The sequence below is a fragment of the Pseudomonas sp. R38(2017) genome (assembly GCF_002112395.1).
GTDB lineage: Bacteria > Pseudomonadota > Gammaproteobacteria > Pseudomonadales > Pseudomonadaceae > Aquipseudomonas.
Genome location: NZ_NEHN01000004.1, coordinates 450627 through 508297 on the forward strand (window position 1 = coordinate 450627; position 57671 = coordinate 508297).

General features: G+C 60.7%; 52 protein-coding genes and 1 riboswitch (1 of these 53 only partly in view). Of the genes, 21 read left to right on the plus strand and 31 right to left on the minus strand.

All coding sequences use genetic code 11. The features are described 5' to 3' along the window. Positions 1-957: the 5' portion of an adenosylhomocysteinase gene (ahcY, locus tag CAF87_RS12050; protein WP_085709106.1), read on the minus strand. The gene continues 453 nt to the left of window position 1, outside the view; the window shows 957 of its 1410 coding nt (coding positions 1-957); it begins with the start codon at positions 955-957; its stop codon lies beyond the left edge, outside the window. Positions 958-980: 23 nt separating this feature from the next. Next, positions 981-1079: riboswitch (S-adenosyl-L-homocysteine riboswitch) on the minus strand. A gap of 197 nt (positions 1080-1276) precedes the next feature. Between ahcY and CAF87_RS12055 the strand changes: the two genes are divergently transcribed. After that, positions 1277-1684, plus strand: coding sequence for an acyl-CoA thioesterase (locus CAF87_RS12055; protein ID WP_085731602.1), 408 nt, complete (start codon positions 1277-1279; stop codon positions 1682-1684). A gap of 73 nt (positions 1685-1757) precedes the next feature. Then, positions 1758-2645 carry a formate/nitrite transporter family protein gene (locus tag CAF87_RS12060; protein ID WP_085731603.1) on the plus strand — a complete coding sequence of 296 codons (888 nt, stop codon included), beginning with the start codon at positions 1758-1760 and terminating at the stop codon, positions 2643-2645. On the opposite strand, the gene CAF87_RS12065 is transcribed toward CAF87_RS12060, so the two are convergent. Continuing rightward, positions 2646-3911 (minus strand): sodium:proton antiporter, encoded by a 1266-nt coding sequence (locus tag CAF87_RS12065; protein ID WP_085731604.1) that lies wholly within the window; start codon positions 3909-3911, stop codon positions 2646-2648. 238 nt (positions 3912-4149) lie between these two features. Between CAF87_RS12065 and CAF87_RS12070 the strand changes: the two genes are divergently transcribed. Continuing rightward, on the plus strand, positions 4150-4983 hold the full coding sequence (locus tag CAF87_RS12070; protein WP_085731605.1) for an EamA family transporter: 834 nt from the start codon (positions 4150-4152) through the stop codon (positions 4981-4983). A gap of 35 nt (positions 4984-5018) precedes the next feature. Beyond that, positions 5019-5402, plus strand: coding sequence for an MAPEG family protein (locus CAF87_RS12075; RefSeq protein ID WP_085731606.1), 384 nt, complete (start codon positions 5019-5021; stop codon positions 5400-5402). Between the two features lie 49 nt (positions 5403-5451). Here CAF87_RS12075 and CAF87_RS12080 read toward each other — a convergent pair whose 3' ends face one another. Then, positions 5452-6624, minus strand: a complete 1173-nt coding sequence (locus CAF87_RS12080) for a murein transglycosylase A (protein ID WP_085731607.1) — start codon at positions 6622-6624, stop codon at positions 5452-5454. A 128-nt stretch (positions 6625-6752) separates the two neighbouring features. On the opposite strand from CAF87_RS12080, the gene CAF87_RS12085 reads away from it, so the two are divergent. Beyond that, a complete protein-coding gene (locus tag CAF87_RS12085; RefSeq protein WP_085731608.1) occupies positions 6753-7202 on the plus strand; it encodes a cytochrome c in 450 nt (149 codons plus the stop codon). 42 nt (positions 7203-7244) lie between these two features. Here the strand turns inward: CAF87_RS12085 and CAF87_RS12090 are convergent, their stop codons facing one another. The 4 genes from CAF87_RS12090 to CAF87_RS12105 form a co-directional block, all read right to left on the minus strand. After that, positions 7245-7640 (minus strand): DUF1090 domain-containing protein, encoded by a 396-nt coding sequence (locus CAF87_RS12090; protein WP_085731609.1) that lies wholly within the window; start codon positions 7638-7640, stop codon positions 7245-7247. 96 nt (positions 7641-7736) lie between these two features. Beyond that, positions 7737-9416 carry an NAD-dependent DNA ligase LigB gene (ligB, locus tag CAF87_RS12095; protein ID WP_085731610.1) on the minus strand — a complete coding sequence of 560 codons (1680 nt, stop codon included), beginning with the start codon at positions 9414-9416 and terminating at the stop codon, positions 7737-7739. A gap of 142 nt (positions 9417-9558) precedes the next feature. Further along, entirely contained in the window at positions 9559-10749 is a 1191-nt protein-coding gene (metK, locus tag CAF87_RS12100; protein ID WP_011336330.1) for a methionine adenosyltransferase, read from the minus strand. Between the two features lie 18 nt (positions 10750-10767). Then, on the minus strand, positions 10768-11763 hold the full coding sequence (locus CAF87_RS12105; RefSeq protein ID WP_085731611.1) for a metalloregulator ArsR/SmtB family transcription factor: 996 nt from the start codon (positions 11761-11763) through the stop codon (positions 10768-10770). A gap of 271 nt (positions 11764-12034) precedes the next feature. Between CAF87_RS12105 and tkt the strand changes: the two genes are divergently transcribed. The 6 genes from tkt (at position 12035) to fba (ending at position 18292) form a co-directional block, all read left to right on the plus strand. Continuing rightward, positions 12035-14032, plus strand: coding sequence for a transketolase (gene tkt, locus CAF87_RS12110; RefSeq protein WP_085731612.1), 1998 nt, complete (start codon positions 12035-12037; stop codon positions 14030-14032). A gap of 195 nt (positions 14033-14227) precedes the next feature. Then, entirely contained in the window at positions 14228-15280 is a 1053-nt protein-coding gene (gene epd / locus CAF87_RS12115; RefSeq protein WP_085731613.1) for an erythrose-4-phosphate dehydrogenase, read from the plus strand. A gap of 12 nt (positions 15281-15292) precedes the next feature. Beyond that, positions 15293-16456: a phosphoglycerate kinase gene (locus CAF87_RS12120; protein ID WP_085731614.1), complete on the plus strand. Its 1164-nt coding sequence runs from the start codon at positions 15293-15295 to the stop codon at positions 16454-16456. 34 nt (positions 16457-16490) lie between these two features. Further along, complete coding sequence (locus CAF87_RS12125; RefSeq protein WP_085688661.1) at positions 16491-16712, plus strand: hypothetical protein; 222 nt, start codon at positions 16491-16493, stop codon at positions 16710-16712. Between the two features lie 57 nt (positions 16713-16769). Continuing rightward, positions 16770-17102: an MliC family protein gene (locus CAF87_RS12130; RefSeq protein WP_085731615.1), complete on the plus strand. Its 333-nt coding sequence runs from the start codon at positions 16770-16772 to the stop codon at positions 17100-17102. Positions 17103-17227: 125 nt separating this feature from the next. Further along, the gene (gene fba, locus CAF87_RS12135; RefSeq protein WP_007959708.1) at positions 17228-18292 is read left to right on the plus strand and encodes a class II fructose-bisphosphate aldolase; all 1065 of its coding nucleotides are present in this window, start codon (positions 17228-17230) and stop codon (positions 18290-18292) included. Between the two features lie 237 nt (positions 18293-18529). On the opposite strand, the gene CAF87_RS29000 is transcribed toward fba, so the two are convergent. The 3 genes from CAF87_RS29000 to CAF87_RS12145 all read right to left on the minus strand — a co-directional run bounded on the left by CAF87_RS29000 (position 18530) and on the right by CAF87_RS12145 (position 20582). Further along, entirely contained in the window at positions 18530-18889 is a 360-nt protein-coding gene (locus CAF87_RS29000; protein WP_139831716.1) for a hypothetical protein, read from the minus strand. Between the two features lie 298 nt (positions 18890-19187). After that, positions 19188-19547, minus strand: coding sequence for a DUF6124 family protein (locus tag CAF87_RS12140; protein WP_085731616.1), 360 nt, complete (start codon positions 19545-19547; stop codon positions 19188-19190). Positions 19548-19913: 366 nt separating this feature from the next. After that, positions 19914-20582 (minus strand): polysaccharide lyase family 7 protein, encoded by a 669-nt coding sequence (locus CAF87_RS12145; RefSeq protein ID WP_085731617.1) that lies wholly within the window; start codon positions 20580-20582, stop codon positions 19914-19916. Positions 20583-20918: 336 nt separating this feature from the next. Here CAF87_RS12145 and CAF87_RS12150 point away from each other — a divergent pair, with 336 nt between their 5' ends. Genes CAF87_RS12150 through CAF87_RS12160 form a run of 3 tightly spaced genes read left to right on the plus strand, consistent with a single transcriptional unit; the run spans position 20919 to position 23896 of the window. Then, positions 20919-23042 (plus strand): bifunctional diguanylate cyclase/phosphodiesterase, encoded by a 2124-nt coding sequence (locus CAF87_RS12150; RefSeq protein WP_085731618.1) that lies wholly within the window; start codon positions 20919-20921, stop codon positions 23040-23042. A gap of 41 nt (positions 23043-23083) precedes the next feature. Next, positions 23084-23575 carry a M48 family metallopeptidase gene (locus tag CAF87_RS12155; protein ID WP_085731619.1) on the plus strand — a complete coding sequence of 164 codons (492 nt, stop codon included), beginning with the start codon at positions 23084-23086 and terminating at the stop codon, positions 23573-23575. 24 nt (positions 23576-23599) lie between these two features. Next, positions 23600-23896, plus strand: coding sequence for a helix-turn-helix domain-containing protein (locus CAF87_RS12160; RefSeq protein WP_008033286.1), 297 nt, complete (start codon positions 23600-23602; stop codon positions 23894-23896). A gap of 42 nt (positions 23897-23938) precedes the next feature. Here CAF87_RS12160 and CAF87_RS12165 read toward each other — a convergent pair whose 3' ends face one another. Further along, positions 23939-24391, minus strand: a complete 453-nt coding sequence (locus CAF87_RS12165; protein ID WP_011336314.1) for a GNAT family N-acetyltransferase — start codon at positions 24389-24391, stop codon at positions 23939-23941. Positions 24392-24647: 256 nt separating this feature from the next. Between CAF87_RS12165 and CAF87_RS12170 the strand changes: the two genes are divergently transcribed. Continuing rightward, the gene (locus CAF87_RS12170; RefSeq protein WP_085731620.1) at positions 24648-25385 is read left to right on the plus strand and encodes an ABC transporter substrate-binding protein; all 738 of its coding nucleotides are present in this window, start codon (positions 24648-24650) and stop codon (positions 25383-25385) included. 6 nt (positions 25386-25391) lie between these two features. Here the strand turns inward: CAF87_RS12170 and yccS are convergent, their stop codons facing one another. The 9 genes from yccS to betI all read right to left on the minus strand — a co-directional run bounded on the left by yccS (position 25392) and on the right by betI (position 38901). Further along, entirely contained in the window at positions 25392-27575 is a 2184-nt protein-coding gene (gene yccS, locus CAF87_RS12175; RefSeq protein WP_085731621.1) for a YccS family putative transporter, read from the minus strand. A 110-nt stretch (positions 27576-27685) separates the two neighbouring features. Continuing rightward, the gene (locus CAF87_RS12180) at positions 27686-28864 is read right to left on the minus strand and encodes an NAD(P)/FAD-dependent oxidoreductase (RefSeq protein WP_085731622.1); all 1179 of its coding nucleotides are present in this window, start codon (positions 28862-28864) and stop codon (positions 27686-27688) included. Between the two features lie 120 nt (positions 28865-28984). Beyond that, the gene (gene dbpA, locus CAF87_RS12185) at positions 28985-30370 is read right to left on the minus strand and encodes an ATP-dependent RNA helicase DbpA (protein ID WP_085731623.1); all 1386 of its coding nucleotides are present in this window, start codon (positions 30368-30370) and stop codon (positions 28985-28987) included. A gap of 80 nt (positions 30371-30450) precedes the next feature. Next, positions 30451-31890, minus strand: coding sequence for a multidrug transporter subunit MdtD (gene mdtD, locus CAF87_RS12190; RefSeq protein WP_085731624.1), 1440 nt, complete (start codon positions 31888-31890; stop codon positions 30451-30453). A 64-nt stretch (positions 31891-31954) separates the two neighbouring features. Further along, positions 31955-33292 carry a TldD/PmbA family protein gene (locus tag CAF87_RS12195; RefSeq protein WP_085731625.1) on the minus strand — a complete coding sequence of 446 codons (1338 nt, stop codon included), beginning with the start codon at positions 33290-33292 and terminating at the stop codon, positions 31955-31957. Further along, complete coding sequence (locus CAF87_RS12200) at positions 33292-34734, minus strand: TldD/PmbA family protein (RefSeq protein WP_085731626.1); 1443 nt, start codon at positions 34732-34734, stop codon at positions 33292-33294. Before CAF87_RS12200 ends, CAF87_RS12195 begins: the two co-directional genes overlap by 1 nt. A 193-nt stretch (positions 34735-34927) precedes the next feature. Continuing rightward, on the minus strand, positions 34928-36631 hold the full coding sequence (betA, locus tag CAF87_RS12205) for a choline dehydrogenase (RefSeq protein ID WP_085731627.1): 1704 nt from the start codon (positions 36629-36631) through the stop codon (positions 34928-34930). 115 nt (positions 36632-36746) lie between these two features. Further along, positions 36747-38219, minus strand: coding sequence for a betaine-aldehyde dehydrogenase (betB, locus tag CAF87_RS12210; protein WP_085731628.1), 1473 nt, complete (start codon positions 38217-38219; stop codon positions 36747-36749). 88 nt (positions 38220-38307) lie between these two features. Next, on the minus strand, positions 38308-38901 hold the full coding sequence (gene betI / locus CAF87_RS12215) for a transcriptional regulator BetI (protein WP_085731629.1): 594 nt from the start codon (positions 38899-38901) through the stop codon (positions 38308-38310). A gap of 425 nt (positions 38902-39326) precedes the next feature. On the opposite strand from betI, the gene betT reads away from it, so the two are divergent. After that, positions 39327-41324, plus strand: a complete 1998-nt coding sequence (gene betT, locus CAF87_RS12220) for a choline BCCT transporter BetT (protein ID WP_085731630.1) — start codon at positions 39327-39329, stop codon at positions 41322-41324. 208 nt (positions 41325-41532) lie between these two features. Here betT and choV read toward each other — a convergent pair whose 3' ends face one another. The 3 genes from choV to CAF87_RS12235 form a co-directional block, all read right to left on the minus strand. Continuing rightward, a complete protein-coding gene (choV, locus tag CAF87_RS12225; protein WP_085731631.1) occupies positions 41533-42711 on the minus strand; it encodes a choline ABC transporter ATP-binding protein in 1179 nt (392 codons plus the stop codon). Next, a complete protein-coding gene (choW, locus tag CAF87_RS12230) occupies positions 42708-43553 on the minus strand; it encodes a choline ABC transporter permease subunit (RefSeq protein WP_085731632.1) in 846 nt (281 codons plus the stop codon). The genes choV and choW overlap by 4 nt, the downstream gene beginning before the upstream one ends. A 66-nt stretch (positions 43554-43619) precedes the next feature. Next, positions 43620-44567, minus strand: a complete 948-nt coding sequence (locus tag CAF87_RS12235; RefSeq protein WP_085709140.1) for a choline ABC transporter substrate-binding protein — start codon at positions 44565-44567, stop codon at positions 43620-43622. Between the two features lie 433 nt (positions 44568-45000). On the opposite strand from CAF87_RS12235, the gene CAF87_RS12240 reads away from it, so the two are divergent. Next, entirely contained in the window at positions 45001-46377 is a 1377-nt protein-coding gene (locus tag CAF87_RS12240; protein WP_085731633.1) for an L-serine ammonia-lyase, read from the plus strand. A gap of 444 nt (positions 46378-46821) precedes the next feature. Further along, entirely contained in the window at positions 46822-47925 is a 1104-nt protein-coding gene (locus CAF87_RS12245) for a GlxA family transcriptional regulator (RefSeq protein WP_065260190.1), read from the plus strand. A 77-nt stretch (positions 47926-48002) separates the two neighbouring features. Here CAF87_RS12245 and CAF87_RS12250 read toward each other — a convergent pair whose 3' ends face one another. From CAF87_RS12250 to CAF87_RS12275, 6 genes are all read right to left on the minus strand, one after another. Continuing rightward, positions 48003-48263 (minus strand): hypothetical protein, encoded by a 261-nt coding sequence (locus CAF87_RS12250; RefSeq protein WP_085731634.1) that lies wholly within the window; start codon positions 48261-48263, stop codon positions 48003-48005. 273 nt (positions 48264-48536) lie between these two features. Beyond that, positions 48537-49700, minus strand: coding sequence for a gamma-butyrobetaine dioxygenase (locus tag CAF87_RS12255; RefSeq protein ID WP_085731635.1), 1164 nt, complete (start codon positions 49698-49700; stop codon positions 48537-48539). Between the two features lie 24 nt (positions 49701-49724). Continuing rightward, positions 49725-50201: a thioesterase family protein gene (locus CAF87_RS12260; protein ID WP_085731636.1), complete on the minus strand. Its 477-nt coding sequence runs from the start codon at positions 50199-50201 to the stop codon at positions 49725-49727. Positions 50202-50257: 56 nt separating this feature from the next. Next, the gene (locus CAF87_RS12265) at positions 50258-51223 is read right to left on the minus strand and encodes an L-carnitine dehydrogenase (RefSeq protein ID WP_085731637.1); all 966 of its coding nucleotides are present in this window, start codon (positions 51221-51223) and stop codon (positions 50258-50260) included. Positions 51224-51293: 70 nt separating this feature from the next. Further along, positions 51294-52181, minus strand: a complete 888-nt coding sequence (locus CAF87_RS12270; protein ID WP_039768000.1) for a 3-keto-5-aminohexanoate cleavage protein — start codon at positions 52179-52181, stop codon at positions 51294-51296. Positions 52182-52256: 75 nt separating this feature from the next. Continuing rightward, positions 52257-53201, minus strand: coding sequence for a choline ABC transporter substrate-binding protein (locus CAF87_RS12275; RefSeq protein WP_085731638.1), 945 nt, complete (start codon positions 53199-53201; stop codon positions 52257-52259). Positions 53202-53393: 192 nt separating this feature from the next. Between CAF87_RS12275 and CAF87_RS12280 the strand changes: the two genes are divergently transcribed. Together CAF87_RS12280 and CAF87_RS12285 are read left to right on the plus strand one after the other, a co-directional pair. Beyond that, positions 53394-54338, plus strand: coding sequence for a GlxA family transcriptional regulator (locus CAF87_RS12280; protein WP_011336294.1), 945 nt, complete (start codon positions 53394-53396; stop codon positions 54336-54338). 68 nt (positions 54339-54406) lie between these two features. Then, positions 54407-55579 carry a hypothetical protein gene (locus CAF87_RS12285; protein WP_085731639.1) on the plus strand — a complete coding sequence of 391 codons (1173 nt, stop codon included), beginning with the start codon at positions 54407-54409 and terminating at the stop codon, positions 55577-55579. Here the strand turns inward: CAF87_RS12285 and CAF87_RS12290 are convergent, their stop codons facing one another. Continuing rightward, entirely contained in the window at positions 55580-55996 is a 417-nt protein-coding gene (locus CAF87_RS12290; protein WP_085731640.1) for a DUF3010 family protein, read from the minus strand. It lies immediately after the preceding gene. 47 nt (positions 55997-56043) lie between these two features. Beyond that, positions 56044-56445 carry a lysozyme inhibitor LprI family protein gene (locus CAF87_RS12295; RefSeq protein ID WP_085731742.1) on the minus strand — a complete coding sequence of 134 codons (402 nt, stop codon included), beginning with the start codon at positions 56443-56445 and terminating at the stop codon, positions 56044-56046. Between the two features lie 234 nt (positions 56446-56679). Between CAF87_RS12295 and CAF87_RS12300 the strand changes: the two genes are divergently transcribed. Further along, on the plus strand, positions 56680-57657 hold the full coding sequence (locus CAF87_RS12300; protein ID WP_007959776.1) for a dipeptidase: 978 nt from the start codon (positions 56680-56682) through the stop codon (positions 57655-57657). Positions 57658-57671: the final 14 nt, after the last annotated feature.

Below are 57671 nucleotides of genomic sequence, written 5' to 3' on the forward strand. Positions count from 1 at the left end.
GCAGACTACGGCGCGCTTCTTCAGGGCTTTGAGCATGTTTGCGTCGCAAACGTTGACGTTACCGGTGGTGGTCACGATCAGGTCGATCTTGCCCAGCAGCGCTTTGTCGATGCTTGCTTCGGTGCCGTCGTTGATACCGTCGATGAACGGCGAAACCAGTTCGAAACCGTCCATGCAGGCTTGCATGGCGCAGATCGGGTCGACTTCGGACACTTTAACGATCATGCCTTCCTGACGCAGGGACTGGGCCGAACCCTTGCCCACGTCACCGTAGCCGATGACCAGCGCTTGCTTGCCGGACAGCAGGTGGTCGGTGCCGCGCTTGATGGCGTCGTTCAGGCTGTGACGGCAGCCGTACTTGTTGTCGTTCTTGGACTTGGTCACCGAGTCGTTGACGTTGATGGCCGGGATGCGCAGTTCGCCCTTGGCCAGCATGTCCAGCAGACGGTGTACGCCGGTGGTGGTTTCTTCGGTCACGCCGTGAACGCGGTCCAGAACCTGTGGGTATTTCTTGTGCAGCAGCTCGGTCAGGTCGCCGCCGTCGTCGAGGATCATGTTGGCGTCCCATGGCTGGCCATCCTTCAGGATGGTCTGCTCCAGGCACCACTCGTACTCTTCTTCAGTCTCGCCTTTCCAGGCGAAAACCGGGATGCCGGCAGCGGCGATGGAAGCAGCGGCCTGATCCTGAGTCGAGAAAATATTGCAGGACGACCAGCGTACTTCGGCACCCAGGGCAACCAGGGTTTCGATCAGCACGGCGGTCTGAATGGTCATGTGGATGCAGCCGAGGATTTTTGCGCCTTTGAGCGGCTGCTCGGAAGCGTACTTGCGACGCAGACCCATCAGGGCCGGCATTTCCGACTCGGCGATGATGGTTTCGCGACGGCCCCAGGCAGCCAGGGACATGTCGGCAACTTTGTAATCGTTAAAATCTGCAGGCGTGATAACAGCGCTCATGAAGAGCCTCCATTCGTAATGTATGCGAATGGGCGCCGTTGTGCGTTTAGTGTCCGGCCTGAGCCAGTCAACGCCCCATCCGAGCCTGACAGGTTGAACCTGCTGCAGCGCCCCTCGGACAGGTGGCGGGCAAACGGTATCAAGTGAACGTTACCGTTTTGAAACGGGGGCGATTATAGCCGTCTAGACTGATCTTCCAAAGGGTTTCTGTCGGCCAGATGAAGATCGCTAATAGCGACCATAGTAGAACCCTCATGGAGCATGACCGCTCAGTCTGCCAAGATGGCGCCATCATTCGGCAAGACGCTCAGGAGTGAAGATGAATTTCCACACCCGCAAGTGGGTAAAACCCGAAGACCTCAACCCCAACGGCACCCTGTTCGGCGGCAGCCTGCTGCGCTGGATCGACGAAGAAGCGGCGATCTACGCCATCGTTCAACTGGGCAACCAGCGTGTGGTGACCAAGTACATTTCCGAGATCAACTTCGTCAGCGCCTCGCGCCAGGGCGACATCATCGAACTGGGCATCACCGCCACCGAGTTCGGCCGCACCTCGATCACCCTGACCTGTGAAGTGCGCAACAAGATCACTCGCAAGAGCATCCTGACCGTCGAGAAGATGGTCTTCGTCAACCTCGGCGAAGACGGCCTGCCGGCGCCGCACGGGCGGACCGAAATCAAGTACGTTAAAGATCAGTTCAAGGATGACGCGCCCGTTACCGAGTAATCGGCGCATCCCACAGAACGGAAACCGAGCGGCGCGTGTCGTAGCTTTATGACCCCGCCACCGGTTTCTCGCCATGACCACGCCAACAGACGGCAAGACCCCCGACCTCTCGGCCAAGGAACAACACGAAGTCGAGAAAAACCAACCGCCCCGGGCGGCGGTCCTGCATGAAATCATCCGCAAACAGGGCGATCAGGAACTTGAGCGCAGCATCGCCGCGTTGTGGTGGTCGGCGTTGGCGGCCGGGCTGACCATGGGCCTGTCGCTGATGGGCATGGGCCTGCTCAATTCCCGTCTGCCCGAGGGTGACGAGTTCAAGGTGATCGCCAGCTTCGGCTACTGCGCCGGTTTCCTCGCGGTGATCCTCGCCCGTCAGCAACTGTTCACCGAAAACACCCTGACCGCTGTTCTGCCGGTCATGACCAAACCGACGCTCGGCAATTTCGGCCGCTTGATCCGACTCTGGACGGTGGTGCTGTTCGGCAACCTGTGCGGGACGATTCTGGTGGCGTACGTGATGCTCGAGCTGCCGATCTTCGACAGCAAGACCGACGCAGCTTTCCTCGAAATCGGTCGCAAGGTCATGGAAAACCACGCGAGCCAGATGTTCGCCAAGGGCATCGTTTCCGGCTGGATGATCGCCACCATGGTCTGGATGATCCCGTCCATGGAGAGCGCGAAGATGTGGATCATTATCCTCATCACCTACCTCATGGCGCTGGGCGACTTTACGCACATCGTGGTGGGTTCGGCGGAGGTGTCGTATCTGGTGTTTGCCGGCGAGTTGCCGTGGAGTGAGTTCTGGGCGGTGTTTGCCGGGCCGACCCTGGCGGGGAACATCATCGGCGGCAGTTTCATCTTCGCCCTGATCAGCCATGCGCAGATCCGCAGCGAAAGCGGCAAACCTAAGGAGTCTGCGGATCAGGCGGAAAAGCCCGATCCGCAGCAGATCAAGAAATGATCAAGGGTGCGCAGATTCGACAGTGGCTGACGGCTCATCACGGGTGGCGTGCTTGACCAGTTTGCCGATGGTCAGACCCTGCAGCAGGATCGACGACAGCACCACGATGTAGGTGATGCTCAGTAACAGATCGCGCTCCGGGCCCAATGGCAGGGCCAGTGCCAAGGCCACCGAAACACCGCCACGCAAACCGCCCCAGGTCAGGATCCGGATGGTGCCGCGCGGCACCGTGCGCCAGCGCCGCAACAGAACGATGGCCGGGGCCACGGTGAGCAGACGCGACAACAGAATCGCCAGCGCCAGCAGGCTTGCTGCCGCCACGTGCAGCCAGTTGAACGGCAGCAGCAACAGCTCCATGCCGATCAGCGCGAACAGCAGGGCGTTGAGCATGTCGTCGAGCAACTCCCAGAAACCGTCCAGGTATTTACGCGTCATGTCGTTCATCGCCAGGTTGCGGCCGAGGTTGCCGATGATCAGACCGGCGACCACCATCGCAATCGGCGCCGAGACGTGCAGCTCGGTGGCCATCGCCGAGCCGCCGATGACCAGCGCCAAGGTCAGCATGACTTCGATCTGGTGCTGCTCGATGCTCTTGATCATCAGGTACACCAGATAACCGATCAGCCCGCCGAACAGCACGCCGCCGATGGCTTCATGGGCAAACAGCATGGCGGTGGCGCCGATGGTCGGGGTTTCGCCCAGTTGCGCGATGCCCAGCAACACGGTGAACACCACCACGGCAGTGCCGTCGTTGAACAGCGATTCGCCGACGATGGTGGTCTTCAACGGCTTCGAGGCGTTGGCTGTACGCAACACGCCGAGCACCGCGATCGGGTCGGTCGGGGAAATCAGTGCGCCGAACAACAGGCAGTAGAGGAAGCTCACGTGCCAGCCGAACAGGGCGAAGATGTAGTAGGCAAGGCTGCCGATCACGGCGGTGGCGATCAGTACGCCGAAGGTCGCCAGCAGGCCGATGGGCCAGCGATAGCTGCGCAGGTCGTTCAGGTTGACGTGCAAGGCGCCGGCGAACAGCAGGAACGACAGCATCCAGTTCATCAGCAGATCACCGAAGTCGATCTGGCCGATCAGTTGCTGTACGCGCTCTTCCAGGCCGGGATAACCCAGTAGGCTCAGGCCTTGCAGCAACAGGGAAAACATCAGTGCGGTAACCATCACGCCGATGGTCGGAGGCAAACCGATGAAGCGGAAATTCACGAAAGTGAGGAGGGTGGTGAGGCAGATGAAAGCGGCGACAAGTTCAAGCATCCGGGGTCCTTTGGATGGGGGTGAAAAGACAGCGCGCCTGTTCATGGGCGCAAGGGTTGGATGGGTAGACACCCTGTGGGGGCACAATTGTGTGGCCCGGGCAGGATTTTTTTGGCATTGGTCTGTGCTCAACCGGGTATGGCGAGGTCGCTTGACGTATAAACAGCGCCTGACACACCGCGAAGCAAAGACCTGATCAAATGGCTCGGGTTCAATAACAAGAATGAAGGAGTGACACGTGCTGGCGACAGCTCTGGTGTTGGTGGCGGCGCTGTTGCACGCCGCGTGGAATACCCTGATCAAGTTCAGCGCCGAGCGGTTGCTGGTGGTGGCCTGCATGGACACCGTGGCGCTGTTGTTTGTCGCGCTGGCCTTTCCTTTCATCAGGCTGCCGCCGCAGGAAATCTGGCCGTGGATTCTGGCGTCGGCGGCGTTCGAGTTGCTTTATCGCTACCTGCTGATCCAGGCCTATCGGGTCGGCGACCTGGGGCTGGTCTATCCGTTGATGCGCGGATTGTCGCCACTGGTGGTACTGGCGCTGACCCTGATCTTCGCCGGTGAAGTGCTGACCAACCAGCAGATCTTCGGAATCATGCTGATCCCGCTGGGCATGGCCTGCCTGCTCTGGCAGGGCGGTGGCGGGAAACACCTGCCATGGTCGATGTTGCCGGTGGTGGCGCTGATCGGGTTGTGCATCGGCTGCTACACCTACATCGATGGCCAGGCCTTGCGGCGCTGGTCGCATCCGCTGGATTACCTGGTCTGGGTCACGCTGCTCAGCGCCTGGCCGTTCCCGATGCTGGCGTGGGTCGCCAGGCGGCCGGCGTTCCTGCAGTTCTGGCGTGAACAATGGAAGCTGGGTCTGGCGGTCGGGTTCTGCGTGTTGTTCAGCTACGCTCTGGTGCTGTGGGCGATGCAACTGGGGTCGATTGCCGAAGCGGCAGCGTTGCGTGAAATCAGCGTGATTCTGGTGGTGCTGTTCGGCATGCGTTACCTGAAAGAACCTTTCGGCCGGCCACGGCTCTTAGCCTGTGGGCTGGTGCTGATCGGCATGCTGGTGATGAAGTTCTGACCCGCCAACTCTAAAAACTGAAGAAGGACGGCGTTATGACGGTGGCTCTGTGGTGCGTTTTTATTGCGATTTTTCTGCCCTATGTGTGCACGGGCGTGGCCAAGGCTGTCGGTGGTTATCGGCTGAGCGATAATCACGATCCTCGAGACTTTCTCGAAAGCCTGAACGGATTGGCCCGACGGGCCCATGCGGCGCAACTGAACAGTTTTGAAGTGACGCCGGCATTTGCGGCGGCGGTGATCGTCGCGCATCTGGTGGGCACGGCGCAGTTGGTGACGGTCAATGTGCTGGCGGTGCTGTTCATCACCAGTCGTCTGCTCTACATCATCTGCTATCTGGCGGACTGGGCGATTCTGCGGTCGCTGGTGTGGTTTGTCGGGATGGGGCTGATTGCCAGTTTCTTCTTCGTTTCGGTCTGAAGCTGAAAAAATCGCAGGCTGACGAGGCCTGCGATTTTTTGTGTTTCGCTTACTGCTTGTCGGCCACCTGCGGCACTTGCGGCAATGCCGCACCTTTTGGCCAGAGCATCCAGATCTGCCCCTGCTGCTTCATGTCACCGGCCAGTTGCCCGGCAGCATCGCCGGTGCCCCAGAACAGATCCGCACGAACCTCGCCGGCAATCGCGCCGCCGGTGTCCTGCGCTGCCACCGGGCGTACCAGCGCCGTGCCGTCAGGGCGGGTGGTCGACAGCCACAACAGGCTGCCCAACGGAATCACCTTGCGATCCACCGCCGCACTGTAACCGGCGGTCAGCGGCACATTCAACGAGCCGCGCGGGCCTTCGTTGCTGTCCGGGTTGCGGGTGAAGAATACATAGCTCGGGTTGCTGCCCAGCAACTCCGGAATGCGCGATGGATTGGCCTTGGCCCAGTTGCTGATTGCGCCCATGGTCACGTCTTCTTTCTTCAGCTCGCCCTGTTCCACCAGCCAGCGGCCGATCGGTCGATACGGATGACCGTTCTGGTCGGCGTAGGCGATGCGCAGTTGCCGGCCGTCATCGGTCTGAATCCGCCCTGAACCCTGGATCTGCAGGAATTGCAGGTTCATCGGATCGGTCAGCCATGCCACCACGGGCGCCTTGACGCCTTTGCTCTCGATGGTCGCGGCGTCGTCGTAAGGTTTGAGCACCCGGCCTTCGAGGCGTCCGCGCAGACGCTTGCCTTTCAACTCCGGGTAAATGCTGTCCAGGGACACGATGATCATGTCCTCGGGCACGCCGTACACCGGCACGTTGGCGGTTGCTGTTTGCGTCAGGCTGCCGGGGTAGACCGGTTCGTAGTAGCCGGTGATCAGACCGTTGGGATTGTCGTGCTCGGCACGCAGACCGAAGACGTCGAGGTGTTGCTTGAGGAAGCTGCGGATGTCGCCGGCGCTTTGCGGCACATTGGCGGCCGCCGCGCAGGTGGCGCCCCAGATCGGGTCAGCCTTGAGCCGGGTGCAGGCGCTGCGCCACGAACCGAAACCGGCCACCAGATCGTTGTCGGAAACCGCAGGCAGGGCTTCCCAGGTGGCGCTGGAGTAAGTGGCCAGTGCGTGGGTTTTCGGCTTGGCACTGTCGCCCCCGGTGCAGCCGGCAAGGATTGCCAGCAGCGGCAGGGTCGCGATGAGTGGGTGACGCCAGGCCTTGAAACGGCTGTTCATGGAGAGTTTCCTGTGTCGGTTGCAGGCGTGCTCCATGCGCGCAAGCAACCCGTATTATTAATAGGGCTATTGGTGTTTGGCGGTGAGGCGAGGATACTGGCCGCCGAATTCCGTGACCTGAAGCCACCATGACTCTTAAAAGACTTTCTGTTGTATTGCTGGCCTGTCTGACCTTGTCCGCCTGCGGCGGTGTCGATCCCAATTCCCCGTTGGGCCAGCGCAAGGCGATCTTCAAGCAGATGCTCAAGACCGGCGAAGATCTGGGCGGCATGCTGCGCGGACGCATCCCCTTCGACGGGCCGAAATTCACGGAAGGCGCGGTCAAGCTCGATGCGCTGTCCCATGAACCGTGGAAGCATTTCCCGTCGGTGCGCGAAGAAGATCACACCAGCGCCAAGGACGATGTCTGGCAGCGACAGGCACGTTTCCAGGAAATGGCCCGGACCCTCGAGGCGGCCACTGGTGAGCTGGTGATCGCCAGCAGGGTTCAGCCGTACAAGGCCAGTAACCTGGGGCCGGCGGTGCAGAAGGTCGAAGATGCCTGCAGTGCCTGTCATAAAGAGTTTCGGGATCATTGATGTTCAAGGGATCGCAGCCTTTGGCTGTGATCCCTTGCTTTGTTACTTGTCCAGTTCGTCCAGCGCGTCCTGCAATTCCTTGCGAGACTCGGCGAGCTTGTTCTTGCGCTTGTCGATCTTCTCCGGATCGCCTTTCTTCATCGCTTTGTCGAGATCTGCCTGGCGCTTGCTCACTTCGTGCTTGGCGTCGAGCACCTTGTTTTCACGTTCCTTTTTCAGACCGGCGTCGGTGCAGTGTTCGGTGACTTCGCGCAGGGCGGTTTCCAGACCGGCCTGCTGGTCAGCGTTGCCGCGGGATTTGGCCTGTTCGATCTGATTGATGATGCCTTGCTTCTTGGCAGCACAACCGGTCAGACCCGGGGCGTCTTCGCCAGCCATCGCGGGGGCGGCCATTACGCCACAAAGAGTCAGCATGGCGAGCGGTGCGAGAAATTTCATAAAAGCTCCATGTGCAAAGGCAATCGGGTCGGGAAAGCACTGCGCTGTTGGAGCGCTTCGGCGACTGTTGGGTTCCCGGCGTACCGGGATGCATGTTCAGAAACCGTCGATTCCGGCGGCACGTAAGGTTTCACTCAGGGCCAGCACCTGCGGGTCGCGAAAAAAAGCGTTCAATTGCGCCGCACGACCGGGGCCGATTCCGGGTTCTGCCTGCCATTGTTCGGTATTTCGTTGTGCCAGCGCTTGCCATGAGTCAGCCAAGGAAGCCTGGCCGGTCGGCGGCAGCCCGAGGGCTTTGAGCCATTGGGTGAAAGGGCGCTGGCGAGCGCTGTGAAAACTGTGCGACAGGCGAGCGCTGCTGCGCTCGCCGAGGCCGGCAATCTTAGCAAGCTCTGGCTCGTCGAGGGGCAACCAATCCAGCAGGCTGTTCAGGCGGCCTGTATCCAGAAGTTTCTCCCACGTGCCGCGACCGACATGGGGCAGTGCCAGCCCTTGCTTGCCGCCAAGCCAGATCAGGCGCGCGAGGAACTGACTCTCGCACCCGGGCGTCGGTTGCCAGCAGCTTAGCGGGTGAAAGTCGCTGGCGAACGGGACATTTAATTCGACGCGCTCCGTGCTGCGCAGCACGACGCTGTCGAGTCGCGGAATCGTCAGCCCGGCCAGGCTGATCGCCACTTGGTCACCAGGGCGAATATCCAGTTCCTGCCAGCGTTTGAGTGAGCTGACGCTGACCCGTCTGATCTGGCGGTCGTCGAGCATGACCGGCGTCAATTCCAGCACAGGGGTGATGCGCCCGGTACGGCCGATCTTGAAATTGACCTTGCGTACATCGGCCAATGCCTGGGCGAACGGGTACTTCCAGGCCACGGCCCAGAAAGGCGAGCGCGCCTGCCAGCGTTCGGCAGCAGGACGCTGGCTCTGACGCAGGACGATGCCGTCGCTGGCAAAGGGCAGCGGCGAGCGATACCAGTGATCGCGCCACTGCTGCGCATCGGCAAGGCCACTGACGGGGTGGCTGTAAGGTTCTATCGTGGCGAAGCCCAGAGTTGCCAGACCTGTGATTCGCTCTGTCAGGCTGTTCGGTCCCAGCGGCCAGTCCCAGACAAACAGCCCGATGCCCGCTGCCTGTTCGGCACTCAAGTCCTTGCGTCCCATCAGGCCGGCGACTGTTGCGCGGGCATTGGCGCTGCCGGCGCGAGCCTGGATATGGTCGGTCAGTCGCCAATAGAGTTCGCCCTGCACTGACAGATCCAGCGGTTGTGTCAGTTGCTGGGGAATGGCGCTGATCTGGTGTGCCGAGGCGGTCCAGTCCTGCCCCCGAATCCCGTCGCCGCGACTGATCGCCTGCTGTAAACGCCCGGCGCGATAGACCAGCGTGATGGCCACGCCGTCGATCTTGGGTTGTGCCCAGACGTCCTTGCGGTCGCGCAGCCAGGCTTCGATGTCCGCAGCGTCGTGAAGTTTGTCGAGACCAGTATGGGCGATCGGGTGCGCGACCGGACCGGCCGCAGTCCGTAACGGCTTGGTCGGTGAAGGAAGTTTGAAGCACTGGCGCCATTCGCCGAGTCGGGTGCGGGACTGATCGTAGAGTTCATCGGCGATCAGCGACCGGCCTTTGCGGTGATAGGTGTCGTCCCACTGATCGATCTGCTGCTGCAGGGCGGTGATTTCGCTTCGGGCCCGGTCGACAGCCCAGTCCGGGCAATCGTCAGCAAAGGCGCCGAGGTGGGCGGAGAACAGCAGGAAAATGCAAAACAGGCGCAGTGTGGCAAGCATCGTGAGCGTCCTTGCTCAGGGAGATACCTGAAGGCTAGCCGGGATTTTCCAGCGGGCCGGTCGGCTGTTTTGCCGGGTGTTTCGCGGCCATGAAAAAGCCCCGCACGGCGAACCGTGCGGGGCTTCTTGTATCGCCAGGAAATTACAGGCCGGCAGCAGAACGCAGAGCGTCGGCGCGGTCGGTTTTTTCCCAGGTGAAAGTGGAGAAAGTGTCTTCGCCAACAGTCTTGGTCTGCGGAGCACGGCCGAAGTGGCCGTAGGCTGCGGTTTCCTGGTACATCGGGTGCAGCAGGTCGAGCATGGTGGTGATTGCGTATGGACGCAGGTCGAACACTTCGCGGACCAGTTTGATGATCTTGTCATCGCTGATCTTGCCGGTGCCGAAGGTGTTCAGCGAGATCGAAGTAGGCTGGGCCACACCGATCGCGTAGGAAACCTGAATCTCGCAACGCTCGGCCAGGCCAGCAGCCACGATGTTCTTGGCAACATAACGGCCAGCGTAGGCAGCCGAACGGTCAACCTTCGATGGATCTTTACCGGAGAACGCGCCGCCGCCGTGACGGGCCATGCCGCCGTAGCTGTCGACGATGATCTTGCGACCGGTCAGGCCGCAGTCGCCAACCGGGCCGCCGATGATGAACTGGCCGGTCGGGTTGATGTGGAACTGGGTGTCCTTGCTCAGCAGTTCGGCAGGCAGCACGTGCTTGACGATCAGCTCCATCACGCCTTCGCGCAGGTCGTTGTACGACACTTCAGGGTTGTGCTGGGTCGACAGGACCACGGCGTCGATACCGACAACCTTGCCGCCTTCGTAACGGCAGGTCACTTGCGACTTGGCGTCCGGACGCAGCCAAGGCAGCAGACCCGATTTACGGGCTTCGGCCTGACGCTGCACCAGTTGGTGCGAGAAGGTGATCGGTGCCGGCATCAGCACGTCGGTTTCGTTGCTGGCGTAGCCGAACATCAGGCCCTGGTCGCCGGCGCCCTGATCTTCAGGCTTGGCACGGTCAACACCCTGGTTGATGTCAGGCGACTGCTTGCCGATGATGTTCATCACGCCGCAGGTAGCGCCGTCGAAGCCGACGTCGGAGCTGGTGTAGCCGATGTCGCAGATCACGTCACGAACGATCTGCTCCAGGTCGACCCAGGCGCTGGTGGTCACTTCACCGGCAACGATGGCCACGCCAGTCTTGACCAGGGTTTCCACCGCAACGCGTGCGTGCTTGTCCTGGGCGATGATGGCGTCCAGCACTGCATCGGAAATCTGGTCGGCGATTTTGTCCGGATGTCCTTCAGACACGGACTCGGAGGTGAAGAGGGAGTATTCGCTCATCTCGATGTTTTCCTGAATTTACCGATGGTGAGTGTCGCCAGCCGGTCGCTGAAAATGGCGAACCTGGATCTGGAAACCATTACGTAAGCCTACATAGAGGCTTTCCCCGGGAACGAGTCCCGCAGCGGTGGCCCAACGGGCCAGATCGTCCTGTTCAAACCCCAACCACAGATCACCGCAGGCCTCCCTGGCCCAACTCTGGTTGTGGCTACATAACTCTGTCACGAGCAGGCTACCGCCCGGTTGCAGCAGGCTGGCCATGTGCTTGAGCGCTTCGGCCGGCGCGGCGAAATGGTGCAACACCATGTTCAACACCACGCAATCGGCCTGAAGGCTCACGCCATTCAATGCATCGGCCAATTGCAGGCTGACGTTAGTCAGCTTTTCACGTTCACATACCTGGCGGGCCAGTTCGAGCATCGCCGCGCTGTTGTCCAGTGCGGTTACGGTGCCGAAGCGACGCGCCAGTTCCGGCAGGAATGCACCATCGCCGGGGCCGACTTCAATGGCCGTGGCAGCGCCATTGAAATTCAGTTTGTCGAGCAGGGCCAGCACGCTTTCACGGTATTGCGGCAGGCCGGCAATCAAATCCTGCTGGGCGCGGAATTTCTCCGCGACCCGGGCGAAAAAGTCCTGGCTGTTGGCAGCACGCTGTCCATGGACCTGTGCGATTCGTGTTTCCACGTCGGCCGGCAGCGCCAGATTGTCGACTTCTTCTAACAATGCAGCGTGCAACTTGCCGCCCAGCAACTCGGTGTGGGGCAGGGCGCGGCGATAGAAAATCGCATTGCCTTCTCGGCGAGTCGCCACCAGATCCGCCTGCGCCAGTACTTTAAGGTGATGGCTCATGCCGGACTGGCCGATATCGAAAATCTGCGCCAGTTCCAGTACGCCGAACGAATCGTTGGCCAGGGCGCGCAATACATTCAGCCGCAGCGGATCGCCGCCGGCCTTGCAAAGGGCCGCCAGCTCGTCGCAATCGTCATGGCGAATGGAAGGCACGCGTAAGTTCATAGGGCCAGCAGTCTAGAGACGGCCGGAAAACACCGCAAGGTCAATATCAAAAAGTTTTGATATTGCTCGATGGGTGGCACTTTTTATTGCACTTCTCACTGACCGGTTAACTCTACAGACGAACAGCGGAAAGGTTTCACCAGCCGAAACCGATGTTATCCATTGGAAAAACGCCTCCGGATGACTATCTGTCATTGCCCCGAGGCGCTCGGGTGAGGGAAAATGCCCTCCTTTTTTCCGTTTCAATCTATTCACACCCAGGAGATCAGCGATGCCTAGCCGTCGTGAGCGTGCCAACGCCATTCGTGCCCTCAGCATGGATGCCGTGCAAAAAGCCAACAGCGGCCATCCCGGTGCCCCTATGGGTATGGCAGATATTGCCGAAGTGCTTTGGCGCGACTACCTCAAGCACAACCCGAGCAATCCATCCTTCGCCGACCGTGACCGCTTCGTGCTGTCCAACGGCCACGGCTCGATGTTGATCTATTCGCTGCTGCACCTGACCGGCTACGACCTGTCGATCGACGACCTGAAACAGTTCCGTCAGTTGCACAGCCGCACCCCGGGCCACCCGGAATTCGGTTACACCCCGGGCGTTGAAACCACCACCGGCCCGCTGGGTCAGGGTCTGGCCAACGCCGTGGGCTTCGCCCTGGCTGAAAAGGTACTGGGCGCGCAATTCAACCGTCCCGGCCACAACATCGTCGACCACCACACCTACGTGTTCCTGGGTGATGGCTGCATGATGGAAGGCATTTCCCACGAAGTCGCTTCCCTGGCCGGTACCCTGGGCCTGGGCAAGCTGATCGCCTTCTACGATGACAACGGCATCTCCATCGACGGCGAAGTCGAAGGCTGGTTCACCGATGACACGCCGAAGCGTTTCGAAGCCTACAACTGGCAGGTGATCCGCAACGTCGACGGTCACGACCCGGAAGAGATCAAGACTGCCATCGACACTGCTCGCAAGAGCCCGCTGCCGACCCTGATCTGCTGCAAGACCACCATCGGTTTCGGTTCGCCGAACAAGCAGGGCAAGGAAGATTGCCACGGCGCCCCGCTGGGTGACGCGGAAATCGCCCTGACCCGTCAGGCGCTGAACTGGAACCACGGTCCGTTCGAAATCCCGGCCGACATCTATGCCGAGTGGGATGCCAAGGAAAAGGGCCGCGCCGTCGAAGCCGAGTGGGACCAGCGTTTTGCAGCCTACTCTGCCGCGTTCCCGACCGAAGCCAACGAATTGATCCGTCGCCTGAGCGGCGAACTGCCAGCTGACTTCTCCGAGAAGGCCGATGCCTACATCGCCGAAGTCGCGGCCAAGGGCGAAACCATCGCCAGCCGTAAAGCCAGCCAGAACGCCCTGAACGCGTTCGGTCCGCTGTTGCCGGAAGTGCTGGGCGGTTCGGCCGACCTGGCCGGTTCCAACCTGACCCTGTGGAAAGGCTGCAAAGGCGTCAGCGCCGAAGACGCCAGCGGCAACTACATGTACTACGGCGTGCGCGAGTTCGGCATGACCGCAATCATGAACGGCGTTGCCCTGCATGGCGGTCTGGTGCCTTACGGCGCGACCTTCCTGATGTTCATGGAATACGCCCGCAACGCGGTGCGCATGTCCGCTCTGATGAAGCAGCGTGTGATCCACGTCTACACCCACGACTCCATCGGTCTGGGCGAAGACGGCCCGACGCACCAGCCGATCGAGCAACTGACCAGCCTGCGCAGCACGCCGAACCTCGACACCTGGCGTCCAGCCGATGCCGTTGAATCGGCCGTGGCCTGGAAAAACGCTCTGGAGCGCAAGGACGGCCCGTCCGCTCTGATCTTCTCCCGTCAGAACCTGCAGCACCAGACCCGTGATGCCGGCCAGATCGCCGACATCAGCCGTGGTGGCTACGTGCTGAAGGACTGCGCAGGCGAGCCTGAGCTGATCCTGATCGCTACCGGTTCGGAAGTCGGCCTGGCCGTTCAGGCCTACGACAAACTGACCGAGCAGGGCCGCAAGGTGCGCGTTGTTTCGATGCCTTGCACCAGCCTGTTCGACGCTCAGGACGCCAGCTACAAGCAATCGGTCCTGCCGTTGCAGGTTGGCGCGCGTATCGCGATCGAAGCGGCTCACGCCGACTTCTGGTTCAAGTACGTGGGTCTGGAAGGTCGCGTGATCGGCATGACCACCTACGGTGAATCGGCTCCGGCTTCGGCATTGTTCGAAGAGTTCGGTTTCACCCTGGAAAACATCCTGGGTCAGGCTGAAGAGCTGCTGGAAGACTGATCCAGACGTTGTGTTGATTGGGCTGCCGCCAATCGTCGGAACGCCGCCCGGAGCAGGCTCGCTCCCACAGGGAATTTGTTGTGTGACACAAACAATGTTCACAGCGAAGACCCAATGTGGGAGCGAGCCTGCTCGCGATAGCGGTGGTTCGAACAACAATGCAATAACGGATTCAACACGGTAATCGAGAACCCCATGCCTCAACCGCGTCCCTACAAAGTTGCACTCAACGGCTACGGCCGGATTGGTCGTTGCGTCTTGCGTGCGTTGTTCGAGCGAGGCTCGACGGCAGGGTTTGAAATTGTCGCGATCAACGATCTGGCCGACATGGCCAGCATCGAATACCTGACACGCTTCGACTCCACCCACGGCCGGTTCCCGGGCGAAGTGAAGGTCGACGGCGATTGTCTGCATATTAATGGCGACTGCGTGAAGGTCCTGCGCAGTGCCACCCCCGAAGGCATCGATTGGGCGTCGCTGGGCGTCAATCTGGTGCTCGAATGCTCCGGTGCCTACCACACCCGCGCAGACGGCCAGCGTTTCCTCGACGCCGGCGCGCCGCGCGTGCTGTTTTCGCAGCCGATGGCCAGTGAGGCGGATGTCGACGCCACCATCGTCTACGGCGTCAATCAGGATTGCCTGACCGGCGACGAACTACTGGTGTCCAACGCCTCCTGCACCACCAACTGTGGCGTGCCGCTGTTGCGTCTGCTGGATCAGGCGGTCGGCCTGGATTACGTGTCGATCACCACGATCCACTCGGCGATGAACGATCAGCCGGTGATCGACGCCTATCACCACGAAGACCTGCGCCGCACCCGTTCGGCGTTCCAGTCGGTGATCCCGGTGTCCACCGGTCTGGCGCGTGGTATCGAGCGCCTGCTGCCGGAACTTGCCGGGCGAATTCAGGCCAAAGCCGTACGCGTGCCGACGGTCAACGTGTCCTGCCTCGACATCACGATGCAGACCGCGAGCGACACCGACGCCGGCGAGGTCAACCGGATCCTGCGCGACGCCGCCACCAGCGGCCCGCTCAAGGGGCTGCTGGCCTACACCGAATTGCCTCACGCAAGTTGTGATTTCAACCATGACCCACATTCGGCCATCGTCGATGCCAGTCAGACCCGCGTTTCCGGCCCACGGCTGGTGAACATCCTGGCCTGGTTCGACAACGAATGGGGTTTTGCCAACCGAATGCTGGATGTTGCAGAACACTATCTGCAAACAGCGACTTCAAAAAAACCGTAGGAAGTGCGACCCATGACCGTGTTGAAGATGTCCGACCTCGATCTGCAAGGTAAGCGCGTATTGATCCGCGAAGACCTCAACGTCCCAGTCAAGGACGGTGTTGTCACCAGCGATGCGCGTATCCTGGCTTCGCTGCCGACCATCAAGCTGGCCCTGGAAAAAGGCGCGGCCGTGATGGTCTGCTCGCACCTGGGTCGTCCGACCGAAGGCGAGTTCTCCGCCGAGAACAGCCTCAAGCCTGTCGCCGACTACCTGAGCAAGGCCCTGGGCCGCGAAGTGCCGCTGGTGGCCGATTACCTGGGCGGCGTTGACGTCAAGGCCGGCGACATCGTGCTGTTCGAAAACGTGCGCTTCAACAAGGGCGAGAAAAAGAACGCCGACGAACTGGCCCAGCAATACGCCGCCCTGTGCGACGTGTTCGTGATGGACGCTTTCGGTACTGCTCACCGCGCCGAAGGTTCGACCCACGGCGTAGCCAAGTTCGCCAGAGTCGCCGCTGCCGGCCCGCTGCTGGCTGCTGAGCTCGACGCACTGGGCAAGGCTCTGGGCGCACCGGCCAAGCCGATGGCGGCCATCGTTGCCGGCTCCAAGGTCTCGACCAAACTCGACGTGCTGAACAGCCTGAGCCAGATCTGCGATCAACTGATCGTCGGCGGCGGCATCGCCAACACCTTCCTCGCTGCGGCCGGTCACCCGGTCGGCAAGTCGCTGTACGAGCCGGACCTGCTGGACACCGCGCGCGCCATCGCCGCCAAGGTCAGCGTGCCGCTGCCGGTCGACGTGGTAGTTGCCAAGGAATTCGCTGAAAGCGCCGAAGCGACCGTGAAACTGATCGCTGACGTCGCTGCTGACGACATGATCCTCGACATCGGCCCGCAAACCGCCGCCAACTTCGCCGAACTGCTGAAGTCGTCGAAAACCATCCTGTGGAACGGCCCGGTCGGTGTGTTCGAATTTGACCAGTTCGGCAACGGCACCAAAGTGCTGGCCGAAGCCATCGCTGAAAGCGCAGCGTTCTCGATTGCCGGCGGTGGCGACACCCTGGCCGCCATCGATAAATATGGCGTGGCGGAAAAGATCTCCTACATTTCCACCGGCGGTGGCGCGTTCCTCGAATTCGTCGAAGGCAAGGTGCTGCCGGCCGTTGAAGTCCTGGAAAGCCGGGCCAAGGCCTGAGGCCGCCCGTTTGGCCAGGCAAAGGAGTGTTCAGATGGTCAAGTCGTTAGCGCTGTTGTTGCTGACCGGTACATTGGCAGCCTGCGGGAGTAACCCGAAGGCTGCGCCGGAGCCGGCACCCGGCGAGGCACAGAAAGGCTGCTACCAGGCCGACTGGCAGGCCGAAACCAACCCGGTGCTGAACAAGCGCTCGGGGCCGGAAGGCTTGGACAAATACGAGACGCAAACCCCGGCCAAGGAACATGGTTGCCCTTGACCGGTCTGACTCTTTAACTCAGGGCCGGCGGCGTACGCTGCCGGTCGAGGAACACGGATGAAAGGCTTGATCGCCGTTGCGGCGCTGGGATTGTTGGGTGGTTGTGCGCAATGGAACCCGTTCCAGTCGTCCACCCCTGTGGATAACTGGACCACCTGGACCTGCGACAGCCAGGCCAAGGTGCTGTGGCGCTACACCGATGCCGGCCAGAAGGCAGTCGATGTTCGACTGGGCGGTGGCGATCAGGTCTATCGCCTGAAAGAAGAGCCGGGCGCCTCGGGTGCGCTGTACAGCGACGACATGCTGGCGTTTCACATCAAAGGTAATGAAGGCCTGGTCTACTGGGTCGCTACCAATGATTTGATCGGCCGGGGCTGCAAAGCCGAATAAAACAGAATTTGCTGTATCGAATCACCAGGCCGGGCCTCAACCCCCGATCTGCAATCACTTGAATAGCCGCCGCCGCTCCGGCAGGCTGGCACGATTAACGACCCAAACCGGGAGAGAGACACACAATGGCACTTATCAGCATGCGCCAGATGCTGGACCACGCAGCCGAGTTCGGCTACGGCGTTCCAGCCTTCAACGTCAACAACCTTGAGCAGATGCGCGCCATCATGGAAGCCGCTGACAAGACTGACTCCCCGGTGATCGTTCAGGCTTCGGCCGGTGCCCGCAAATACGCCGGCGCCCCGTTCCTGCGTCACCTGATCCTGGCCGCGATCGAAGAATTCCCGCACATTCCGGTGTGCATGCACCAGGACCACGGCACCAGCCCTGACGTCTGCCAGCGCTCCATTCAACTGGGCTTCAGCTCGGTGATGATGGACGGCTCCCTCGGCGAAGACGGCAAGACCCCGACCGACTACGAATACAACGTTCGCGTAACTCAACAAACCGTTGCCATGGCTCACGCCTGCGGCGTTTCGGTTGAAGGCGAGCTGGGCTGCCTGGGTTCGCTGGAAACCGGCATGGCCGGTGAAGAAGACGGCATCGGCGCCGAAGGCGTTCTGGATCACAGCCAGATGCTGACCGACCCGGAAGAAGCCGCTGACTTCGTCAAGAAGACTCAGGTCGACGCCCTGGCCATCGCCATCGGCACCAGCCACGGCGCTTACAAGTTCACCAAGCCACCTACCGGCGACGTGCTGGCGATCGACCGCATCAAGGAAATCCACAAGCGCATCCCGAACACCCACCTGGTGATGCACGGTTCCTCGTCGGTTCCACAAGAGTGGCTGGCGATCATCAACCAGTACGGCGGCGACATCAAAGAAACCTACGGCGTACCGGTTGAAGAAATCGTCGAAGGCATCAAGCACGGCGTGCGCAAGGTCAACATCGACACCGACCTGCGCTTGGCATCCACCGGCGCCATGCGTCGCCTGATGGCTACCAACCCGAGCGAATTCGACCCACGTAAATTCTTCGGCGAAACCGTGAAAGCGATGCGCGATGTATGTATCGCTCGTTATGAGGCTTTCGGTACTGCGGGTAATGCTTCGAAGATCAAGCCGATCTCGCTGGAAAGCATGTATCAGCGTTATCTGAAGGGTGAGTTGAACGCCAAGGTCAATTGAGACTGGGTGTTGAGCTGATTTAAAAGAAACCCGCCGTGAGGCGGGTTTCTTTTTGCCTGAACTTTCATGGTGAGTACATATTTCTGCTGGATGAAATGTCACCTGTAACGGACAAAGTCTGGATTTGCTTGGCCGAAGTCCGATATGGGTGACATTTTCATGGTCTGCGGAGCTTGTAACAGTTGGGGTGTGAAGCTGGCGGTTAAATAAATCCGTCTCCCATGTGTTTTCTTGTTTTTATTTTGTGAAGGTGATGTTGTATGTTTTACCTACGTTCGGTCCTCCGCGATCGACGCGAACAGTGCCGTTCAAATTGGAGTAACTTCTGTCAGGTGAACTCATGCTGATAATGAGTACGTTGTATTCCGGGGCTCCTGCTTGTGCTCGAAGGTTGAAAGATACTGCGGATTCATCTGATAAGTTTTGATAGGTGAAACTTCCGTCAACGGTAAAGGAAAGTCCGTAATAATCCATTGTGGCCTGTGATATGTTGCCTGTTTGCGGGTCGGAAGAAATAATTCTGAGAGTGGCATTATGGCTCTCGCCGGCATCATATACACGCCCGTTATAGGTTCCGTTCGGATTGGCTTGGCCCATGACCTTTCTCCCTCATTTGTTCGTATGGAATATAAATTTAGGATGAATGGTTTTCCATCCTTTTTCTTGTGCCGTTCACGATGTTAGTTTTTAACTCGAACTGTGCCACCTGTTATAAGTGACAGTTTTTAATAGTTATTCGGAATAGGTTTTGGCTTTTTTTGATATTTGGATAAGTGTGGCGAGAAAGGGCAGCGGGGTTGTTTGCTTTAAATATAAAAAGTCGGACGCAGATGCGCGGGGAAATGCTGCGAGTAATAAAGGGGGCGACTCAATGAGTTCGCCCATTTTGCACTTATTACTTCGGCTCGACGTGATCCAGCGCCTGGTTAACCGCCAGTTCCGCAACCATCACTATTTGAGCGATGCCCAATGCGGTCTTTCGGTGGGATGGCGGGAGTATCGCGGCGAAGTTGTTGAGCATTTCACTGGCGGAGCCGAGGGTTTCGCTGGCGTTGGCCAGCAGGGATTCGGTGTTGCAGGCGGGGTTGGCGAAGTACATGCGGTCGGGTTCGTTGACCGTGGCCATGATGCGGGCGCCGGGGCAGAGGTAGTGGTCGAGGGCGCGTTCGGCGGCTTCGTTGAGTTTTTTGGGGTCGAGGGAATCGTAGGGGGAGGCCAGATCGGTTTCTGGCGGGTTAGGCGTAGGTTTGAACATAAGCTGAAAACTCCTGTAAGGAGCTGCCGGTCCTTCCCTACTAAAAGAAGGGTGGCAGCTGTGCGCAGGTTAGTAGACCGGGGAGTATTCAGCATTGACCGGCGCGCCGAAGCGCCCTGCGCACAGCCACCATCACAGTCAGACTGGAATGTCTGATGGACAGCGCTTGCACGTAGCTGAAAACACCACAGGCTACTAAACCCGATCACTGTGAATCAGTGACCCGAATCAAGTTACCGACGGCCTTCCAGGCGCACAAGCCGGCGGATTCTGGCGTACCGGTAGGCAGCGACGCAAGCCGTTGTAGGCTTCAGGAAGTAACGCGAACCGTCTTTAAACAGCAGCCTTAAACGAGCGCGCCAGCCGCTATTTATCGTGATCGATATCCAGCTTGCTGAACGTCACCTGCCCACCCTCACTGGTGTACCCGGTGTTGTCCTGCACATACACGCCGGCCTTGAAGTACAGCGGTTTGTTGCGCCACGTCGCGCTGATCTGCGAATCCCACTGATACCCGGCCGCACTCACACCCAGTGCGCCGCCGGGGCTCAGGTGAATCAGGTAATTGAATTCGCGATCCAGTTTGATCCCGGTCGCCAGGGTAATCACCCGGCCTTCGTCATCATCCGGGTGCATGCGCACCTTGATCACCAGGTTGCCGGAATCCAGTTTGGTCTTGTACTGATACTCAAGCTTCACCAGCGGCTTCTGGCTTTCATAGGCATGGATCTGCCCGATGACGATCTTGCCCGAGCTGGGCACCTTGTTGACCGAGAGGGTCGCGCGCAGCAGGTTGTCGGCGTCCGGGTAGTACCAGTTGCGCAGGGTGCCGTTGCTGAAGGTTTCGCGCAGCTCGGTGCGCGGGTAAATGGCGTTTTCGGTTTTCGAGCCGGTCACCGGGGACCAGAAGAACAGGGTGCCGGTGTCGGAATGGAAGTACTGATCCTTGAAGCCGTTCACCAGTCTGGAGGTCTCGACGGTGTGGGGCGGGCTGCCAACGGGAACGCTGAGGTTCCAGGTTGCGAGGTCGATCATGTCGGTTCTTCCACTCAATTTTTGCTGCACGCGCGTGCCAGAAGCTCTAGCCCGCGCCTCTTGGGGGCGGCCTTTATAAGCGTAGAGGGATTTTTTGTTAACGGCCGTCTGGCGGATGATTGGCGCCAACATCCTGTCGAAATGCCATGTTTCCCGGTTTACGGGGGCTGCAGAGGTGACCGTTAGTCGGCTACTCATGAGTTTGATTACATGATGGCCTGATGACAGCTACAGCTTTTCCAGTTCCCGGACTAGAGTGAAGGCTCAGTGACTGTACGGTTTTCACGAGAAACCGGCCGTGGCCCCGACACAAGATGTCCCGACAAGAGAAGCAGCATGGAATGCGTGCAACCCCAGCCAGGTGAAGGCAGCTCAGTCCTTTTGATCGTTGATGATTACCCTGAAAATCTGATCAGCATGCGTGCATTGCTGCAGCGCCAGGATTGGCTGGTCATGACCGCCGCTTCGGGTTTCGAAGCCCTCAACCTGTTGCTCGAACACGACATCGATCTGGTGCTGCTGGATGTGCAGATGCCGGGAATGGACGGTTTCGAGGTCGCGCGCCTGATGCGCGGCAGCCAGCGTACTCGGCTGACACCGATCATTTTCCTCACCGCCAATGAACAATCCCAGGACGCCGTGATCAAGGGCTATGCCAGTGGTGCGGTGGATTACCTGTTCAAGCCTTTCGATCCGCAGATTCTCAAACCGAAGGTCCAGGCGTTGCTGGAGCACCAGCGCAATCGCCGGGCCTTGCAGCGCTTGAGTCAGGATCTGGAATCGGCGCGGGCCTTCAATGCCTCGGTGCTGGACAACGCTGCCGAAGGCATTCTGGTGCTGGCCGAGGACGGCTTGATCCGCTTCGCCAACCCGGCGATTTCCCGGCTGCTCAATGCGCCGGTGAAGGAACTGGAAGGGCAGGAGTTTCTCGATTTCCTGCAGAAACCGCACATTCCGCTGTGGGCCGATTCCGAGTTTTATGCCAGTTACAAACGCGGCGAGACGTTGCGCTTACACGACGCTTTGCTGCGTACCGCGCCGGGTCAGCAGGTGCCGGTGGCACTGTCTTGTGCCGCATTGCCGAGCGAGCAGCACGCGATGGTGGTGACGGTGCTGGACATGTCGGTGGTGCGTCATCTGCATCAACAGCTTGAGTTTCAGGCCGTCACCGACCCACTGACCGGGCTGCTCAATCGTCGGGGTTTCTACCAGACTGTGGAAAACCTGCTGCTGCGCGGCGAACGCACGGACAGCAGTTGGGTGTTGATGTACCTCGATCTCGACGGCTTCAAGCGAGTCAACGATTCCCTCGGCCATGATGCCGGGGATCGAGTGTTGCGCTGGGTCTCCGAACAATTGAAAGCGTGCCTGCGGCCGTTCGACATTCTGGCGCGGATGGGCGGCGACGAGTTCACCGCACTGCTGGATCTGGAATTCCCCGAACAAGCGGCGAAGATCGCCGAGAAACTCATCGAGCGAGTATCGATCTGTCAGCAGATCGAAGGCCTCGATATCGCTCTGGGCGCAAGTATCGGCATCGCCACCTACCCGGATTGCGGCAACAACCTCGACGGTTTGATGCGCGCCTCGGACATCGCCATGTACGAAGCCAAGCGTGCCGGGCGTCAGCAATATCGCTTCTACGATCATGAAATGAACGGCCGCGCGCGGTCACGGCTAATGCTGGAAGAGAGCGTGCGCAACGCCATCGAGAACCGCGATTTCAATCTGGTGTATCAGCCGCAAGTGGCGATTGGCGACGGCCGGATTCGCGGTTTCGAGGCGTTGCTGCGTTGGCAACATCCGAGCGTCGGCGACGTGCCGCCGGGGTTGTTCCTGCCGTTGCTGGAAGAGGCGACGTTGATCAGCCGGCTCGGCAGCTGGATCTATCATCGCAGCGCCGGACAGCGTAAGGCCTGGGAGGCTGATTTTTCCAAGGATCTGGTGATCGGCGTGAGTCTGAGCAACACCCAGTTCGGAATGCCGAATCTGGTCACCGAATTGCGTCAGGTACTGGAGCGCCATGGTTTGCAGCCGCACCAGATGGAAGTGGAAGTCACTGAGGAGGCGCTGACGATCAATCCGGACGAGACCCGCAAACAGCTGAAGCTGCTGCGTAATCTCGGGGTGCGGGTGGCGCTGGACGATTTCGGTTCCGGCTCCTGCTCGCTGTCGCATCTGCGCGACCTCGAGCTGGACACACTGAAGCTCGACCGCCATCTGATTGCCCGACTCCCGGATTCGTCCCGGGACGCTTCGCTGGTGCGCAGCGTCATCGAGCTGTGCAAGGAATATGGGTTGCTGGTGATTGCCGAAGGTGTGGAAACCGTCGAGCAATATCGATGGCTAAAGACCCACGGTTGCGAATACGTGCAAGGCTTTCTCGTGGCGCGTCCGGTGGTCGCCGAGGACACGACGCGCTTCGCCGAGCCGTTCGACTGGAGCGCGTTGGCCAGTTGAATTCGTTACACTGGCGGCCTTTTCATGACCCGTGCCGCCCCATGACTGCGTTGAAATACCTCCAGGCCTATCCCGCGAATCTGCAGGATCAGGTGCGCCAATTGATTGCCGAAGATCGTCTCGGTGATTACCTGAGCCAGCGCTACCCCGGCCGCCACGATGTGCAAAGCGACAAGGCGTTGTACGGCTACGCGCTGGATCTGAAACAGGAGTACCTGCGTAACGCCCCGGCCATCGACAAGGTCTTGTTCGATAACCGTCTCGACTTGACCCACCGCGCCCTCGGCCTGCACACCACGGTCTCGCGGGTGCAGGGCGGCAAGCTCAAGGCCAAGAAAGAGATTCGCATCGCCTCGCTGTTCAAGGAGGCCGCGCCTGAGTTTTTGAAGATGATCGTCGTGCATGAACTGGCGCACTTCAAGGAGTCGGATCACAACAAGGCGTTCTATAAATTATGTGAGCACATGCTGCCGGGCTACCACCAGGTCGAGTTCGACCTGCGGGTGTACCTGACGTGGCGGGACATGCAATAAGACATCAAACAACGGAGCGCATGCATGGACGTAAGCAAGACCAAGAGCAGTTTCTACCGGCGCTTGTACGTGGCGTACCTGATCGACAGCGGCTTGGCCAGCAGCGTGCCGGCGCTGACCGACGTCACCGGCATGCCCCGGCGTACGGCGCAGGACACCATTGCGGCGCTGGCGGATCTGGATATCGTCTGTGAGTTCGAACAGGAAGAGGGCGCGCGCAATCATGCGGGGCGCTACCGGATTCGCGAGTGGGGGGCGATTGATCGGGGGTGGATTGAGCGCAATTTGCGGCAGATCAAGGCTGTGCTTGAGTATCCCTGACCGATGTAGTCCCTTCGCGGGCACGCCCGCGAAGGGGGAATCTCAGGAACGCCGCATACCAATATGCGGAATGTCATCCTCCAGATATTCCTCACCCGCCACCACAAACCCGTACCGCCCGTAATACCCCTGCAAATGCGCCTGGGCCGACAGATAGATCGGCACTTCTGGCCAGCGCTTTTCGGCCTGTTTCAGCGCCTGCTCCATCATCTCGTGACCCAAACCTTTGCCACGTCCGGCGGGCGCCGTCAGTACACGGCCGATCACCACGTCGCCCCCTTGGGATTCCGGGTCCAGCAGGCGCAGATATGCCACCAGTTGATCACCGTCCCAGCCCATCAAATGGCAGGTGTCCCCGTCCAGGTCCTGCCCGTCCGGGTCCAGGTACGCGCAACGCTGTTCGACCACGAACACTTCCGAGCGCAATTTCAAAATGGCGTACAGCTGTTCCAGTCCCAGATCGCTGTGATGTTTGCAGACCCACTCGATTGTCATCTTCCGATTCCTTGAACTACGTCGTCCGATACTAAGCGCCACGTCGAAATATGTCTGTATGGCTGAGAAATCTGTGACAAAGGCCAAAATGCCATCATTCCCTTCTGGCGGCGCCGACATCTTTGTGTAATCTGCTGAGAAGCGCTGTGCAACGGCTTCAATGAGCTAATGTTAGGGCCTGGGATTCGCCGGTACGGGGCCTTGGGGTTTTGACTGAAAACACGCCGGGCGGCCCGCCCGCTAAGGATTTTCAAGCATGCCGCGATTGCATCGAGCGTTGGCTTTGATCGGATTGCTGTTGCTGGGTCAAAGCGCTGCAGCGGAGAAATTGCGTCTGGTCTTCGACATCTGGCCGCCCTTTACCGATGACACGCTGGTCAACGGTGGGCTGGCCACGGACATCGTCAGTACGGCCCTGGCCCGGGCTGGTTATGCCAGCGATTACGAACAAGTGCCGTGGGCGCGGGCGTTGCTTGGGGTGGGTGAGGGGCGTTACGACGTGTTGGTCAATGCCTGGTACAACGACGAGCGTACGAAGCTGGGGCAGTTTTCCGACGAGTACCTGCTCAACCGCGTGCGTTTTCTCAAGCGCAAAGACACGCCCATCGAATACAACAACCTGCAGGAACTGCACACCTATCCGATTGCTGTGGTGCGCGGCTATGCCTATTCGGCGCCATTCGATGCCGACACCGCGCTGCAGAAAGTCCCTGTGCATAACTTCGCCATGGCCGTGCGCATGCTGGCGGCGGACCGGGTCAAGCTGACCCTGGAAGACGAATACGTCGCCCGCTATTACCTGGCCCGTGAATCGCCGAAAGTGCGCAACGCGGTGGAGTTCCTGCCCAAGCCGCTGAGCGAAAACAGTCTGCACATTCTGGTCAGCCTGAAGAACCCGGAGCACGAACAGATCGTGGCCGGGTTCGACAAGGCGATTGCGGCGATGAAGGCTGATGGCAGCTATGACAAGTTGCTCAGGAAGCACGGAATGTGAAACGGCTCAATCCTCGGCGGTATCCTTGATCAGGTGCGCAGCCAGCGTGCGCAACGGGCCTAGCTGACGGCAGATCAACGCCAGTTGCGTCTGCACCAGCCGCTGGCCTTCATCGATCTCGTCCGCCATTTGCTCAAGCTCATTGGCCAGCGCTTCTTCTTCATCGCTCTGGATCGCAATAGGCTGTTTGCTTGCCAGACCCTGGGCGATTTCATCGATGCTGTTGGCCAGTTTCACCCCGGCGCCATCGATCAGATGCTCACGCACCTCGGCCGGCAACTGGGTTTCCCGGTGCGCGCCGAGGCCTGACAGATAACTGAGCAGGGTGTGCGACAGCACCAGGAAGCGGAAACCGACGTCGGCCTCCTTCCGGAAATGCCCCGGTTCCATCAGCATGTTCGCCAGCGTGGTCGACAGCGCCGCGTCGGCGTTGTGCGCGTTGCGGCGGGCGAGACGATAGGCGAGGTCGTCGCTCTTGCCGGCGGCGTATTGCTGCATGATCTGGCGCAGGTAGATGCTGTTGCAGGTCAGGGTGTTGGCCAGCACCTTGTTCAGGCGCCGACCCTGCCAGTCCGGCAGGAACAGGATCACCGTCAGGCCTGCGATCAGGCTGCCGAGCAGGGTATCGAACAGGCGCGGGACAAACAGCCCGTAACCGTCGCCGACCTGATTGAAGCAGAACAGCACCATGATCGTGATCGCGGCGGTCGCCACGGTATAGCGGGTGGTGCGGTTGGTAAAGAACACCACCCCGGCGGCGATAGCGAAACACGACTGCACCAGCGGGCTCGGGAACAGATCGAACAGCGCCCAGGCGATGGTCAGGCCGATGGCGGTGCCGAGAATCCGCTGGCCGAGTTTGCGCCGGGTGGCGCCATAGTTTGGCTGGCAGACGAACAGCGTGGTGAGGATGATCCAGTAACCCTGCGACGGGTGAATCAGATGCACCATGCCGTACCCGATACTCAGCGCCAGCGGCAGGCGCAGGGCATGGCGGAACAACAATGACGTGGGCGTCAGCTGCGTGCGCAGGCGCGTCAGCACATCCTTGAAGTTGCGCGGCGAGCGGTCGAGCAGGCTGCTGTCGGTGGCATCGGCCAGCGCATCCGGGTTGCTGGCATCGCTGAGTAAACGGTCGAGGGTGCCGAGGTTGGCCGCCAGCGCCCGCAGCGAACGCAGCAGCCCGCGCCAGGCCGGGTTGCTCTGGATGCGCAGGTGTTCGAGGGAGGCGTGCAGGTCACTCAGGGCTTCGGCGAATGTCGCGTCGTAGATGAACGGCTGGCGCATCTGGATCGACTCGGCCAGCGCCCGGCAGGCCTTGCCTTGTTGGCGCAGCAGGCGCTGGCAGCGGAACAGCACGTCGCTGTGAAAGAACGCCTCGGCCAACGCGTTGTAAGGGTAATGCGAAGAACTGGCGCGCTCGTGAATGTCCTGAGCGAGGAAGTACAACTTCAGGTAGCGGCTGACTTTCGAGCCCGGGCGGCCGTTGCCGACCCGATGGAGAATGATTTCCTTGGCGCTGTTCAGTGCCGCCACGACGCGGCCGTTTTGTTGGGCCAGTTCCAGGCGCCGCGCTTCGACGTCCAACTGACGGATCGGCTCGAACAGCGAGGCTTTCAGCTTCAGGTAATAACCCAGCTCACGGAACAGTCGCGCCAGGCTCTGCTGCACCGGCTGGTTGGAAAACATCGCCTGCCACAGCACCGACAGCAGGCCGTACCACGCGGCACCGGCCACCAGCAGCATCGGTTCGTGCCAGAAATCCGTGACCGCGCCACCACGCTGGTCAACGCCGATCATGGTGTAGACGGAAAGAATCAGCGTCGCCGAAGCAATCGCCCCGTAACGCTCGCCGAGCGCACCGAGCATGGTCAGGCCGAAACTGGCCAGCGCCAGAGCGATGACGAACACGATGGGGTAGGGGAACAGCAGTTCCACCGACAGCGCGGCGACGCTGAAACACACCAGCGTTACCGCCAGTGCGTTGAGGCGGCCCTGCCAGCTGTCGTCGGTCTCGGCCAGGGCGCTGGCGATGATCCCGAGGAACAGCGGGATCAGCAGCCCCATTTCGTCCTGATACCAGCACAGCGCCATGCTGCCGGTCAGGGCGATGAACACCCGCACGCTGTAGCTGAATTTATCCAGCGCCCACAGGCGCCGCAAAGACTGACGAAACGAGGTCGAGGACATGAAGTGCGAAGGCCTTCCGAGGCGATGCCGCTAAATTGAGCCAGTAATGACGCCGACGCAATGGCGCCGATCACATCTGACAGCAAAAAGTGTTCCGCACGGCCTTCGAATCAGACGTATTGCGCGGCCGCGTAACCCGATGCCCACGCCCATTGGAAGTTGAAACCACCCAGATGCCCGGTGACGTCCAGCACCTCGCCGACGAAGTAGAGGCCCGGGCTTTTCAGCGATTCCATGGTCTTGGAGGATACTTCGCGGGTGTCGACACCACCGAGGGTGACTTCGGCGGTGCGATAGCCTTCGGTGCCGGCCGGGACGACTTTCCAGCTGCCGAGTTTCTCGGCGATCTCCGCCAGTTCAGCATGGGTGTACTGCTTCATCGGCTTGGAGACGAACCAGTTGTCCGCCAGCAGGTTGGCCATCTTCTTGGTGAAGATTTCGCCGAGCAGGGTTTTCAGTTCGCTGTTCGGACGCTCGGTGGTTTGCTGTTGCAGCCAGCTTGCGGCGTCGTGATCGGGCAGCAGGTTGATTTCTACCGTGTCGCCAGGTTCCCAGAACGAGGAAATCTGCAGAATCGCCGGGCCGCTCAGACCACGGTGAGTGAACAGGATGTTCTCGCGAAAGCTTTGGTCGTTACAGCTCACCAGGCAATCCACCGAGGTGCCGGACAGTTCGGTGCACAAATCCTTGAGCTGGTCGGTGATGGTGAACGGCACCAGCCCGGCGCGGGTCGGCAGCAGCTCGTGGCCGAATTGCTTGGCGACCTGGTAACCGAAGCCGGTCGCGCCCAGCGTCGGGATCGACAACCCGCCGGTGGCGATCACCAGCGACTGGCACTGGATCTGGCCGAGTGTGGTGTCGAGCAGGTAACCGCCTTCAACCTTTTCGATGGTCTGGATCGAGGTGTCGAGGTGCAGGTTGACGCCGACCTGATCGCACTCGTCCAGGAGCATGCCGAGGATGTCGCTGGATTTGTTATCGCAGAACAACTGACCGAGTTTTTTCTCGTGATACGGCACGCCATGTTTGGCGACCATGCCGATGAAATCCCACTGGGTGTAGCGGGCCAGCGCGGATTTGCAGAAATGCGAATTCTGCGAGAGGAAATTGCTCGGCTCGGTGTACATGTTGGTGAAGTTGCAGCGACCACCGCCGGACATCAGGATTTTCTTGCCGGCCTTGTTCGCGTGGTCGAGCAGCAACACCTGACGCCCGCGCCCGGCGGCGGTCAGTGCACACATCAACCCTGCGGCGCCAGCGCCAATGATCACGACTTCGGTAGAGCGCAAAACGGTGTCCTCACGTTGTTCACCACAAAACAAACTGTGGGAGCGAACTTGCTCGCGATGAGGTCCGGCATCGCGGGAAAGCCTGCTCCCACAGGGGATCTTCCTTGGATGGAAGATCGCTTACAAAACGCGTACGCGCAGCGAACGACCCTTGATCTTGCCGTTGTTCAAACGCTGCAGCGCCTGCATGACCACGCTGCGTTCAACGGCCACATAGGACTGGAAGTCGAAGATCGCGATCTTGCCGACCTGGGCGCCCGGAATGCCGGCCTCACCGGTCAGAGCGCCAAGAATGTCGCCCGGACGCACTTTGTCCTTGCGCCCGCCAGCGATGCACAGCGTACTCATCGGCGGTTGCAGCGGGGCACCGCCCTGGGACTTGAGGTTGTCCACCTGATCCCAGTTCAGCGGGGTTTTCTGCAGTTGTTCGATGGCTTGCGCGCGATGCGCTTCGGACGGCGCCACCAGGCTGATTGCGATGCCTTTCTCGCCCGCGCGCCCGGTACGGCCCACGCGGTGAATGTGGATTTCCGAATCGCGGGCCAGTTCGACGTTGATCACCATGTCCAGCGAGTCGATGTCCAGGCCACGGGCGGCGACGTCGGTGGCAACCAGCACCGAAGTGCTGCGGTTGGCGAACATCGCCAGGACCTGGTCGCGATCACGCTGTTCCAGATCGCCGTGCAGGCCGACGGCGGAAATACCCTTGGAGGTCAGGTGATCGACGGTTTCCTGCACTTGCTGCTTGGTGAAGCAGAAGGCCACGGTGGAGGCCGGACGGAAGTGGTGCAGAACCTTGGTCACCGCACTCATGCGTTCTTCCGGGGCGATCTCGTAGAAGCGCTGTTCGATCTGGGTGTCGTCGTGGAACGCTTCGGCTTTCACCGTTTGCGGATCGCGCATGAACTTCGACGCCAGTTGCTTGATGCCCACCGGGTAGGTGGCCGAGAACAGCAGGGTCTGACGACGGGACGGGGTCTGCTCGATGATGTCTTCGATGGCGTCATAGAAACCCATGTCGAGCATGCGGTCGGCTTCGTCGAGGATCAGCGTGTTGAGGCCGTCGAGGACCAGCGAACCCTTGCGCAGGTGCTGCTGGATGCGGCCCGGCGTGCCGACGATGATGTGCGCGCCGTGCTCCAGCGAGGCGATCTGCGGGCCGAACGCCACGCCGCCGCACAGGGTCAGGACCTTGATGTTGTCTTCGGCACGGGCCAGACGACGGATTTCCTTGGCGACCTGGTCGGCGAGCTCACGGGTCGGGCAAATCACCAGCGCCTGGCAACCGAAGTAGCGCGGATTGATCGGGTTCAGCAGGCCGATGCCGAACGCGGCGGTCTTGCCGCTGCCGGTCTTGGCCTGGGCGATCAGGTCCATCCCCTTGAGGATCACCGGCAAGCTCTGCGCCTGGATCGGCGTCATCTGGGCATAACCGAGGGAGTCGAGGTTAGCCAGCATGGCGGCGGACAGCGGCAAAGTATTAAAAGCGGTGGCGATGGTGGTCACGGGACTGGCCTGCAAAACAAAATGTCGCGCAGTGTAGCAGCCCCGTGCCACTTTCCTCGAAAGTTCTGGACGAACAGCGATTAATGTTCGATGTGTTCGTCCGGATGTTCATCGGGACGTTTGACGCGTCGGCCGTCCTCTTTCGAGAGTTGCGAGAAGATTGTCGCGGCCAGCATCGCCATGACACCCACCGTCACGAACGTCAGCTGGAACGCACCCAGCACGGTTTCAACGCCATCGTTGCCGATTTCCGCCGTGAAGCCGCCGAGCAAGGCACCGGCGCAAGCCACCCCGAGACTCAGCGACAACTGTGCAACCACCGACAGCAGGCTGTTGCCGCTGCTGGCGCTGGCGTCGTCGAGATCGATCAGGGTCACGGTGTTCATCGCGGTGAACTGCAGCGAGTTGATCGCGCCGAGAATCGCCAGCAGGCACAACAACAGCCAATACGGTGTCTGCTCGCTGACCAGACCCATGCTCGCCAGCATGATCCCCAGCGCCAGCGTGTTGCCGGTGAGCACGATGCGATAACCGAGACGTTCGATCAGCGGCCGCGCCATCCACTTGGCAAACATCGCTGCGGCGGCCAGCGGCAGCATGCTCATCCCGGCCTGCGACGGTGAATAACCCAGCGCCACCTGCAGCAGCAACGGCACCAGAAACGGCAACGCGCCGCTGCCCAGGCGGGCGAACAGGTTGCCGATGATCCCTACCGCAAACGTCCGGGTCTTGAACAGCGAAGGCGCGAATAGCGGATTCTCGACACGTCCGGCGCGCAGCCAGTACGCCGCCAGACACGCCATGCCACCGAACAGCAGCAACATCACCCGCAAGTGCGGCAGATGCAATTCGCCAAGGCCTTCCATGGCGATGGTGATGAGAATCATCGCCGCGCCGAACAGCAGGAAACCGAGGCTATCGAAGCGCGTGCGCTCGGTGCCGCGCAGGTCGGGAATGAACTTCCACACTGCATAGCAGCCGATGACGCCGACCGGCAGGTTGATCAGGAAGATCCAGTGCCACGTCAGGTACTGCACCATCCAGCCGCCCATGGTCGGGCCGATCAGAGGGCCGAGCAGGCCGGGAATGGTGATGAAGCCCATGATCCGCACCAGCTCCGAACGCGGGTAGGCGCGCAGCACCACCAGTCGCCCGACCGGCAGCATCAACGCGCCGCCCAGACCCTGGATTACCCGAGCGCCGACCAGCATGGACAGGCTGCTCGACAGGGCACAGAGCAGCGAGCCGATGCTGAACAGCAGGATCGCGCCGAAGAAGATCTTCTTGGTGCCGAAGCGGTCGGCGATCCAGCCCGAGGCCGGAATCAACAGGGCCACGGTGAGCATGTAGGCGATGACCACGCCTTGCATGCGCAGCGGGTCTTCGGCCAGATCCCGGGCCATGGCCGGCAGGGCGGTGTTGAGGATAGTCCCGTCGAGGGACTGCATGAAAAAAGCGATGGCGACGACCCACGGCAACCAGCGGGCGGTGATGGCGTCGAGAGGCGGGCGGTTGGGCATGGAACCTCTTGTGGTGTGGGGCAGTGAGTGATCGTTCCCGCGCAAGGCGCGGGAACGATTTGTATCAGAGAGTCAAGGTCAGGCGGCTCACCAGCGCCCCCGGCAACAACGCCGACGAGGTATTGCGCTGGCTGTAGGTGCTCGCCGACAGCAGCAACTCGCGCTCGGCAGTCAGCGCTTCCAGTTGCGAACCCAGCAAGCTGTAGGCGCTGTCGTCGAAACGCATGGTGCTGACCGGTGCCTGAATCTCGCCATTCTCGACCCAGAACGTGGCAAATCGGGTCATGCCGGTCAGGCGCGCCGCCGGTTGATCGGAGAAGTTCAGGTACCACAGGTTGCTGATATACAGCCCGGTGCCCAGTTGCTTGAGAATCTCCGCTTGCGGCAGATCACCGGCGCCCATATTCAGCGCGCTCGGCGATTCGCCACCGCCGGCACCGTTGGCAGTCAGACCGTATTCGGCAGCACTGCGTGAACCTACCAACTGATCACCTGCTTTACCTTCGATGATCAACCGCAGATCGCTGCGCGGGTAACCTTCGCTGGAGAACGCCGGGCTCAGCGAACCGCTGACCTTCTCGTCGAGGGACACCAGTGGACTGAACGTCTGATCGCCGGCATACAGCTTCTGCAACGGACTGCTCTTGCTGGCAATCGACTGCGCCGAGAAACCGCCCCAACACAGCATGCCCATGATTTCTTCCAGGGCTGCCGGTGCCAGATAGGCGCGGTATTGTCCCGGTGGCAGGGTGCGCAACGGGCGACCGAGGAACTCGAGTTGTTCGCGGGCCTGCTGGATGCGTCTGGCGAAATCTTCGCTGTTCCAGTCATGTCCGGCGTAGCTGGCCTTCACTGCTTCGCCGTTTTCGTGGAACAGGCTGAAATCGAAGTTGAAGCTGTTGGCCTGATGCCAGCCGAACGCGCCGGAAGAACTGGCGAAACCACGGCTGATCGGGCCGGCGGCATAGAAGCCGACCAGATCCAGCCCTTCGGCCGCTTGAGCGATTTCAGCCACGACCTGTTCGGTGTCCGGCAACGGATGTTCCTGCACGTTCTGGCTCTGCCAGCCGTTGTGGTTGAGCAGCAGGTATGGATCCTGTGGCAGCAACGGCAAGGTTTCGCGCAGTTGTTGCAAGCCTTCGGCGAGGCGTTGCAGGTCGGTGGCCTGCTCACCGGAGAGGGTGATGTGCAGGTCGGCATGCCGCCCGTCGTCGATCAGTTTCAGGCCGATATTCGCCTGTTGCACTTGCCCGGCCTGCCGCACCTTGGCGTGGTTGAAGCGCACGAAGGCCGACGATTCGGCGTCGTAACTCAGCGTGAACTGTTCCGGCTCGCGCACGGCATCGCGCAGCCAGTTGACCAGCACCTTGAAGGCCTCGACCTGGCTCTTGGAAATACTCATCAGGCGTCTCCCCCAAACACATCAACATTGCTGAACACGCAGGCCGGTGAAGCGTGGCCGACGCGAATCACCTGGTTCGGTTCGCCCTTGCCGCAGTTCGGCGTGCCCAGCACCTGGGTGGTGCCGGCGTTGCCGACCGCGCGCAGGCTCTTCCAGAAGTGCGCGGAAATGCCCCGGTAGTTCGGATTCTTCACGACGCCCTTGAGTTCGCCGTTTTCAATCAACTGGCCCCATTCGCAGCCGAACTGGAATTTGTTGCGTGCATCGTCGATCGACCACGAACGGTTGGTGCTCATCAGAATGCCGTTTTCAATCCCGCCGATCAGTTGCTCCAGCGACTGGTCGCCCGGTTCGATGTTGAGATTGGCCATGCGGTCGATCGGCGGTCGGTTCCAGCCGCAGGCGCGGCTGTTGGCGACACCGTCGAGTCCCGCGCGGAACTGCGACAGCGCACCGCCCAACGGCCGCACCAGCAGACCTTCGCGAATCAGGAATTGCTTGCTGGCCCTGGAGCCGTCGTCATCGTGGCCGTAACTCGCCAGCTCTTCGGGAATGTCCGGATCGAAGGTCACGTTGAGCAGTTTCGAGCCGTATTGCAGGCTGCCAAAATCCGAGGCTTTGACGAAGCTGGTGCCGGCGTAATTACGCTCGTCGCCGAGAATCCGGTCGAGCTCCAGCGGATGGCCGATGGATTCGTGGATCTGCAGCATCATCTGATCGGGCATCAACAGCAGGTCGCGCGGGCCTTGCGGGGTATTTGGCGCGAGCAGCAGTTGCAGCGCCTGATCGGCGACTTGCGGGCCGGCACCGATCAAGCCGCAGCGGCTGATCACGTCGGCGCCGCCCTGCTGGCCGAAGTTCTCGCGGCCGAGGCTGCGGGTCTGGCTGTCGTTGCCGTCGTAGGCGGTGACGTCCAGGCCCGGATAGACGAAGCGCTGGGCCTGGCGCAATTCGGCCCCGGCGCTGCTCAGGTAGATCTGTTCTACGTGGGTGATGCCGATGCTCACTTGCCAATTCACCAGGCGCTCATCCTTGGGCACCGAGGCGGATTCCGCGCCGAGCAGCTCGAAGCATTCGCTCAGGGACGGGAAGGGTTGTTCCAGATTGGGTGAAAGGTAGTCGGCGCGGTCGCTGGACACCGGCTGCTGGCTCAGGTCGAGCAGGGCGTGCAGCTTGAGCCGCCGGGCCTGCTGTTCGGCGCGCTCGAGGGCGGCTTGCAGGCCTTGCTGCGACAGGTCATTGGTTGCGGCGTAGGCTTCGACGCCGTTGACGCGAACGGTGAGCATTGCGCCTTCGTCACGGCTCAGGCTCGGCGGTTCGGCGACGTTCTTGCGCACCGACAGGTACTGGCCGGACTCGCGTACATACCGCAGGGAAAAAAACTCGGCGCCCGTGCGCAAGGCAGCGAAGCGCTGCTTGAGCTGGGGGTGGAAATCGAACATCAGGGAACCTCCTTGTTATGGGAGTAGCGGCGAAGCGGATTCGGCGGGGAGGGGTGAAACGATTGCGCGAGGACTAGAGTAGGCCTGCGTGGGGGTAGGATCAAGTGAAGAGGGGGCGTAGGAGGATTTACTGTTTTAAGTCGGCTGATCGTTCCCACATTGCATGGGAACGATCACCGCCTGGTATTACGACTTACTGGGCAACAGCGCTCACATCACGCAGTGCCTTGCCTTTCACCGGCGCATCGCCAGCGACGTAGTACGGCGCCTTGCTGCGTGGCAGTGGCTGACGGCCACGGATCTTGTCGGCGATTTTCTCGGCCATCATGATCGTCGGCGCGTTCAGGTTGCCGGTGGTGATGATCGGCATGATCGAGGCATCGACCACACGCAGGCCCTGCATGCCATGCACGCGGCCCTGACCGTCCACGACCGCCATCTCGTCGGTGCCCATCTTGCACGAGCAGGACGGGTGGAACGCGGTTTCGGCGTGCTCGCGGATGAACTTGTCCAACTGCTCATCGGTTTGCACTTCGATGCCCGGGCTGATTTCGCGGCCACGGAAAGCATCCAGTGCAGGCTGTTGCATGATTTCACGGGTCAGGCGGATGCCGTCGCGAAATTCCTGCCAGTCCTGCTCGGTCGCCATGTAGTTGAACAGGATGCTCGGGTGCTGGCGCGGATCCTTGGATTTGATCTGGATGCGACCACGGCTCGGCGAACGCATGGAACCCATGTGCGCCTGGAAGCCGTGCTCTTTCACACCGTTGCTGCCGTTGTAGTTAATCGCTACCGGCAGGAAGTGGTACTGGATGTTCGGCCATTCGAATTCCGGACGGGTGCGGATGAAACCGCCGGCTTCGAACTGGTTGCTGGCGCCGATGCCGGTGCCGTTGAACAGCCATTCGGCACCGATGGCCGGCTGGTTGTACCAGAGCAGCGACGGGTACAGCGAAACCGGTTGGGTGCAGGCGTATTGCAGGTACAGCTCGAGGTGATCCTGCAGGTTTTCGCCGACGCCCGGCAGATCGTGAACAACCGGGATGTCGAGGCTTTCCAGCAGTTTCGCCGGGCCGACGCCGGAGCGTTGCAGCAGTTGCGGCGAAGCGATGGCGCCGGAGCAGACGATGACTTCTTTGCGGGCGCGGGCTTCAACGCGCTCTTCGGCAGCGCCGACCAGGTAACGCACGCCGATGGCGCGCTTGCCTTCGAACAGAACCTTGTCAGTCAGGGCGTGAGTGACGATGGTCAGGGTCGAACGCTTCTTGGCCACGTCCAGGTAACCGCGGGCGGTGGAAGCGCGACGGCCTTTCGGCGTCACGGTGCGGTCCATCGGGCCGAAACCTTCCTGCTGGTAGCCGTTGAGGTCTTCGGTGCGCGGGTAACCGGCCTGTACGCCAGCTTCAACCATCGCGTGGAACAGTGGGTTGTTGCCCGCCTTCGGCGTGGTCACGCTGACCGGACCGTCGCCACCGTGGTAGTCGTTCGGGCCGATGTCACGGGTTTCCGCTTTACGGAAGTACGGCAGGCAGTCGAGGTAGGTCCAGTCTTCCAGGCCTGGCAGTTTTGCCCAGCCGTCGTAGTCCATCGCGTTGCCACGGATGTAGCACATGCCGTTGATCAGCGAGGAACCGCCGAGGCCCTTGCCGCGACCGCATTCCATCCGGCGACCGTCCATGTGTGGCTCTGGATCGGTTTCGTATGCCCAGTTGTAGCGACGACCTTGCAGCGGGAAGGCCAGAGCGGCCGGCATTTGCGTGCGGAAGTCGAAACGGTAGTCCGGGCCGCCGGCTTCGAGCAGCAGGACGGTCACGCCTTCGTCTTCAGTCAGACGGGTCGCCAGGGTGTTACCGGCAGAGCCGGCACCGACGATGATGTAATCGAATTCTTGGGACATTGAATGCACCCTCTTTGAAAGTTGGTCAGGTCAGACAGCCAGCGCTTCCCTTGTGGGAGCGGCGAGCAGACATGCCCGCGAAGGCGGCTTCGCGGGCAGCGCACGATGGCGGGTCTTAGAACACCGAGACGTAATCGCCCAGTTCGACCTGTACCGATTTGATGCGAGTGAAGTTGTTCAGCGAGCTGATGCCGTTCTCACGACCAACGCCCGACTGCTTGTAACCGCCAACCGGCATTTTTGCGTCGGACTCGCCCCAGGCGTTGATCCAGCAGATACCGGCTTCCAGTTGGTGAATCACGCGGTGGGCGCGGTTCAGGTCGCGGGTGACGATACCGGCGGCCAGGCCGAAGTCGGTGTCGTTGGCGCGGCGGATCACTTCTTCTTCGGTTTCGTAGGTCAGGATCGCCATCACCGGGCCAAAGATTTCTTCACGGACGATGGTCATGTCGTCGGTGCAGTCGGTGAACACGGTCGGAGCCACGAACGCGCCCTTGGCGAATTCGCCGTCGGTCATGCGCTCGCCGCCGCACAGAACGCGGGCGCCTTCTTCTTTACCCTTGGCGATGTAGCCCAGCACGTTTTCCATGTGAGCGAAGCTGACCAGAGGGCCGAAGTTGGTGTTTTCGTCTTCCGGGTTGCCAACGCGGATGCGGGCAACGCGCTCGACGATCTTGGCTTCGAAAGCGGCTTTCAGGTGGCTCGGAACGAACACGCGAGTGCCGTTGGTGCAGACCTGACCGGAGCTGTAGAAGTTGGCCATCATCGCGGTGTCGGCGGCGCGATCCAGGTCGGCGTCGTCGCAGATGATCAGCGGGGACTTGCCGCCCAGTTCCATGGTCACGTCTTTGAGCGACGAGGCCGAAGCGCTGGCCATGACCTTCTTGCCGGTGTCGGTGCCGCCGGTGAAGGAGACTTTCTCGATGCGCGGGTGCTCGGTCAGCCAGGTGCCGACTTCACGGCCGCTGCCGGTCAGTACGTTGAACACGCCGTTTGGAACGCCGGCTTCGGTGTAGATCTCGGCCAGTTTCAGGGTGGTCAGCGAGGTGACTTCGCTTGGCTTGAAGATCATCGCGTTACCGGCCGCCAGGGCTGGAGCGGATTTCCACAGGGCGATCTGGATCGGGTAGTTCCACGCGCCGATACCGGCGACAACGCCCAGCGGCTCGCGGCGGGTGTAGACGAATGCGGTGTCACGCAGCGGGATCTGCTCGCCTTCGATGGCGGGTACCAGGCCTGCGTAGTATTCCAGCACGTCGGCGCCGGTAACGATGTCGACGTACTTGGTTTCGGAGAAGGCTTTACCGGTGTCCAGGGTTTCCAGGGCGGCCAGTTCATCGTTGCGCTCGCGCAGGATGTCGACGGCGCGACGCAGGATGCGCGAACGCTCCATGGCGGTCATCGCAGCCCAGATTTTCTGGCCCTTTTCGGCGCTGACTACTGCGCGCTCGACGTCTTCCTTGGTCGCACGTTGCACTTGTGCGAGGACTTCACCGTTAGCCGGGTTGATGGCTTCGAAGGTGGCATCGCTGCCGGCGTCGGAGTACGCGCCATCGATGTAGAGTTTTTGCAGTTCGAAACGGGCCATAGTGTCCTCGCAAGTGCATAAGTGGTTGGCGTTGACCACCGCGATCAGGCTGCGGTGGCGTTCAGGGGCCGAGCGTTTTCTGTGTGCTCTAGCTCACCTTCTTGGCCAATTGGAAATCCATGTATTCGTAAGCGATCTGTTGCGCCTGCGCAGTGTCGAAAGCGTCTCCCGACAGCGCGCCGCGCAACCACAAGCCGTCGATGAGAGCTGCCAGTCCACGGGCGGCGCTGCGCGCATCTTCGAGCGGCAACACACGGCGGAACTCGCAGCACAGGTTGGAATACAGACGGTGATCGTTGATCCGCTGCAACCTGTGCAAAGACGGCTGGTGCATGCTGGTGGCCCAGAAGGCCAGCCAGGTTTTCATTGCCGGGCCATTGACCTGGCTGGCGTCGAAGTTGCCTTCGATGATCACCTGCAGATGCGCCCGGGGGCTGCTGTCTGCCAGCGCCTGACGGCGCGCGGTGACGTTCTCGCTGAGGACGCTCATCAGATACCGCATCGTGGCGGCAATCAGGCCGTTCTTGTCCTGAAAATAGTGACTGATGATGCCATTCGAGACACCGGCCAAACGGGCGATCAGCGCAATGCTGGCGTCCCCCATTCCGACCTGATCAACCGCCTGCAAAGTGGCTTCGATCAGTTGTTGGCGGCGGATGGGTTGCATACCGACCTTGGGCATCTTGCACATCTCCTTAGGCCTTCCGGCAGACGAAAAACGGCTGCCGGATTGAGGGCCAGTCTATTTTGTTTTGATTGAACGTTCAATCAACAAAGAATAAGATCTGCGACAAATCGTCGCTGCCTACAGCTTTTTCCTACGTGTAAGTGGCGATAAACCGACATCCGAAAATGCTCGAAACCTGCGCGGGGCAAGGCGCGGTTCGACGTTCGATGGACGTGTTGAATGGGCAAGACGCTCGAGGCCAGGTTTCGGATGAACGTCCGGACCTCGGCCACGACGGCGATTCGCGGTGCCATCTCTGCAGGTTCGGGCTTTTTTCGGGGTGTCTTTATATCACCCGCCGGTCGGCTGCCAACTAACCGATTGGTCGGGTTCCGTGTTGCCTTGTGTTCTTCTCTCGCACTGCCTGGAGCATTTGTGCCATGAGTTCTGCCTCGCTTATAAAGACCCCGCCCGAGAAGGTGACGGTCAACGGTTGGGTGTTCTACACCTCTACCGTGCTGATTCTGTTGTTGACCGCCATTCTGATCATCGCCCCGCAAGAGGCCGGCAGAATGCTGGGAGTGGCTCAGGCCTGGTTGTCCCGCAGCTTCGGCTGGTACTACATGGTGGTGATCGCCGCTTACCTGGTTTTCGTGGTGGGCCTGGCGTTTTCCTCCTACGGCAAACTCAAACTGGGTAGCAAGGACGACACCCCTGATTTCAGCTACGGCGCCTGGGCGGGGATGCTGTTCTCGTCGGGTATCGGTATTTCGCTGCTGTACTTCGGTGCCTCCGAGCCGCTGGATCACTACTTCAACCCACCGGAAGGCGCGTCGGCCACCAACCTGGCGGCACGTCAGGCTGTTCAACTGACCTTCCTGCACTGGGGCCTGCACGGCTGGGCGATCTATGCACTGGTCGGTCTGGCCGTTGCGTACTTTGCCTATCGCCACAACCAGCCGCTGGCCCTGCGTTCGGCGCTGTACCCGCTGGCGGGCGAGCGTTGGGTCAAGGGCGCGGCCGGTCACGCGGTGGACGGTTTCGGCATGTTCGTGACCCTGCTGGGTCTGGTAACCAACCTGGGGATCGGTTCGCTGCAGGTGTCCTCTGGCCTGGAAAACCTGTTCGGCATGGAGCACAGCAACACCAACCTGCTGATCGTGATCATCGTAATGAGCACCGTAGCGACCATCGCTGCCGTGTCCGGCGTGGAAAACGGCATTCGTCGTCTGTCCAACCTCAACATCATCCTGTTCAGCGGCCTGCTGATTTTCGTGCTGCTGTTTGGCCCGACCCTGCACCTGCTCAACGGCTTCGTGCAGAACATCGGCGATTACCTCAACGGCGTGGTCATGAAGACGTTCGACCTGTACGTCTATGAAGGCGACAGTGCCAAGTCCGACCGCTGGCTGGGCCTGTGGACTCTGTTCTACTGGGCATGGTGGATTTCCTGGGCCCCATTCGTAGGCATGTTCATCGCGCGGATTTCCCGTGGTCGTACCGTGCGTGAGCTGGTGGCCGGCGTGCTGCTGATTCCGCTGGGCTTCACCCTGGCGTGGCTGTCGATCTTCGGTAACTCGGCGCTGGATCTGGTGATGAACCATGGGGCGGTGGAGCTTGGCAAGACGGCGCTGGAACAGCCGTCGATGGCGATCTATCAGTTGCTGGAACACTACCCGGCGTCGAAAGTCGTCATCGGTGTATCGATCTTTGTTGGTTTCGTGCTGTTCCTGACCCCGGCCGACTCCGGTGCGGTGATGATGGCCAACCTTTCCTGCAAGGGCGGCACTGTCGATGAAGATGCGCCGCACTGGCTGCGGATCTTCTGGTCGGTCGTGATCACCCTGGTGACCATCGGCCTGCTGTTTGCCGGTAACTTCGAAGCCATGCAGACCATGGTCGTGCTGGCCGGTCTGCCGTTCTCGGTGGTGCTGGTGTTCTTCATGTTCGGCCTGCACAAAGCCATGCGTCAGGACATGCAGATCGAACAGGAGCAAGCGCAACTGGCTGAGCGCGGTCGTCGCGGTTTCAGCGAACGTCTGACGCAGCTGGATCTGCAACCGAGCCAGTCGGTGGTTCAGCGCTTCATGGACAAGCACGTTACCCCGGCGCTGGAAGATGCAGCTGCACAACTGCGTGCGCAAAGCCTGGACGTGCAGACACTGGTGGGTAAATCCAAGCGCTGCATGGGTGTGCGGGTCGAGATGGAAGAGGGTAACCCTTTCGTCTACGAAGTGAGCCTGGACGGCTATCTGGCGACCCCGACCGAATCGGCCCAGTCCGATGAAGCGCGCCAGCGTTACTACCGCGCCGAGGTTTATCTGCACAACGGCAGCCAGGATTACGACCTGATGGGCTTCACGCAGGATCAGATCACTCGCGATGTGCTCGATCAGTTTGAAAGCCATCGGCAGCTCCTTGGCCGGGTCTATAGCTAAGCAATAAAGGGGCGCGGTGTTTCTGTCTGAAACATCGCGTCGCGTTCTTCGCGAGCAAGCTCGCTCCCACAGGTCCCGAGGTGTTCACGCCTGTCCTTGTGGGAGCAGGCTTGCCCGCGATGGGGCCATCAGATGCAAAGATGATTCACTCGATGTCCCAAAACAAAAACGCCGCGATCCTCTCGCGGCGTTTTTGTGTCTGTGGTACTTACCCCAGGTTCTTGCCCAGCAGCGCGTGATACAGCTCGCTGTCCCCCAGAATGCCGACTACTTTGTTGTTGTCGTGCAGCACCAGTTTGTTGCCGGTCTGATAACGAATCTGCAACGCATCGCGCATGCCAATGTTGGAGTCCACCAGCGTCGGACGACGATCGAGGCCTTCCACCGCTTGCCCCGGCACCCAGTTCTGCAGGTCGAGCACCGAACCGTTCTTGCGTGCACCCTTGATGGTGTTGCCTTCGGCCAGATCCAGCCACGAATCGCCACCCGGATCGAGGCACACCGAACCGTTGATGCGTTTGCAGTTGTCCAGGGTGCGCATCAGGCTGCGACCGCAGAGCACGTTCAGCGGATTGGTGTGGGCAACGAAGGTGCGCACGTAGTCGTCCGCAGGATTGAGCACGATCTCTTCCGGTACGCTGTACTGAATGATCCGGCCGTCTTTCATGATCGCGATGCGGCTACCCAGTTTCAGCGCCTCGTCGAGGTCGTGGCTCACGAACACGATGGTCTTGCTCAGCTTGCGCTGCAGTTCCAGCAATTCGTCCTGCAGACCCTGACGGATCAGTGGGTCGAGGGCCGAGAACGGTTCGTCCATCAGCAGAATGTCGGCGTCCATCGCCAGTGCGCGGGCCAGGCCCACACGTTGCTGCATGCCGCCGGACAGTTCGTTGGGTTTCTTGTTGCGCCACTGGGTCAGGCCCACCAGCTCAAGCTTGTCGTCGACCAGCTTGCGACGTTCTTTTTCGGGACGACCCTGCATTTCCAGACCGAAGCTTATGTTCTCGCGCACCGTCAGCCAGGGCATCAGGGCGAACTTCTGGAACACCATCGCAATGCGCTTGGTGCGCATCATTTTCAGTTCGGCCGGGCTGCAGGAGGCGATGTCTATCTGTTTGCCTTCGTGCTCGACGAACAGTTTGCCGCGGCTGACGGTGTTGAGGCCGTTGATGCAGCGCAGCAGGCTGGACTTGCCGGAGCCGGACAGACCCATCAGTACACAGATCTCACCTTTCTCGATATCCAGGCTGGCTTTTTCAACGCCGACAATTTGCCCGGTCTTTTTCAGGATCTCGTTGCGGGTCATGCCCTGATCCAGCAGCTTGAGTGCCTCGCGCGGATCCTTGGCGAAGATAACGTCTACGTTGTCGAAGCGGATTATGCTCATGCGTCACCCCCTACTTTGGCGTCGGGTTGTTTGCAGATACGGTCGAGCATGATCGCCAGCAGTACGATCGCCAGGCCTGCTTCGAAGCCCAGGGCGATATCAGCAGTGTTCAGTGCGTTGACCACCGGTTTGCCGAGTCCGTCGGCGCCCACCAGTGCCGCGATCACCACCATCGACAACGACAGCATGATGCACTGGGTGATGCCGGCCGCGATGCTTGGCATGGCGTGGGGCAGTTCGATCCGTGACAGCAGTTGGCGACGCGAGCAGCCGAAGGCCTTGCCGGCGTCCATCAGTTCTTCCGGGACATCGCGGATGCCCAGGTAGGTCAGGCGGATCGGCGCGGCGATGGCGAACACCACTGTCGAAATCAGGCCTGGCACTACACCCAGCCCGAAGAGGGTCAGGGTAGGAATGAGGTAAACGAAGGTCGGTACGGTCTGCATCAGATCGAGTACCGGACGCATTAAAGTGTAGAACATCGGCTTGTGTGCGGCGACGATGCCCAACGGCACGCCGATGACCACGCAGACCAGGGTCGCGAACATGACCTGGGCGAGGGTTTCCATGGTTTCCTGCCAGTACCCCAGGTTGAGGATCAGCAGGAAGGAGGCGACCACGAACGCGGTCAGGCCCCATTTGCGTTGAATGAAGTGCGCGAGTACAGCGATGAGGCCGATCAACACCAGCGGGTTGAACCAGGTCAGCGCAAACGTCACGCCGTGGATCATCGTTTCCAGTGTCACGGCGATTGCGTCGAAGGTGCTGGCGCCGTGTTGCGTCAGCCATTCAACGAAGCCCGCGATGTACTGGCCTAAAGGGATTTTCTGATCAATCAGCATGGTAGTGAACGTCCGCATGCAAGGAAATAAACAGCCCGGACGGCCGGAGCCGTCCGGCATAAGCGATTACTGATTCAGCTTGGCTTTCACGGCCTCCAGGCCTGGTTTACCGTCAATGGTGGTCACGCCAGCGAGCCAGGTATCGAGTACCTGTGGATTCTTTTTAAGCCAGGCCTTGGCGGCCGCTTCAGGCTTCATCTTGTCGTCCAGGATGTTGCCCATCAGGGTGCTTTCCATGTCGACGGTGAACTCCAGGTTTTTCAGCAGTTGACCGACGTTGCTGCATTCCTCGACGTAGCCCTTGCGGGTGTTGGTCGCGACGGTCGCCGCGCCGAAGTCCGGGCCGAAGAAATCATCGCCGCCAGTCAGGTATTGAATCTTGAAGCGCTTGTTCATCGGGTGCGGTGCCCAGCCGAGGAACACCACGGCGGTGTCGCGTTTCTGCGCACGGTCGACCTGCGAGAGCATGCCCGCCTCGGAAGATTCGACGACTTTGAAGCCGGCGTCTTTCAAGCCGAAGGCGTTCTTGTCGATCATGCTCTGGATCAGGCGGTTGCCGTCGTTGCCAGGTTCGATGCCGTAGATCTTGCCATCGAGTTCTTTCTTGAATTTGGCGATGTCGGCGAAGTCATGCAGACCCTTGTCGTACAGTGCCTGTGGCACGGCGAGGGTGTATTTGGCGCCCTTGAGGTTGGTGCGCACCACTTCGACGGTGCCGGCGTCGCGGTAGGCCTTGATGTCGTTTTCCATGGTCGGCATCCAGTTGCCGAGGAACACGTCCATGTTTTTGCCGTCGGCCAGCGACTTGTAGGTCACGGGCACGGAGATCATGGTGGTTTTGGTCTTGTAGCCGAGGGCGTCGAGCACCACGCTGGTGGTGGCGGTGGTCGCGGTGATGTCGGTCCAGCCGACATCGGAGAAGTTAACGGTACTGCACTGCGCCGGTTCTGCGGCTTGAGCCAGCAGCGGCAGACTCAGCATGGCGGCCAACAACAACGACGGGGAACCTTTCATGGATGGACTCCTTAGTGTTTTTTTTGGCAGTGTTCCGACTGGACCACCGCACTTATAGGTTGCGGTTGGATGGCGTTCTGGAGACAGCTCTACCACGGCGCCTTGCAATCGAGTCGATACGATCATGTACCAGTGAAAATCTGACGCCTACAGGGTGCGTCGTATCCAGTACAGGGATGGTCGCATCCAGTGTCGGTGACGTCGTTTACAGCTTTTTTCAGCCCCGTTTGGCCATCTGAACCGCATAAAAACGGCGAAAACACGGGCGAAAACCGGCACGGCGTTAGTGGGCATGAGTGCGTCGGTGTCAGACGCCGAGCGACCCGAAAAAAGCCTGATGATGCGGGCATTCCGGCGGATCGCAGCTTGAGCGTAGCAGCTCCGCCAGCGGGCGCTTCACGCCCCGGACGGCACTCTCAGGAGCTCTGCATCAATGGCTATCAGCGTTTTCGACCTGTTCAAAATCGGCATCGGCCCGTCCAGTTCTCACACCGTCGGGCCGATGCGCGCCGCGGCGTTGTTCGTCGAGTCTCTGCGCGACAAACACCTGCTGGAGCAAGTGCGTCGAGTCGAGGTGCAATTGTTCGGTTCGTTGTCGGCCACCGGTGTCGGTCATGGCAGCGACAACGCGGTGATCATGGGCCTGATGGGCGAGTGGCCGGACGCAATCGATCCGTCGCAGATCGGCCCACGGATCCAGGCCCTGCGCGAAACTCACACCCTTTTACTGGATGGTCGTTTGTCGGTGCCTTTTATATGGGCTCGCGACATGCGCCTGATCGACGAGAACCTGCCATTCCACCCCAACGCCATGACCCTGGTTGCCGAAGGCGATCACGGCGAGATTCATCGCGACACCTACTATTCGGTCGGCGGCGGTTTCGTGGTCGATGAAGCACAGGCGTCCAGCGGTGTGGTGGATCTGGATTGCACCGAATTGCCGTATGACTTCTCCAGTGCCGTCGAGCTGCTGGAGTTGTGCAAGCAGAACAACCTGCGTGTCGCCGAACTGATGATGGCCAACGAGAAAGTCTGGCGCAGCGAAGAAGAAATCCGCGCCGGGCTGATGAAGCTCTGGCGGGCGATGCAGGATTGCGTCGAGCAGGGCCTCAAGCACGAAGGCATTCTTCCCGGCGGCCTCAATGTGCGTCGGCGTGCGGCGAAACTGCACCGCAGTCTTCAGGAATTGAACAAGCCCAACGTGATCGGCTCGACTCTCAGCGCCATGGAGTGGGTCAACCTGTTCGCCCTGGCGGTGAACGAAGAGAACGCGGCCGGCGGGCGCATGGTCACGGCGCCGACCAACGGCGCAGCCGGGATCATTCCGGCGGTGCTGCACTACTTCATGAAATTCAGCGAAGCGGTGACCGACGCCAATGTGGTCGACTATTTCCTCGGGGCGGCGGCGGTGGGGATTCTGTGCAAGAAGAACGCTTCGATCTCCGGCGCCGAAGTCGGTTGCCAGGGTGAGGTCGGTTCGGCCTGCGCGATGGCGGCGGCGGGGCTGGCGGAAGTGCTCGGTGCCACGCCGGAGCAGTTGTGCAATGCGGCGGAAATCGGCCTGGAGCACAACCTCGGCCTGACCTGCGATCCGGTGGGCGGTCTCGTCCAGGTGCCGTGCATCGAGCGCAATGCGATTGCGGCGGTGAAAGCGATCAACGCGGCACAGATGGCTCTGCGCGGCGATGGTCAGCACTTTATTTCGCTGGACCGAGTGATCCGCACCATGCGCGATACCGGCGCCGACATGCATGACAAATATAAAGAGACTTCACGCGGTGGATTGGCGGTCAGCGCGGTCGAGTGCTGATACACCGACAGCGTCGGACCAGTCAAAACTGCGCACCAAGTGAGCATACGATATAAAACGCGCCACCTTTTGGCGCGTCGCAATCAGATAAGAGTGTTTCCCACCCGCATGGCCGGATTCGCGCTGGCTACCGTCCGTCATCCGTGCCAGCGGTGACACTGTAGGACAATCCCCCGCAGCCCTGTTCCCACAAGTGCTACCGATCTGCTCACGCACGCCGGGGCAGGGCTTTCACCGCCGCTGATGGCACTTCGAACAGCCTTTCGTCGGACGGCTTGTATAGACGCGTCGCGACGTCGTTTTCAGGAGTTATTGAACAGCCATTCAATTTTAGGCATGGCAATTGCTCTGTCATAACAAAGCCCGTCTCACGCAAGAGAACGATGGCAATAACAAGAGCCTCCGCCTGAGGCCATCACCCGCTTTGTGTGAGGAGATACCGCGATGACGTCGTTCAACTCCGGGGCTCAACCCCAGAACCGTGCGCCTCAATCCATCGGCTTTCTGCTGCTGGACAATTTCACGCTGATTTCCCTGGCTTCCGCAGTCGAACCCCTGCGCATGGCCAACCAGTTGTCCGGTCGCGAGCTGTATCGCTGGACCACCCTCACCGTCGACGGTGGCCAAGTCTGGGCCAGTGACGGTCTGCAGATCACCCCCGACGCCTCCATGCACAAAGCCCCGGCCCTAGACACCATCATCGTGTGCGGCGGCATCGGCATTCAACGCACCGTTACCCGTGAACACGTCTCGTGGCTGCAGAGCCAGGCGCGCCAGTCCCGTCGCCTCGGCGCCGTGTGCACCGGCAGTTGGGCCCTGGCCTGCGCCGGCCTGCTCGACGGCTTCGATTGCAGTGTGCACTGGGAATGTCTGGCGGCAATGCAGGAGGCTTTCCCGCGCGTTGCGATGAGCACCCGACTGTTCACCCTCGACCGCAACCGTTTCACCAGCTCCGGCGGCACCGCGCCGCTGGACATGATGCTGCACCTGATCAGCCGTGATCACGGCCGTGAACTGTCCGCCGCGATCTCTGAGATGTTCGTCTACGAGCGCATCCGTAACGAACAGGATCACCAGCGCGTGCCGCTCAAGCACATGCTCGGCACCAACCAGCCGAAACTGCAGGAAATCGTCGCGCTGATGGAAGCCAACCTGGAAGAGCCGATCGACCTCGACGAACTGGCGGTGTACGTCGCCGTGTCTCGTCGCCAGCTCGAGCGCCTGTTCCAGAAATACCTGCACTGTTCGCCGTCGCGCTACTACCTCAAGCTGCGCCTGATCCGTGCCCGGCAACTGCTCAAGCAGACGCCGATGTCGATCATCGAAGTGGCTTCGGTTTGCGGCTTCGTGTCGACGCCGCATTTCTCCAAGTGCTACCGCGAATACTTCGGCATTCCACCGCGTGACGAGCGCGTCGGTTCCAACACCACCCAGCAGGTGGCGATGCTGCCGCTGCCGCAGGCCATCGTGATGTCGCCGCTGTCCGGGCCGATGTCGGCGTTGAGCCAGGCGCGCAACGAGTCGACCTTCGCCAGCGTGCGCCTCTAAAACGAAAGATCGCAGCCTGCGACAGCGCCTTCAGGAAAGGCACTGTCGCAGGCTGCGATCTTTTTTTCGGTCAGATATCAGGCACGGGTCTGCTGGTATTGCGCCAGGGCCGGCAGCAATTGCTTGTCGATGGCTTCGCGCACGATCGGCTGGATGCTCGCGCTGCTTGTGTACATTTGCTTGACCATGGTGCGCAGCGTATTGGCGCGCACATCGTCCAGCCCCCGCACGGCACACTCACAGGCCTGCTGGGCAGACGAGCCCGACGGTACTTCGAATCCCAACGACTTGAGTTGGCCCAACAGGTCTTCCTGATCGATCAAATCGGCATACATCATGACGCGAGTCCTTCTTTGGCAACGGAGGTCGTGACTCGATTCTGGTAGGCCTGTACAGGCACGGCAAGGGCGATTTGTCGCAGTGGCCGCGACGACTATGAACAGGTCGTTTTCGGCTAACTCGCCGGCCAGGGGAGTGGGCACACTGGCCTCAGCTCGCTTCACGAAGGTTTGGTCACCCTCGGCATGGCAGCTCCTCAACAGTACCCTCGCCCCGATCCTGTCACGGCTTGTATCGGGGCTTTTTTTGCCTGCGAATAACTCAGATGCGGTTTAGCGTTGCAACACCAGAATCCGCGACAGCAACTCGTCCCGGTCGATGTAGCAGCCCTGAAAGTGCCGTGCTCCGGTGGTCGGGTCGAACGCGTTGCGCGCGTGCAGGGTGCGGCGGTTATCGAAGCACCACAACTCGCCCGGATTGAGTCGTTGCATCACCCGGAAACGCGGTTCGCGGGTCATGGCAATGAAGCGTCGATACGCTCGATACAGCAGGGGCATCTGCTCCACGGACGTGTCGAATGCGCCGCGCAGGAAGTTGGCCATACGGATTTCCGCGACCCGGCCCAACGCATCCAGGGCGATGATTGGCGCGAGGCAGCGATAGTCGCTGTGGCGGTCCTTGTTGCGAAACTCCACCGGGATCTCGCACAGGGCCTTGAATGATGCGGGATCTTCCTGACGCAACGCTTCGGCAATCGCAAAACCGTCGACGAAAATGCTCTCGCCACCCTCGGCGTCGTTCACCAGACAATGCAGAAATTGCAGCCCCGGTTGCAGCTCGCGGGTCGGCAGGTCGGTGTGCAATGGCAGGTTGAAAGCGGTGTAGGCATTGCTGTCGGCGTCGGCCTTGGATTGCACGTTGAACAGCACGCCGAAATTGCTCTCGCGGATGAACGAAATGCGCTGGGCGATCAGCTTCAGCGAACCGGGTTCGGTGGGCACGCCGCGCACCTGGGTCAGGCCGATGTCGCGTACTGCCAGCAACCATTGCAGCAGCGCAGCGTTGTCGTTCATCAGGGCTGAATAGTCGAACACCGGCAACTGCAAATCGCTGCGCCATAGAAACGGTTTTGGCTTGTTGGCGAGGCGCTCGACACGGGATTCGTCGTCATAGGCGTGGGCCCGCAGCCAACCCGCATCGAAGCGGCTGAGGTGGCCGTCCTGCCAGTCGATGCGCAGGCAGCCGTCGGTGTCGATATGCGCGGCGGAGGGTGACAGATCCGGCGCCGCATCGACGACCTCGAACACCTGCTCGCGGGTGACGCTGTAGACGCATTGCGGACACGGGCAGTTGTCGCGCAGCCAAACGTGGTGGAACGGGCTGACGCGCCCGTCGGCCCATTCGATCAGGACACGATCCACCAGGTTCTGCACGCCGTTCAGCGCGCTGATCAACGGATAAGTACGGAAATCGGCAACTGCGGCGGCGGTTTGCATGGCGGCTCCTTGCGATGGATGGATTTACTGGGCTGGTGGCAGGGCGATGACCCGGCCGATGTAAGCCGGGGCGGACAGGTCGGCCTGCTCGGCGACGATGGCTTGCAGACGGCTCAGGGTGCCCGGGGTGAACGGTGCCGAACGCGGCCCGGCGAGGTCGACGTGCAGCAGCATCTGTTCGTTGCCGGCCAGTTCCTTTTCACCGCCGGCCAGGTGCAGGCTGTGATAGAGATGCAGGCGTTTCTGGTCGTGGCCGATGATCTGCGTGCGCACTTCGACCTCGGCATCGAGCTTCACTTCGTGCAGGTAGTTGAGGTGCAGTTCGAGGGTGAACAGCGAGTTTCCGCTGGCTTCGCGGTTGTTGCTGTCCATGCCGAGACGATCCATCAGGGCGTCGGTGGCGTAGCTGAAGATCAGCAGGTAGAAGGCATCGCGCAGGTGGCCGTTGTAGTCGACCCAGTCGGGGATGATTCTGGTTTGGTAGGTGGTGAGGGTGGGCATGTTTATCTCCGGGCACGAGCGCTCCCACGCTTTGCGTGGGAGCGCTCAATCTGCAATTACTCGCTGAAACTCATTCCATGCTTTTCTTTGGTGGTCTTCACCGCCTCAAGCACCGCCAGCAGACAATCATCACGATAGCGCTCCAGCGCCGAAATACTGTGCCGGCCCAGTTGATCGCTGGTGCCATCCACCACATCGTCGATCAGCTTGTCGGTCAGTTCCGGTGCCGGCAGGTACGTCCACGGCAACTGCAACGCCGGGCCGAACTGCGACATGAAGTGGCGCATGCCGGCATCGCCACCGGCCAGGGTGTAAGTCAGGAACGTACCCATGAACGACCAGCGCAGACCGGCGCCAAAGCGGATCGCATCGTCGATTTCACCGGTGGTCGCCACACCGTCATTGACCAGATGCAGCGCCTCGCGCCACAGCGCTTCGAGCAGGCGGTCGGCGATGAAGCCCGGCACTTCCTTGCGTACATGCAGCGGGCGCATGCCGAGGGATTCGTAGACTTTCATCGCGGCCTGCACGGCCTCCGGTGCGGTGTTCTTGCCGCCGACCACTTCCACCAGCGGCAACAGGTAAACCGGGTTGAACGGGTGGCCGACCACGCAGCGCTCCGGGTGGCTCGAGCTCTCGTAGAACTCGCTCGGCAGCAGGCCCGAAGTGCTGGAGCCAATCAGCGCGTTCGGCTTGGCCGCTGCGCTGATCTTGCTGTGCAGGTCCAGTTTCAGTTCGAGGCGTTCCGGGGCGCTTTCCTGGATGAAGTCCGCATCGCGCACGCACTCTTCGATAGTCGTCACAAAACGCAGGCGATCCTGCGAGGCGCCCGGCGCCAGGCCGTTTTTCTCCAGCGCGCCCCAGGCATTGGCCACGCGTTTGCGCAGGGCCGCTTCGGCACCCGGCGCCGGGTCCCAGGCCACCACGTCGAGGCCATGGGCGAGGGCGCGGGCGACCCAGCCGCTGCCGATGACGCCGCTGCCCAGCGCTGCGAAGGTTTTGATTTCGGTGATAAAGCTCATGGTCACTTCCTGGAATAAGGCAAAAAAACGGTGGGCGCCAATGACCCGCCCACCGGGGGAAAGGGTGTTTTCAGCCGCGCTGGGTCAGGCCCATCTTCTTGCGACCTTCTGCCGGGGTCAGCACCCGGGCGCCGAGGCGGCTGAGGATCTCGGTGGCGCGTTCGACCAGTTGGCCGTTGGTCGCCAGCACGCCTTTGTCCAGCCACAGGTTGTCCTCCAGACCGACCCGCACGTTGCCGCCAAGCAGCACCGCTTGCGCCGCCATCGGCATCTGCATGCGGCCGATGCCGAAGCCCGCCCAAACGGCGTCGGCGGGCAGGTTGTCGACCATGGCTTTCATGGTGGTGGTGTCGGCCGGTGCGCCCCACGGGATGCCCAGGCACAGCTGGAACAGCGGGTTGTCCAGCAGGCCTTCCTTGATCATCTGTTTGGCAAACCACAGGTGACCGGTATCGAAAATCTCCAGCTCCGCCTTCACACCCAGCTCGGTGATGCGCTTGGCACCGGCGCGCAGTTGCGCAGGAGTGGAAACATAAATGGTGTCGCCGTCGCCGAAGTTCAGGGTGCCGCAATCCAGGGTGCAGATTTCCGGCAGCAGCTCTTCGACGTGGGCCAGGCGGGTCAGCGGGCCGACCAGATCGGTGTTCGGGCCGAATTCCATCGGGCTCTCGCCCGGTCCGATCTCCAGGTCGCCACCCATGCCGGCGGTGAGGTTGACGATGATGTCGACGTCGGCTTCGCGGATGCGCTCCATGACTTCGCGGTACAGCGCCACGTCACGGCTGAACTTGCCGGTCTGCGGGTCGCGGACGTGGCAGTGCACGACCGTGGCGCCGGCCTTGGCCGCTTCTACTGCGGCGGCGGCGATTTGCTTCGGGGTGACCGGCACGTGAGGGCTCTTGGCGGTCGTGTCGCCAGCACCGGTGAGTGCGCAGGTGATGATGACGTCGTGGTTCATGGTGCGTTTTCCTTAAGGCGTGATGGGTCTGTTCGCAGCCCTGGGCGGGCTGCGAAGCGGTTCGTTCGTTGCGGTTTATTTGCTGGTGAGCTGGAGGTTTTCAGCCGCCGGTTTGCCATCGAAGGTGGTTACGCCTTCGAGCCAGCGCTGTTTGTCCTGCGGGTGATCCTTGAGCCATTGTCTGGCCGATTCGAAAGCGTCCTTGTGATCGAGCAGCGGCTGCATCATCCGGCTCTCGTCTTCGGCGGTGAACGTCAGGTTGCTCAGCAGGCGACCGACGTTCGGGCATTGTTCGGCGTATTTCGGCGCGGTGACGGTCCACACGGTTGCCATGCCTTCGTTTGGGCCGAGGGCGTCTTCGCTGCCGGTCAGATAAGTCATCTGCACGTTGACGTTCATCGGGTGCGGCGCCCAGCCGAAGAACACCACGGCTTCCTTGCGGCGCACGGCGCGGTCGACGGCGGCGAGCATGCCGGCCTCGCTGGACTCCACGAGCTGGAACTTGCCGAGGCCGAACTGGTTTTTGGCAATCATCGCCTTGATCTGGGTGTTGGCGCCCGAGCCAGGCTCGATGCCGTAGATCTTGCCGCCCAGTTCTTTCTCGAACTTGGCGATATCGGCGAAGGTTTTCAGACCCTTGTCCGCCAGATAGGTCGGCACGGCGAGGGTGGCGCGGGCGTCTTTCAGGCTCGGCGCCGGAAGAACCTTGACCTGATTGGCATCGACGAATGGGGTGATGGTCTGGGTCATCAGCGGGTTCCAGTAGCCGAGGAACAGATCCAGACGCTGGTCGCGGATGCCGGCGAAGATGATTTGCTGAGAGGCGCTGGTTTGTTTGGTGCTGTAGCCGAGCCCGTCGAGCAGAACCTGGGTCATGGCGCTGGTGGCGATCACGTCGGTCCAGTTCACCACACCCATGCGCACGTTCTGGCACGACGCAGGTTCGGCCGCCATGACACTGGCGCTTAAAAACGCGGTACCGCTGAGTGCGAGAACACAGCTGCTGATCAGTCGTTTCATGTCGGGTTCCTCGGCAGGTCGTTATTGTGGGTTCCGGCATCTGTCGTGCCGGTGATGCCAAATTACGCAGCAATGCACCGATGAAAACGCACTGCGGCGACCAGCTCTTGCACTGCAGCGACCTGTGCTCTTGAATGCCGCCGACAACTGGCGTATCAACGTTGCACGCTACCCGCTAACCGAGTGCGCGCCATGTCCCAGGATTTCTACTTTCTGTTGATGCCGGGTTTTTCCGCCATCGGTTTCATCTCTGCGATCGAACCGCTGCGGGTGGCCAACCGCTTTCGCGGCGAGTTGTATCGCTGGCACGTCTTGAGCGCCGATGGCGGGGCGGTGCTGGCGAGCAACGGGATGTCGGTCAACGCCGATGCGGCGCTGGAGCCGCTGAAGAAAGGGGCGACGTTGCTGGTGGTCGCCGGTTTCGAACCCCTGAAATTCGCCACCCCGGCGCTGGAGCATTGGCTGCGACGGCTGGACAACGAAGGTGTGACCCTCGGCGCCATCGATACCGGCAGCTTCGTCCTCGCCGAGGCGGGCCTGCTCGATGGCCATCGCCTGACCCTGCACTGGGAAGCCATCGACGCCTTCAAGGAATCTTATCCACAGCTCAGCGTCACTCAGGAGCTGTTCGAGATCGACCGTCGGCGCATCACCTCCGCCGGCGGTACCGCTTCCATCGACCTGATGCTCGACCTGATCGCCCAGGCCCACGGCCCGCAACTGGCGATCCAGGTCAGCGAGCAATTCGTGCTCGGCCGCATTCGTCCGCGCAAGGACCACCAGCGCATGGAAGTCGCCACGCGTTACGGCATCAGCAACAAGAAGCTGGTGCATGTGATCGGCGAAATGGAGCAGCACAGCGAACCGCCGCTGACCACCCTGGAGCTGGCGGAGTCGATCAAGGTGACGCGGCGGCAACTGGAGCGGTTGTTCCGCCTGCACCTGAACGACACACCGAGCAATTTCTATCTGCGGCTAAGGCTGGAAAAGGCCCGGCAGCTGTTGCGCCAGACTGACATGAGCGTGCTGGAAGTCAGCATCGCCTGCGGGTTTGAATCGCCGTCCTATTTCACCCGCAGCTATCGGGCGAAGTTTGCACGGTGTCCACGAGAGGACCGGCGACGGGAGGCCGTTTGACGAACGATTATAGTTAATTATACTTTTAGGTATAAATTACAGTCGTTTGAATAATTGAGTGTAAAACCATGTCCAGAAACAACGGCTTCGTCTTCCGCCGCCCGGCCCTGGCACGCAGTGTTGCCGATGGCCTGGTGGGTGCAGGTCTGCAGGATTTTACCTCCGGCCTTTTTCTGGCAGCGCCGCGTCGCACGGGCAAAAGTACCTTTCTGCGGGAGGACCTGATCCCGGAATGCCAGGCCCGAGGCTGGCTGACGGTTTACGTCGACCTGTGGGCCGACAAGGAAAAAGACCCTGCCGACTTGATCGCCAGTGCCATTGCTGGCGCGTTGATCCCTTTTGAAAAGGGCATCCGCAAACTGGCGAAGAATATCGGCATCGAAAAACTCAGCTTTCTGCGCACCTTGTCCTGGGATTTCACCAAGCCGCAACTGCCGGCCGGTGCGACCCTGACTCAAGCGCTGGAACTGCTCCACAGCGCCGCTGAAAAGCCTGTAGTGCTGGTGATCGACGAGGCCCAGCACGCGCTCACCACCGCCGCAGGCATCAACGCGATGTTTGCCCTGAAGGCTGCGCGGGATCAGCTCAATCAGGGGCGTGAAGGCGAGGGCAGCGGTTTGCATCTGGTATTCACCGGTTCCAATCGCGACAAGCTCGCCCATCTGGTGCTGGGCAAAAGCCAACCGTTTTTCGGCTCGAGCATCACACCCTTTCCATTGCTGGGAAAAGAGTTCACCCAAGCGTACACCTTGCACCTCAACGCCCATCTGGCCGAGACCAACCAGTTCAGTGCGGCTGATATTGACGATGCCTTTGAGTTGGTCGGGCGGCGCCCGGAAATGTTGCGCACCATTATTGGTGAAGTGGCACTGGAGCTGGGCGAGGCCAGCAATCTGGGGCAGTTGTTGCAGAGCCGTGCCGAATTGTTGCGCGCAGGTGTGTGGAGCGAGTTCGAGAGTGCATGGAACAATCTGACAATTCCCCAGCGCGCCGTACTGGAAGTGATGGTGGAGCGCTCACGAAACAACGAGCCTTTTGCACCGTTTACCGATAGCACGCTTATGGCCGTCAGCAAGGCACTGGAGAATCTGGGCAGCGACGTGGTGCCGGGCACCCAGACCATTCAGGCCTGTATCGATGCCCTGCGCGACAAGGAGCTGGTGTGGAAGTCGAGTCGTGGTGGCTATGCGCTGGAAGACAAGTCCTTCGGCGACTGGCTGAGCGCGTGCAAAGCGGGCTAGTTACTTCTTCACCAATGCCGAGCACGCTGCCTTGTAGGCTTCATGCTGATACTTGTTAAGCGTGCCCGGCAGCTCGAAATTGTGCTTCTTGGCCTGGGCATTGATTGTCTGCGGCGACAGCAGCGTCACCTCGCAACCGTCCAGCAACTGAAACACGCCCTCGATCTTGAACGTGGTCGGCCCACCGGCAAACTCGCCCTTCTTGCTGCGCTTCTTGATCGCGATGCGATCAATCGAGTTCTCGCGCACGAACGACGCCACTTGTGCGGCGAACAGTTTGACGTTGGCCGCCTCGTCGTCATCGTCCAGCGCGATTTTCCTGGTGTTCAAAGCGACATGGCTCAACACCGAACCGTCGAGGGACGCCACGGCGATGATCGCTTCACTGCCTTTGATTTCGATACCGCAGATGTTCATGTGAATCCCTTGATTGGCTGAGGAGGTGCAGCTTACAGCTCAAGCCCTCACTCCTGGCCTATCGACTCCAAAAACTCCGACCGCTCATCACTCATCCGCGCCACGCAATCGTTCTGCGCAATCTTGAACGCCTTGCTGCCGTCCGTCGCCGGGAAGGCTTCGACGGCGCAGTCGGCGTCGCGGGTTTTCAGCCATTGTTGCTGGGCGGTCTTGAGTTTTGCGGTGATGTCGGTCAGTTGCGCCGGGTTCTTGCCGTAGGTCGCCTGCATGCGCTCGTTCAGGCTTTTGTAGTTGTCCTTGAGCAGGTCTTCGGCGGTGGTGCGGCTGTAGGTCGAGCACTCCAGGGTCTGGACGTCGTTTTCCACCGCGTCGCACGGGTTGTTGTCGGACTCTTCGGCGGCGTGTACGCCGGTCGCAATCAGTGCCAAAGCCAGGAAGATCGATTTCATTGATGTCGCCGCTCTAATCCAGTGGTGTTTCCGAGATGCGGCAGATTCTGGCTCAAGCTCGCGGGCTTGAACAGGTGGCTGGTCGGACCGGTTGGCGACGCTTTGTCGCGGATTGACGCTTTCGGCAATTCCCCTGTCGTTTTTGCACCCGGCTGGTCGCGCACCGAGGCATATGCTGGCCCCAAAGCGCCGGCAGACGATTCGGCGCATGAATCGCCAATAAGGGGACGCCTGATGAGCCCAGCCGAATTACACGCCGACAGCATCGTTATCGACGGTCTGATCATTGCCAAATGGAACCGCGAGCTGTTCGAAGACATGCGCAAGGGCGGTCTGACGGCGGCCAACTGCACCGTGTCGGTGTGGGAGGGCTTTCAGGCTACGGTCAACAACATCGCCGCCAGCCAGAAACTGATCCGCGAAAACAGCGACCTGGTGATCCCCGTCCGCACCACCGCCGACATCCGCAAGGCCAAGGAGCAGGGCAAGACCGGCATCCTCTTCGGCTTCCAGAACGCCCATGCGTTCGAAGACCAGATCGGCTATGTCGAGGTGTTCAAGCAGCTCGGCGTCGGCATCGTGCAGATGTGCTACAACACCCAGAACCTGGTGGGTACCGGTTGCTACGAACGTGACGGCGGCCTGTCGGGCTTCGGTCGCGAAATCGTCGCCGAGATGAACCGTGTCGGCGTCATGTGCGACCTGTCCCACGTCGGCTCCAAGACCTCCGAGGAAGTCATCCTCGAATCGAAAAAACCGGTCTGCTATTCCCACTGTCTGCCGTCGGGGCTGAAAGAGCACCCGCGCAACAAGTCCGATGAAGAGCTTAAGTTTATTGCTGACCACGGCGGTTTCGTCGGCGTGACCATGTTCGCGCCGTTCCTGGCCAAGGGCATCGATTCGACCATCGACGACTACGCCGAAGCCATCGAATACACCATGAACATCGTCGGCGAAGACGCCATCGGCATCGGCACCGACTTCACCCAGGGGCACGGTCAGGACTTCTTCGAATACCTGACCCACGACAAGGGCTACGCCCGCCGTCTGACCAACTTCGGCAAGATCATCAACCCGCTGGGCATCCGTACCGTCGGCGAGTTCCCGAACCTGACCGAAACCCTGCTCAAGCGCGGCCACTCCGAACGAGTCGTGCGCAAGATCATGGGCGAAAACTGGGTCAACGTCCTTAAGGACGTCTGGGGCGAATAAGCCGCCGCTTCCCG

Bases quoted from the DNA above. Each gene is read 5' to 3' on its own strand.
- CAF87_RS12060 (WP_085731603.1), top strand. From the start codon at position 1,758: ATGACCACGCCAACAGACGGCAAGACCCCCGACCTCTCGGCCAAGGAA.
- CAF87_RS12270 (WP_039768000.1), bottom strand. From the start codon at position 52,181: ATGAACCACGACGTCATCATCACCTGCGCACTCACCGGTGCTGGCGAC.
- CAF87_RS12085 (WP_085731608.1), top strand. From the start codon at position 6,753: ATGACTCTTAAAAGACTTTCTGTTGTATTGCTGGCCTGTCTGACCTTG.
- mdtD (WP_085731624.1), bottom strand. From the start codon at position 31,890: ATGCCCAACCGCCCGCCTCTCGACGCCATCACCGCCCGCTGGTTGCCG.
- CAF87_RS12065 (WP_085731604.1), bottom strand. From the start codon at position 3,911: ATGCTTGAACTTGTCGCCGCTTTCATCTGCCTCACCACCCTCCTCACT.
- CAF87_RS12250 (WP_085731634.1), bottom strand. From the start codon at position 48,263: ATGATGTATGCCGATTTGATCGATCAGGAAGACCTGTTGGGCCAACTC.
- CAF87_RS12145 (WP_085731617.1), bottom strand. From the start codon at position 20,582: ATGATCGACCTCGCAACCTGGAACCTCAGCGTTCCCGTTGGCAGCCCG.
- CAF87_RS12150 (WP_085731618.1), top strand. From the start codon at position 20,919: ATGGAATGCGTGCAACCCCAGCCAGGTGAAGGCAGCTCAGTCCTTTTG.
- CAF87_RS12125 (WP_085688661.1), top strand. From the start codon at position 16,491: ATGGTCAAGTCGTTAGCGCTGTTGTTGCTGACCGGTACATTGGCAGCC.
- betI (WP_085731629.1), bottom strand. From the start codon at position 38,901: ATGCCCAAGGTCGGTATGCAACCCATCCGCCGCCAACAACTGATCGAA.
- betT (WP_085731630.1), top strand. From the start codon at position 39,327: ATGAGTTCTGCCTCGCTTATAAAGACCCCGCCCGAGAAGGTGACGGTC.
- fba (WP_007959708.1), top strand. From the start codon at position 17,228: ATGGCACTTATCAGCATGCGCCAGATGCTGGACCACGCAGCCGAGTTC.
- CAF87_RS12160 (WP_008033286.1), top strand. From the start codon at position 23,600: ATGGACGTAAGCAAGACCAAGAGCAGTTTCTACCGGCGCTTGTACGTG.
- betA (WP_085731627.1), bottom strand. From the start codon at position 36,631: ATGTCCCAAGAATTCGATTACATCATCGTCGGTGCCGGCTCTGCCGGT.
- CAF87_RS12280 (WP_011336294.1), top strand. From the start codon at position 53,394: ATGTCCCAGGATTTCTACTTTCTGTTGATGCCGGGTTTTTCCGCCATC.
- CAF87_RS12290 (WP_085731640.1), bottom strand. From the start codon at position 55,996: ATGAACATCTGCGGTATCGAAATCAAAGGCAGTGAAGCGATCATCGCC.
- betB (WP_085731628.1), bottom strand. From the start codon at position 38,219: ATGGCCCGTTTCGAACTGCAAAAACTCTACATCGATGGCGCGTACTCC.
- CAF87_RS12155 (WP_085731619.1), top strand. From the start codon at position 23,084: ATGACTGCGTTGAAATACCTCCAGGCCTATCCCGCGAATCTGCAGGAT.
- CAF87_RS12120 (WP_085731614.1), top strand. From the start codon at position 15,293: ATGACCGTGTTGAAGATGTCCGACCTCGATCTGCAAGGTAAGCGCGTA.
- CAF87_RS12105 (WP_085731611.1), bottom strand. From the start codon at position 11,763: ATGAACTTACGCGTGCCTTCCATTCGCCATGACGATTGCGACGAGCTG.
- CAF87_RS12055 (WP_085731602.1), top strand. From the start codon at position 1,277: ATGAATTTCCACACCCGCAAGTGGGTAAAACCCGAAGACCTCAACCCC.
- CAF87_RS12260 (WP_085731636.1), bottom strand. From the start codon at position 50,201: ATGCCCACCCTCACCACCTACCAAACCAGAATCATCCCCGACTGGGTC.
- CAF87_RS12255 (WP_085731635.1), bottom strand. From the start codon at position 49,700: ATGCAAACCGCCGCCGCAGTTGCCGATTTCCGTACTTATCCGTTGATC.
- choV (WP_085731631.1), bottom strand. From the start codon at position 42,711: ATGAGCATAATCCGCTTCGACAACGTAGACGTTATCTTCGCCAAGGAT.
- CAF87_RS12200 (WP_085731626.1), bottom strand. From the start codon at position 34,734: ATGTTCGATTTCCACCCCCAGCTCAAGCAGCGCTTCGCTGCCTTGCGC.
- CAF87_RS29000 (WP_139831716.1), bottom strand. From the start codon at position 18,889: ATGGGCCAAGCCAATCCGAACGGAACCTATAACGGGCGTGTATATGAT.
- CAF87_RS12075 (WP_085731606.1), top strand. From the start codon at position 5,019: ATGACGGTGGCTCTGTGGTGCGTTTTTATTGCGATTTTTCTGCCCTAT.
- CAF87_RS12130 (WP_085731615.1), top strand. From the start codon at position 16,770: ATGAAAGGCTTGATCGCCGTTGCGGCGCTGGGATTGTTGGGTGGTTGT.
- CAF87_RS12295 (WP_085731742.1), bottom strand. From the start codon at position 56,445: ATGAAATCGATCTTCCTGGCTTTGGCACTGATTGCGACCGGCGTACAC.
- CAF87_RS12090 (WP_085731609.1), bottom strand. From the start codon at position 7,640: ATGAAATTTCTCGCACCGCTCGCCATGCTGACTCTTTGTGGCGTAATG.
- CAF87_RS12265 (WP_085731637.1), bottom strand. From the start codon at position 51,223: ATGAGCTTTATCACCGAAATCAAAACCTTCGCAGCGCTGGGCAGCGGC.
- CAF87_RS12140 (WP_085731616.1), bottom strand. From the start codon at position 19,547: ATGTTCAAACCTACGCCTAACCCGCCAGAAACCGATCTGGCCTCCCCC.
- CAF87_RS12080 (WP_085731607.1), bottom strand. From the start codon at position 6,624: ATGAACAGCCGTTTCAAGGCCTGGCGTCACCCACTCATCGCGACCCTG.
- CAF87_RS12195 (WP_085731625.1), bottom strand. From the start codon at position 33,292: ATGAGTATTTCCAAGAGCCAGGTCGAGGCCTTCAAGGTGCTGGTCAAC.
- ligB (WP_085731610.1), bottom strand. From the start codon at position 9,416: ATGCTTGCCACACTGCGCCTGTTTTGCATTTTCCTGCTGTTCTCCGCC.
- CAF87_RS12285 (WP_085731639.1), top strand. From the start codon at position 54,407: ATGTCCAGAAACAACGGCTTCGTCTTCCGCCGCCCGGCCCTGGCACGC.
- metK (WP_011336330.1), bottom strand. From the start codon at position 10,749: ATGAGCGAATACTCCCTCTTCACCTCCGAGTCCGTGTCTGAAGGACAT.
- epd (WP_085731613.1), top strand. From the start codon at position 14,228: ATGCCTCAACCGCGTCCCTACAAAGTTGCACTCAACGGCTACGGCCGG.
- tkt (WP_085731612.1), top strand. From the start codon at position 12,035: ATGCCTAGCCGTCGTGAGCGTGCCAACGCCATTCGTGCCCTCAGCATG.
- CAF87_RS12275 (WP_085731638.1), bottom strand. From the start codon at position 53,201: ATGAAACGACTGATCAGCAGCTGTGTTCTCGCACTCAGCGGTACCGCG.
- CAF87_RS12240 (WP_085731633.1), top strand. From the start codon at position 45,001: ATGGCTATCAGCGTTTTCGACCTGTTCAAAATCGGCATCGGCCCGTCC.
- CAF87_RS12170 (WP_085731620.1), top strand. From the start codon at position 24,648: ATGCCGCGATTGCATCGAGCGTTGGCTTTGATCGGATTGCTGTTGCTG.
- yccS (WP_085731621.1), bottom strand. From the start codon at position 27,575: ATGTCCTCGACCTCGTTTCGTCAGTCTTTGCGGCGCCTGTGGGCGCTG.
- CAF87_RS12300 (WP_007959776.1), top strand. From the start codon at position 56,680: ATGAGCCCAGCCGAATTACACGCCGACAGCATCGTTATCGACGGTCTG.
- CAF87_RS12245 (WP_065260190.1), top strand. From the start codon at position 46,822: ATGACGTCGTTCAACTCCGGGGCTCAACCCCAGAACCGTGCGCCTCAA.
- choW (WP_085731632.1), bottom strand. From the start codon at position 43,553: ATGCTGATTGATCAGAAAATCCCTTTAGGCCAGTACATCGCGGGCTTC.
- CAF87_RS12235 (WP_085709140.1), bottom strand. From the start codon at position 44,567: ATGAAAGGTTCCCCGTCGTTGTTGTTGGCCGCCATGCTGAGTCTGCCG.
- CAF87_RS12165 (WP_011336314.1), bottom strand. From the start codon at position 24,391: ATGACAATCGAGTGGGTCTGCAAACATCACAGCGATCTGGGACTGGAA.